The following is a 56,135-nucleotide window of genomic DNA, read 5'->3' as shown; positions in this document are numbered from 1 at the left end:
CACACGGCCTGGGCCAGAAGCGGACGCTTACAACTGGTTAATCTCAGTCGAATAGAGTGTCATAAACGTGTGTTCGTTGGCTGTTGACAGTATCTTCCTGTATTCCCGCTGACTGCACCTGATCGCCTGTTACACCGTTTTTGAACTCAGACTCACACTCTAGACACAGTGCTCTATGCTGCTATCAAGCTCTGCGTGGTGATAGTGGTCGTAAACGACCGGTCACTGCGGCACTGTATCTCAGGGGCAGAAAACTATCAGCTGGCTAGTTTTCACAGAACGAGAAGGCACACTTTAGAGAAGCAACTTGGCATCTGTTGCGCGATATTGAGTAATGGCAACTATACTTTTATGGTCAGTATGCTAGAAAGTAGGGGCTGTTATGGTATGACACAGGATAGTGCTTTTCAGCCCCATTGTGAATTACTCCTCGGGCCGCTGTGTTGCGGTTTTCATCATTAGGTTCGCCCCTCATTGTTTGGAACTGCCTAGGCGCTAAGGGAGCTTTCATGGGGAGAGCATGTGAATCGTTCAGGCTGCCACGCAGCGGAGCAAGAGTGGTATGGGTCTTATCCTGACACGTATCGGTTGTGCTGTGCCGGATGTCTCAGCTTTGACACATCAATGCCGCACAACTATACATAACATAGTTGACTTCACGTTTGGATCTTGACGGGAAAGGTTTCGGCAAGCCCGGACGCACATCGCATCATAGTGTGCTCGCGCCGTGTGCTTTCTTGTCAGGCTTGCAAACATGAACGACATGCCTTTCGCGCCGATGTGGCCCTATAGGGGGTAAGCTCTAGATGGGAACTTTTTTGAAGAGGGAATTATATGGCTCAAGACCCTCCAGCCTTTCATATTGAAGAATTCAAACAGCTAAAGTCGGAGATCAGTACGTTGCTGCAACGGATTGAAACACTAATAAAATTTTCCCTGTTTGGTGGGGTAGGTATTTACGCCTAGATACTTACCCACGTCCCAAAAAGTGGTGCCACAGGTTCCGGCAGCGAGAGCGTAAAATTTCTAGCGGCAGCCGCTTAATTACCGCCTGGCTTGCTTTTATTTTCAGCGATCCTCTCAGCCTTGACATATGCACATGTGGTCATCATGGCTCAATACCTACGTCGTCTAGAAGTTTTGCTTGGGTATGCACATTACGGATGGGAATCGCATTGGGCCAAGTCACCTCGAGCCATAACCTATTCGTTGATTGTGTGTTTCGCAATATTACTGGTGGTTGAATTAGTCGTTAGTTACTACCTAAGCGATAGTTTGCAATCGCCTGCGTTGCCGGCAAAAATATAATCGCCAATTCAAGGGCGCAGAGATTGGGGCTTTCACCTTAACCGAATCCAAATAGGTAGATGCGGGTGCCTTCGATACTGCTATGGCACAACCGTTTATAGGGCATCCTTGATATATCAATTCAGGTGTCAGTAATTTGCCGAAGTCGCGGGGGGAGGCGGCAGTCAATACATGTATGAAATTTATAGTGGGACAATGTGCTTTTTTTGCAACTGCTGTGATGTCGAATATCAACAAAAGGGTTGCCGATCTTTAGATGGATAAACAGGCGTCACCTAAGAAGCTAAAGATCCTGCGCTATACGAACAGGCCCCAGCTCCTCGATTTCAAGTTTGTCAATGTATACGCCGCGTACATGGTAGAGACGCTCAAAATCGCCCCAGTACTCATATTTCCGGACAGACACAGTCAAGGGCTCTTGAGAGGAGAACCGTGCATATTGAATTTTCTCCCGATTAAGAATTTTCAAATTTGGGCAGCGTACCTCAAAGTAAAATGCATTGACTGCAGGCGAATCAAATGTTTTTTCTCTATACTTTATTAATGTGGCGTCCGATCCCGACAAAGAAAGATTTAAGTAGCGCTTGACTTCTGGTGGATAGCCAAAGTCGACCCTTCCTGAATAATCGCCGAGTTTGTTAGATGCTTTTATGGTTACTTCCGCATATTTTACAAATATATTTTCTAGAGCATGCCTGACGCTACTGTCTGTAATCTTTGTTTTGTTTGTTGGTTGTTCAAAATAAATAACACCGGACAAAAGCGCATTGTATCCACTGGCTACAGACATAACCTTTATAAGGTGCTCGTTGGTTTCTAATAAAGAAGCGTTCGAGGTCTGAAGCTGGCGCATTTCAGAAGCTCTTTCCGATCCCGCAATAGTTTTCAACTCGTCGTCGTAATAGCCTTTGTAGATTTTTGCGGTACTTATAATCAGTAAAAGCAACAGGACCAGACGTCCGCTCTTGCTTAGATTTTTCCAAGAGGGTGGGGCGCTAGGTTCGTGTCTTGTCTGCAAGAGCAGACCCGCTAGTGCGAGTGCCAAGGCAAGAATCTCGATTGTAGAAGATATAAGCATATGCACCTGCCACGCGTTTCTTTCTTTAAAAAGAGGACTGGTTGTCTAAGTTGTATAGCATAGCTTGAATTTTCGGATGCGGATGAACGGTGAGGGTTTGCTAGCAAACTAATCTGGTTAATAGATTTGCCTCGTCGAATGAAGCCACAAAGTCTCATCAGTTTTTTGACGGGTCACCTGAGCTTTAGATATATCGAACCCACGATATGGATAAGTTTACCTCAGCCCTCTGTATGATTGAGTGCGTTGGGATCATCAAATTGAGGTGGGAAACCGTAACGGTGCGCATTTTATATATACTAAAATTGGCGGTTATCTGCTTTTGGCATACCGGATAGTTTCTACGTTGTCCCCCTGAGTTTGGCAATGTCGGTGCTTTTTCAATGGGCTTTTGTGGTCAGAAATCGATTTCAAAGTAGAGGGGATCGCTTCGCAAGCCTCTTGAGAGCGAGATGTTGCTCGGCGGTTGGTCAGTCCGAAGCGTATAGCCACGTGTTTTCGTTGCTTGATCCAAAGCGTCCATCAAGGTCTTGAAGGGGAGATCTCCCCATTTACGTTTCAATGCCATTTCATGGTCAACCGGTACCACGGCTATCGCCAGATTTACCATCAGGTCAATTCCGCATTCGCGGCCGGTAGCATTAGGGCTGCCGTGGTGTCCAACCTTGTAAAAGACAGTGCGGTGCAACAGGTCAGGGCCCGTAACTTCCGTTCCATTCTGGTCAGTCCATTTGCGATCCCCCCAGGAGAGCCAGTTACCCACCTGCGCGTCGGCTGCGAAGAGTAGGACGTCACCCTCATTCAGTTCGATGCCCAGCACTAGACTCGTATTGTTGACGACGTTGTCGAGTTGGAGAGCAAGACTAGTGGCATCATCCAGCCAGGCATCGTCGATGCGCCGCCAATCCTGCTGGTTCCAGTAATGCTCCTGAAAGAAAGGCACCGTCTGTGCTACCTGGGTCGGAATGTTGTAAGGGCGGGAAAAAGGTAGGTGTGATTCGTCTTCGTTGATTGCTGGGGTGAGGTATTGATTGAAAGCATCCAAGGCCATCTTGTAGGTGGTCTTGTCACCTGGGGTTTTAGGCGCGTTCATGTTTCTCAGCCTGGCTTCGTCACGTGGCGGGCCGAGTACATAGATTTTCGCGCCAAAACTTTTCAGATCGTGAGGCTTATCCTCCGGATCACAGTACCTTACGTTCGAAGACTTGTTGCGCACAGCTTCCAGTGCGGACTGGGTTGTTATCCGCGCCGAAGCACCGAAGAAACCAAGTAGTTCAAGCAGGGGATGTTCGATGTCCGGGGCGTCCATTTGAAGACGCATAGCTGCTGATTGCAGCATGGCAAGCGCTTCGTCGTTGTCCTTTCTCAATTCGCTAGCTTGTTTATCATCTGGATCCTCTGTCCAGGCCATCCAGACTTCGCTGACGTTTAGCTTTGAAAAGGCATTCTTCGCTTGCATAAAACCAGATAGGTGGTCCCAATGTTTGTGTGTGGCCACCAAAAGATCAATGTTGTCACCGCTTTCTTTCCGGACATCCTCCAAGACATCCGTCATCATTTTCGTAGCGTCGGAGGTGCCGATGATGACTCCGCAGTCGATCAATATTCTGTAGGTGGCTCCCTCTTTTCCGTACAGTGTCACCAAGTGACAGTCACCCAATCCGTGACGATAAATTCGTACCGTGGCGCGACGCTGTTTAATGTTCATGATGACCTCCGTCGACGCTTCGGTGAACAAGCGCGAAAGGTTCGCTAGCCATTGCTCGAAGTCCGCGGTACTGGTCCTGCATGGATTGCGCGCGCTCCGCCTGGAACTGTTGTTGATGCGCAAGACGAGCCGGCTGATTGATCCGCTTGCGCACGACATAGGTTACCTGCCAGCTGGCCAGATCGATGACCAACGTGACGCCACCACGGAACACATTGCCACTGCCATCCAGTGCATGAAGCGATTGGGTCAACTCAACCACCATCTGCGATAGCAATTGCCCATCTGGTCCTACACGTCGTAGAGGTCGTACTGAATGAACCTCAATCTTGCGCATGTCACAGGCAACAACACTGTTGCCGATTTGAAGCTGGTAGTTCGGATTCGCATTGCGATACAGCCCGAGTGCTGCCAGTTCGGACTCACTCACATGCTTTGGATTCATTAGCCAACGGTGGAACTCCCACGCGTTGTCCCGGGATGTTCTCCATGCCGATTCCCGGCTCGTCTGTAGTGTCCATTGAAGACTCAATTTCGGTAGAAGTTTATTCAGGGTACTCAACGGCTCCAGGGGTGGCTCCCAACGGAGTGTGTCTACTGAGTAGCTGCGCAATCCTTCGGGGTAAATCCCGCGGGCCATGAATGCGGAGGAAAACGCAACGCGGTAACCGTAGGGGTCTGAGGGCACAAGATCGTGATCAGCGGTTATCAATGCTCTCAGGAAATCACCGAATGTGATGTCTACCGGAGGGCAGTAGTCCAGAGCTCGAATGCATATCGTGAGGATGTGTCTGGCTACGGTGCTGGCCACATTTGTCAGGGCATCGACGAGATCACTTTGGAGTGCGCCTTGGGGCAGAACTTCCGAGCCATGAGTGGCAAGTCGAATAGGGGTTTGAGCTCGTCTGGTGTAGACCTGCAAGAAAGCATCGAACACAGCAGATACCAGCACCGCTCCTCGATCATGGGCTTCAGTTTGACTTTGATAATCAGTTGACTTCGGCGTACGGCGTGTCCACGTTGGTTGGCTTTCGGTGTTCAGTCCCCCGGTGCCAATGGCGTCCCTCAACGCCTTGTAGTGACCGGTGGCTTTGCCAAATTGGACTGCCAGCCAAGCTAGCATCGATTGTTGGCTTAGGTCTCCCCGGGAGTGAGCAAGCAACTCACGAAGTGAGTCGCGCAAGGTGAAATGCTGGAAGAGGGCAACGATGTCGGCAAAACCTTCGTGAAAGGCCAGCACGTCCGGATTGGTAGGCTCTGTGAATCGCCGATGCAAGCCGTCAAGAAGGGCATGGGTTGTTTCATGAGCGACGATGTCGTGGGAGAGCGCTGTGAACACATACTCTCTGGCCACACCGCTATTACCGTCGGAGGAGCTGAAGTAGCCGAGCAAGAGTGCTTTACGTTGAGGACTGTAATAGGCATTTGCCTCTCGTAAAGCATGCGGATAAATGCGCAGGCGCTGTACGTAATCCGGTTTTTTACCAACGAAGCGTGGTGCCCATAGTGCAACGCGACCTAAAGCACTTTCAAAAAACCGGATCGTCTTCATCGCAACGGCATAGGCCATTTGCTGATGAAACTGTGGGTTCGCTTCGGAGGGTTGTAAGCCATCGGTAGCCAGAAGACGGGGATCGTTCAGGTCTACCGGAGCGTAACTGCAGCCACTGGCGGGGTCGACATCCACAACCTCCAGATACTCACCGATAGGCCCGGGTAGCAGATCATTCTCCCAGGGTATTTGGATCGTAGTTTCGTTAATGCCTACTGTTTCCAAGGAGCGACCTAGCAGTGGATCGTAGGCATAAACACGCAGCCTGCGTGCAACTGGCGTTGGTGGCACGGGTTGCAATGCATGTTGAAGGTGGTGATCCCCCAAACCAGCAATCGGCATTGTCGACGCGTGCGATCCTGATGACGTTTGATGCCGTCCAGACGGTGAGTTGGAGCGCCCTAACTGCAGGGCTCGCCGAAGTGCTTTGGAGGCCCTGGGATGCTGAGATAGCGCTTGGGCCAGGGCAACTCGCTGAGTCAAGCTGAGGGTATCCGGATCGACATCCGGGTCAGGCAATATCGCCTCAATAGCTGCGGATTGGGAAAGTTGTAACGCCTCCAGCTCCAGCATGCGGAGCTGTGCGTTTCCGAATTGCGACATGCCAAGTCCAGTTAGGACCCGCAGAAAAGGAAACGAGACGGTATCGACTTCTTCCTTTTTGTTTTGCAGTGCGGCGACTGTGGGAGCCGCGACACTTAAGGCATCAAGGGCTCGTAACTCCCCATGTCCCAACTTGGCGAAGTCAGTGTTATTGGCGGTGATGAACAGGGCTGTGCGTACCGCCTCCACGCGCATCCATTTGTTTGGGTAAGCGTTCCACTTCGTCCAGTTTTTTTGAATCCAAATAGCAGCAGCGGCTGCAATTTGCGGTGTAGCAGAGGAGGTGCCGCCGCCATTCGAATCTACTGTGTTTGAACACCCGAATTTCGCTCGCGGTATGTTCGGTGTATACGCAGCCATAGCCGTACGCATTGTGCTGGCCGGCCCATAGTTACCAGCCATCAATGTGACGGGAAGATCAGCGTAAGGTTTGTGATCCGCCATGACGCCACACGCGGCAATAACCCTATTGAATCTGGCCGGGTAGACGATGTGGTGAGTGGGTGCATTGCCGAAGTTGTTGCCTGCCGCAGTTACCAGAACCACACCCTCTTCATACAGGGCATTGACCTCTTCAGCCCATAGCTGACTGGGCAATCCGCCCATACTCATCGTTACAACCTGGACGGCGGTTTTGGGGTCCTGACAAAGGTCTCGGACATACCTCAGTGCGTTGACAATGGCGCTGTTGTAGAACAGCTCAACCCGGTTGGCCACTCGGATAGGTACAACCCTAACGAAAGGGGCCGCACCAAGACGTTTCATTCCTGGTAACGGGGTTCCTGCAAGTACGCTGAGTGTTGCAGTACCGTGCCCAAGGTTGTTTACCAGTCCAGAGGATTCATCAGCGGCATTCGTGGGGCGGTCCTCATCGACATAATTTCGCTCCAGCTCATGTTCTAAATTGATCGGCAGACAGCGGTGTTGGGAATCATATCCGGTGTCCAAATGCGCAACCCTCACAGCCTTGGCACGCGGGACATCACCAGTTTGCTTCAGTAGATCGTCGAACTGGCCATGATTGAGGTCCTGATACCAAAAATCATCTTTTCCAGTGGGGTACTTCTTGTCTTGAGGATCAGGAGAGCACGAAGAAGCCATACCTAAAGCCTCGTCCTCCCGAGATCCGGAAACCCAAGTTTGGGCGAAATCTGGCTCAGCAAATTCGGGATGCGGCGCTCCGTTCAGGCCCATTCCGTCAGAGACAAAGGTATGACAGACGTCCCAAGGGTTGACGGTGTCGAGGGGAGTGTTGGGCTCAACCAGATGCCATATGGGCTGTGATGCTATCGCGGGTTGCGCATGCGAAACGCACTCGTATAAGGGGACGATATTCAGTTGCCTGCCGGCCAAAGATAGGCTCGTGCTAACCGGCACAGGCAGCATTTTGACGAGAAAACGTTGGACACTAGCCATGGGCGGGGGCTCCGCTGTGCTGCAGTACAGTCCATTGCGGCACAGCTGAAGCCGCATCCACAATCGGCACACTTACGTGTGGCTTTTTGCAATCGCACTTTCCAGCGTAGACATGCTTATGGCACTACTGCCAGCACGGGAGTAGCCGGTCGTCTGGAATGTTGATCGAAACGCTCAAGAGACTGCCACTTTCGACCCCTCCTAACGCATTTAGTAGGAAGTCTGCCAGTGCATCGAATCTGATCTAGCCTCTTGTGGAATGCGCCCTTGTGGACTCACGGAGAAGCACCATGGAAGTAGGTCAAACCGCCCACGCTACGATTTATGCCCGAGTCCCGTGGAATGACACCAAAGTCGATCTGGTTGAGGGTGGCCTGTACCGGTTTAGGGCCGACGGCAAATGGTGGGATCTAATCATTCGGGCAGACGCTGATGGTTATCCGACTAGGGTCTGGCCTCAACGGCATTTCGAATCTCGGCGGCCAGCGCCAAGCGCGCTTTGGTTCTGTCTAGTGGGGGTCATAGCGCAGCAGGATGGGTCTGCTTTCGTCATGGGGCGGAGCAGTGAGATAGAGGCGGGTAGTAGCGGTCGACTATTCTGCTGCGCGAACGACGCGCCAGGATTTTATTTCAATAACTTTGGCAAGCTGCAACTAGAAGTGACCCGTATTCGATGAGTGTTCATATCACTTTCGGCCCGTGGTTCAAGCGGGTCTGACGGCTAAATCTTAAGGGAAATTGCCCGAAGGCGATGGTGTTATTCATCGCCTTCTGAGTGGTTATTCGCCCGTCACAGGACAGGTTAACCCTGAGTTAGTGGTGCGTTGCACTGACTGCCGCCGCACAGAGCGGAAAAACTGCTAGGTGGACCATCCCAGCCCACAATAGCTCCGCTACGAAAGCCACTTAAATGGTCGCATGTTGCGAAGACATCACCTCCAGGCAAGCATTCTCCCGGGGACAACAGGTCCCAGTATTGGTGATCCCAGTCTGTACTGTTATGTACGGACATACCCAGCGTAGTGGGGTGCTGAACATTGGTTCCTCCATGCTTGTTCTTGGGGCCAAACGAATAGAGCAACTTTTTGTACTGAGCACCGGAAGGCGGTTTGGGGACGGGGGTCTTGCGATCAAGGTCCGCACCATGGTGTGGCACGACCATGGCCACCGGGGGGAATGGGTTCAATACCTTAACGAAGTGACGATAGTCGCAATCGCCGGTTAGTAACCAGCTTCTTGAGACCGGGTGGATAAGGTCTTCTATCACCAGGACAATGCCGCTGTCGTTGCGATCTCGACCTTTACCCAACGTGAATCTGATTTGCTTACCATTGTGTGGTGGAGCAACCCCTACCGTTCCCTTTGTCGCACTGTAAGTAAAAAACTGTCCTCCGTTAGCAATCACGTCGTAGGCAAATGCCACATGCAAAGGGCCCACGTCCTGGAGCGGAGCGATCCAAGTTTGCTTCAGTGCAGGGTATTGACCGTTAACCTCCACGGCATAAGCGCCTGCCCAGTGATCGGCATCCCAATGGGAAAGCACAATCAAGGGAGCGTCACTAAAGCAGAACACTAGCGAGCGTGGGGTTGTCTGCTGATTTCTGTAAACCCCGGCACCCAAGTCATAGTAGAGAGTCGGTACGCCGGGCTCTCCGAATCCAGATATCGATAAAATCGCATTGGCATTGCCCTGTCCGACATCATAGATCGCCAGATAGTCGGCATCTTTGTTGGCGAGCTTCGCTTCAAAATCAGCTAGCGATATTGCGGGTAGATGCCCCAGATCAAAGATACCTGACAATGATGCATGTGTTGCAGCCGGCGGCAATCGACCCCTGACGTAAACCGGTACTGGATTTGCAAACAAGTTGGTATAGAGACTGGCAAGTTGGTATCCAAGCTCGCGGCGGAGGCTTACCTCGAACTGAAACCATCTATTTTCCAACGCTCCTGTTACCGCGGAAAATGAAGCCCTTTCACGGGGGGTGGGAAGCTGAAGGCTGTCGAACAAATGACTGCCTACGGGTACTTCAAGTTCGAGTCGATACAAAGGCATGGATTCAAAAGGGTTATGGGCATTTTGGTGGTTTCGTTGTGTTTTCCGATTTGTCCAGGCTTGTGAGCATTCAAGAGGATGCTGTAAATCCAACAGAGGATCTTGCAACCCTTGAGCGTCGAGCCACTGCGCATCGACTAGATCGAACGCGATGAGCAAAACCAGGGAGTGTTCATCCGCTTCAATATGATCGATCCGAGCATAGGCGCGCTGCAGATTGGGCTCCGGAGGGGATTCAGAGCGGCGGAAGTGGTTATTCACGACTCAGGACCTCATCGAGACTGATGCAAAGTGCTGACGACTTAACAGCACACCTGTTTACGCAAATTTAGTGAATCGTTTTTTGTGATTTGTCTGGCGATCTGCGGAACGCTGTTCTATCTATGTTGCTACTACGTGTTTATTTATCGTAGCGACACATGCCAATTGTGCCAGCACCTTATCCATTACGAGTGCCGGGACATCCATCAGCCTAGCAGGGGAGCGATATGGGACGACAATTGGTGATCTGTCTGGACGGCACCGGAAACCGTTTCAGCCACTGTCCCACCAACATAATTAGGCTAGTGCGTTCGATGTCGAGCGATCCCAATCAGGTGCTCACCTATTACGATCAGGGTGTGGGTACATTTGGGCTAAAGGAGACGCTATTTGAGTGGCAAAAAGTACCGGCTCGGATTTTCGGTCTGGCCTTTGGATGGGGCATCAAGCGCACAGTCGAGGGGGCGTATCGCTTTATCGCGGAAAATCTGAGGGACGATGATGAACTGTTTATTTTTGGTTTTTCTCGCGGTGCCTACGCAGCCAGAGCGTTGGCTGCGGTGATACGCGCCGTCGGTGTGGTGCCGAGCCATCAAACGCATCTTTTTGAGTACGGTTGGTCGATACACATGGCTCGGACTGGGGAAGAAAACAAGCCGGACTTCAAGCTACAGGGCTGCTTCAAATCAACGTTCGGTAGGCGTGTTAACGTGCACTTTTTAGGCTTGTTCGATACGGTCAAGTCTGTTGGTTGGGTATACGATCCGGTGAGCATTCCATTCACGACCAATAACCGAATTGTCGAGATTGTTCGTCATGCGATGTCGATTGATGAAAAACGAAGCTTTTTCCGTCAGCATCTTTGGGCTGATAACGCCCTCCGAACAGATGTAAAGCAGGTATGGTTTCCTGGTGTTCACTCGGATGTCGGAGGAGGATACGCAGCAGACGAGGCACAATTGGCACTGGGAGCCTTTCGCTGGATGTTGGGTGAAGCGATGGCCGCGGGATTGCACGTTGATCTGAATAAAGCCAGAAAACAGATGATCAAAATCAGTGGCAGCGTTTGGGATGCTTGTGGGCCGATACACGATTCCATGACAACCGCCTGGAAAATCGCGGAGTGGGTACCTCGGTTTGTATGGGATCGACGCAAGTTGAAGCGCGTATTGCGGATTGGGCAGATGCCGCCCTTTGGCAAACCCAAGTCAAGATACATAGCAGAGAATGCTTTGGTCCACAGCTCGGTTGCGGCGCGTTTAAAGGGTGTACCTGGATACGTACCGTCCAACTTGCCTGATCAGTATGGGGTGTCGCCCGACGATAAAAGTGTTGCGGGTCTGCCGTGACGTTGTCACTTGGTCAACCGTCGCCTGGCCGACCGCCTCATTCCAATTTTTTCGTCAAACGAGTGCTACGTCGAAGTCTTTGCCAGTAGTACCGCATTGTACTTCATGCGATCCCGGGCTGCGCCGATTGAAGTCCTCAACGACATCAGCGGCGACCTGATCACGCTTACCGCATCGTGCAGAACCATCTCGAGGAATTCGTGCGCCAGTTTTCAACGGTTAGACGGCCGGTACCGTTGCCACCAGCCCGGTCATCAACCTGCGGAATTGATTGAAAAGCTCTCGGTCGCGTGGCTGCGCTTCCCCGGCAGCGATGTCTAACACTCCCCTAGCTGGAAGAGCCCATACCCTTCATCACATACACCCGCCTCACCGGCAGACATCTGATCGTGACTCCCAGCTAGATGAAGCTCGTCGGCTGTTGAGCGTCAAGGAGTACCGCGCGGCTGTGGTTTCCGCGATTACCTATTTGGAAGCCGAGCTACGAAGGGTGCTCCGCCTAAGGGATGAGGAGATTGCTTCGAGGCCTCACATGTCACTGGTAGGGATGTTAAAGAGTGCTGTCAACCTCAGAGTGATCAGTAGCGAAGTTCTCCCCAGCCTGCATGAATGGATTCAAGTGAGAAACGGCATAGTCAATTCTAGGGATGAGGTGGTGGTCACTCAAAGGCTGGCGAAAACAATCGTTGAGGAGATTATCAAAATTGTGAACGGCTTTCCTCGTTAGTCCGCAGGAGTCGTAATGGCCTGGCTTGCCAGTGAAGTTATACACTGCATGAGACCTTCCACAACTGATCCAGACGTATCGTGTAGCTCTGACTGATCATCTCCCGCCGCCCCCCAAAAAAAGGATTATCCGGCACGTTCTTCGAGCGCAGAGTGCCCTTACCCAGCGACCATTTATACGATCCAGCACCGACATCACTCGGCTAACCTCCGTAGGTTGCGAGAGAATCGCCCCTAGTTTCGTAGACAGATGGAATGACCACTTTTGGCCGGTTTTTGCCTGTCGCGAAGGGCAGCGTGCGACCGATTCTGTTGAAAAAGTAGCTCCCCTGTCTGGCCTGCGGCAAAATCTCTGCATTGGCCAGCAGGGAAGCACGCAGCATGATGGGACAGTTATCGAGTGGGCAGGAGCGGCTGTTTTACTCGTTCAACCTTGAAGATCACATCCCCGCCAATCACCTTCTGCGCAGCATTGATCGGTGTCTCGATCTGAACGATCTGCGCCATTACCTCGCCGATTTCTATAGCCCGATTGGGCGTCCGTCGATTGATCCCGAACTGATGATTCGCATGCTGATCGTCGGCTATTGCTACGGCATTCGCTCCGAGCGGCGGTTGTGCGAAGAGGTCCATTTGAACCTGGCGTATCGCTGGTTCTGCCGGTTAAGCCTTGAAGATGAAGTCCCCAATCACTCGACCTTTTCCAAGAATCGACATGGCCGTTTTCGGGACAGTGATCTGTTTCGCTGGCACTCCACGCGCGCATGGGGCTGCCCTTGCGATGCTAATAAGTAAGATTGAGGAAAGGATTGTCAGTAGGGACAGGGCTCAGAAGAGTTTCAGCATTTTGCAACATGTAGCCATTGAGGGAAGCCCTCCGGCGGGGGCCCTGCACTGTGCAAGTCCATATGTTCTGCCCGTTTGGTCGTTTGAGATGTACGCCTAAGTGCTCAAAGTGACGTTGAGTGCGCCGCCAAGCATCGGTCTTGTCGTCACCTGTAGATAGCTCAGGGTGCTCCGAAGCGTAGAGCTGGAAAATGCCGGGTGTGACCAGGTAGAACGTGCCGTCGACTGTGTGAATCTTTGCCTTACAGTCGTTGACGAGCAGGCGATGGCTTTGGATCCCCTCGCGTAGCCAGTCGACAAAGGCCAGCCCTGGTGCCTCGCGGGGTGAAGCAGTTGAGGATTTCAGTCCTTGAGCGCTCGATTCATCCTCGTGCTCAACCGTCTCTTGCAACATATCCATCAAGTCATCGAGATAGTCGAAGTCATGGTTCGGAGGTAAGGGCTCTGGCGTTTCCTTGGCCGAAGTTGCTTGTGGCCGATCCAAGGCCGACTCGATAGCTTCACCGCTCGGCACGGTATTGTCAGCGACGAGCTCAACTGTCCCTTCAAAGCATCGGGGCCGGCTTTCATCGGCCCAGATCAGGCTCGGTTGGAGACGCAAGAATGTGAAGCGATGCTGCCATCCTTCGTCTGACACGGTGGCGCTCCATACCGCTTTGCCTTCTGGCGTGGTGTCTACCAACCCGTGGGATTGCAGTTCATCGAACAGGGCAATGTTGGAGGAGGGGATGCCATTTACTGCCTGGGCCAGGAGGTAAGCGCGAAGTTTGTCGGTTGCGGTCTTGCTGACTAGCCACAGATGATTTTCGGTGAGCCAGCCAGCAGCCCCGGGCTGGTTGAGTTTGAACTCGTTCTTGACCAGATGGCGTAAGCCAGTCAGCAGGTGATGCTGAAGCGACCGAGTGGGCGCCTGTAGTGCCTTGGTGGGATTGGCTCCGATGTTCTGTGCGGTAGATACCCGGTCAGCTTGCAGCACCAGCTCCCCCAGCGTCGCGGCGTATTCATAGTGGTTGGCCAGCAACGACAGTAGGTTGCCCCATAGAGTTGGGTAACCGCTGAGCCAGTCGAGCAGGCGCGGCGTCAGTATTTGGGTGTAGAGCAGCCCAGCGGCCGCAGCATGTAGCTGGTAGTCGCGCCCTGTCACGTAGCGGAAGCGGTAGGGCTTGTTCAGGGGGCCGTGCCACGGATGCCAGAGCTCACCATTTTGGTACTCCACCTGCAGGTCGACGGCAATCTTGCCGATGTCATGGAGCAGGGCGCCATAGGCGATGGCGGCGCTCCAGGCGTCGGTCTGCGCGGCCTGGTCTTCGGGCGCGGCGCCGCTGGGTAGCAGGTACGACTGGCGCAGTTTCAGGCTGCAGGCCATCAGCTCCAAACCGTGGTCCAGCATGCCTCCCGGATAGGCATGATGATGGCTTTCGCTGGCAGGTAGTTGCTGTACATACTTGGCGTAGCGGTGGATGGGATCTAGATAGAGCTGATCGAACTGAGGTTGGGAAAGGGCGGTGTATTGGCAGATGCGCTCGAGCAGCCGCTTCCGGTGATCGGCGGCAAGGAGCGATTCTGATGACTCAGGCAAGAAGTAACCTTCGGCGACAAGTGCTGGCGCGGGGCTCGCGGCGTTGCCTTTTTCATGTTTGAGCCACCAGCGCATCATCGCAATACCTGCTTTGTACCTGGGAGGTCCTTTTGCCTTTTCGGATAAGCCTCTTACCCTTGCAATCCCTTCCATTGGCGCCGTTATCCTTTACTGCCTTTGTCCTTTTCGCGAACGCGAAAATCCGAAGGCGGGCGCGTCGAGTTAGTCGGTCGATCGGGATAGCCGGTCCCTTTTACAGGGGGTAAACTGGCCGGCATCATTTTTCGGAGCAGGGGCGCTGATGACGCTTACCGATGCAGTGTTGATCGTGCTGCTGGTCGACCGGATTCATGGAACTGACGTTGCCATTCGCTCAGCTGCGAAGCGCTGCGCGAAAAAGCTGCCACGTGGTCAGCGCGATATTTTGTTCAAAATTGGGAATAGCCCTGCACCTCGGCAACTTGTGGGCCACCTGTGCCAATACTTGGCAGAGTGACAAGTCAGGCAGATCTGTTAAAGCTGGACACCAGACGAGCCGCAGTGAGGATCAAAACCTCGGCTAAAGTGCGGGTCTCAGATACTATTCCCACACTTGTCTCATACTAGGAAGAGCCCATGTCTAAGCTTGCCGAATTCAAAGCGCTGGAAGCGCAGCTGGCCGCGCAACTTCAACAGCTGGATGCGATGAAAAACGATTCCGGGCTGAAGCAGGAAATTGAGTTTGAACAAAAGCTTAAGGCCTTGCTGGAAGAGTACGGCATGAACCTGCGGCAGGTGATCACCATTCTTGATCCGTCCAAAGGGGTGAGCGTAAGTACCGCCGGCGCCTCCAGCAGCGTCCAGCGCAAGCCTCGTGAGATCAAGCGCTACAAAAACCCGCACAGCGGTGAGGTCGTGGAAACCAAGGGCGGCAACCACAAAGTCCTCAAACAGTGGAAGCAGGAGCACGGCTCCGACACCGTCGAGAGCTGGTTGCAGTAATCAGTCATCCAGTTATAGCGGCGGATGACCGGCGTTGCAGGCAAAACAAAGGCCCCAGATGGGGCCTTTTTGCTGCTTGAGTGAAGTCACGCCGTTAACCGTTCTATCATCTCGGTGCCTTGATCCGGCTGCAGTGCTAGCAGGTATTCGGAGGCCTCCCGTGCTAGGCCGCTGGCGCGGAAGATTGCACGCTTATCCTCCTTGAGTATCTTCAGCCAGGACGCCAGGTACTCTTCGTGACGTAACTCACCTTGGGTGCCAGTCAGCGCACAGAGGAACGCTGCACCCATTTCCGCTACCAGCTCCTCGAAGGCGTATTCCGCGGAACCAAATGCGTGACTGCCATTAATACCCTCGCGGTTGAGACGTGAAAGGTGACCCGACCAGTGCGTCAGCTCATGAAGGGCCGTCGCGTAGTAGCTGCCGACGTCTTCGAATTGACCCTTGGTAGGCAGCTGGATGAGATCCCGCACCGGCTGATAGAACGCGTGATCGCCGTAGCGATGCTCAATCCGCGCCCCACTGGCGACCAGTAGTTGCTCGGCTGGGGCATGATCAATGAAGGCCGGCTGGTCGTCACACTCATCGTGCTGTTGCTCTTCGGCAGGCAAGTCTTCGGTCTGCTCGATGTTGAACAGGCAATGCGTCCGCAGTAGCGCGAATTGCACCATTTTGATGTTGCCCTGTTCATCACGAACGACCTGACCGTCTTCGTCGTGCGCCTCCTTGCTCATCGGTTTGTACAGCACCGCGAGGGTTGATTGCTCACCCTTGCGAACATGGCCACCGGCTTTGCGCGCCTGGTTGAACGTGAGCCAGCGATCCTCGCGGAAACCACGCAGGCGCGCCTCGGCCCACAGCAGCGGAATGTTGATGCCGGCGTAGGGCCGCCGGCTGATGGCGTTGATCGGGAAAGGGCCGTTAGCACTCGAGCCTGTGGTTGTCCAGGGTTTGATCCAGGGGATAACCCCTTGACTCAGGGCGCTGACGATCTTGTTGGTGACGTCCAGGTAGATATCGGACATGGCGTTCTCCGGTTGTGAAGGGGGAACGCTGCCCGGCCGGGAAGGGTTCCCGGTGGGGTAGAGGAGGCAGGGGATGTGCTGACGATGTCAGATGGCCGCGATATCTAAAGCGATCTCACTTGGCAGCCGGATGAGCAGAAAAGCTGGTCCACTGCGCGGTGTGATGTGATCCAGCTGTAACAGCGTTGAGTGTTCGACTGCTGATGGGTCGTCGCGTTGTGGGGGATCGAACTGCAGCTCGATTGGACACTGCAAGGTGCGAGGCGCTGAAGTCAGGGCGCTGTTCAGTAGGGCTGCCAAACGCTGGGCTGACTGTACGACGGGGTCGTTGCCTGTGGCAGGGTTAATGACATGTCGCCACACGCCTGGGCTCAGCACTACGGCGGGAGAGAAGAGCTTCTTCCTGGACATTAAAACCTCCGGGTAGCTGATCCCGCGATACCTCAGTTGAGGATCTTCCGCGGGCTTGTCACTCAGTGAGACATGGAGTGTCTGTGTATTAAAACCCGCTCGGACGTGGGGTCAATCTCCAGTCCAGACACCAGGAAAGCGCGGCATTCCAGGACGTTCCAAGGAAGACTATTTGGCTCAAGTTCCAGATCAACGGCGCACTCCAACCGGGTATGAATTGATACGAGAGGCGCTCCAAAGAGGCCCGGCTACGGAGCCACTCTGGAAACGCTGAACTCGCATTTGCGTTCAAGATTTTCCCGTCGGGTCAACCTCGGCGGCTAGGTACAGGTGCGTGGAGGTTGCCTCCACCACCAGCGACCCGGCTGTCCCGCGAAGACTTGCCAGGACCGGATCGTCGATGTCGAAGTACTCGGCAAAATCATCGCCACCCAATTCATCTCGTGCGCGATTCCACCAGGAATCGAAATCGTCGACGTCAGGGTTGCAGCCGGTGGCGTAGGACACGTTTTTACGGCCACCTCCATCCGGTTTGTTCTCGCCGAACTCGGACATGAGGTAGACACCGTGGTCCTTGACCAAGAGCACACGGCAACCTTTGATACCGGCGGCCAACACGGCGTGGAGTTCAGAACCTGTGAAGCGCAGCATGATGAGATTCTCCAGAGAGTGCGGAGGAATGCCACCCGTGCGGGGGAATTTCCCAGCACTGGAATGGATTGAGAAGGGTTGTATCGAAGACGCAGGCTTTGGGAGTCTGAGGGATTAGAAAGCGTTCATCACCGCGGGAACGGTGACCATGCGAGCTGCCGAACGCGAATCGCATTTGGGGATAACCATCACGAGCGTGACGTAGCCTAGAAGGTTATGGCTACCTGGGGTGCTGGAAAACCAGCGATTGCCCAGTTGGTGTATCAAGCGGATCGGCATAACGTCAACGACGTTTTTCGTTTGAATGGGCAGCTCAGATCCATACAGCTCCACTCGCCATTATCAGCGCAGCCCAGGTGATCAACGGTCATGGAAATCAACGGGACAGGAGTAAGCTAAGGCTTGGATCCAAACTCTCGGTGGATCCTTGGCCGCGAGTGCAGAGAAGAAAAGGGAGGCATTAAATGACTGTTCCAGCGTCTTCTACTCCGAGCCGTACCCCTGTCGGCAAGTATTTAGTCCGTGCCGCTGTGCGTTTGGGTCGGTTGGTCCGCTCACTCGAAACGACAGTTTTGCAGTCCAGCATGTTGGCTTCCGTGCCGCTCAAGTTTCGCCAAATCGGCGTGCATATTTTTAAGTTGATATTCGTTTTTGCGGTTGCATCAGTCGCGCTTACCTTGGCGATCGGGATGGTTGCTCTGTGGACCATTGCGGCAATGTCCATAACTGCATCTGAAGATGAGGAGCCTGGTGTGCATGAGGTGAGCCACCCTCAACATCAACACAAATATCCAGAGCTGTATGACGAACACGGGTCGCTCAGATAACGTCCTATTTTAGTTTCTGGACACCAGCCATGAGCTGTGAAGAACCCCTTCCTGCTTGTGTCTGAGCAGCCTCTGTTCCTCTAGTAAGAAGCGTTTGGATACCACTCCCCACGTTATATCCCGCCCAACTCATCGCGCCGATAAAAATCATTGGTAGCACTACAAACATTGCACCCATCACGTACTCGATGACCTGCGAGGTTACCGTCCCGTCCATGAACCCTGCCGTCGGCAACGACAAGAGCGTCTGGTCCGTGGCAGACACCTGGTTGTACAGCGTCTCCAGCATGCTTGAGTCGATCCAGCGTGCGAGCTCCCACCAGAACGTCAGCATGTGCAGGGTGAACAGCGCGAACGTCACCGTCATCAGCGCTTTGAGCTGATAGGTGCTGATTAGCAGCACCAGTGGCAGGCTGATGATCGTGCCCATGATCAGAAAGGCTTGGACCATCGGTAGTGCGGCGCGCAACGCATTCATCGCCGGGAAATTGCTGAACGAGCCCAGGGCCAGCCCAGTGTTCGTGGCCAGGTTGTTGAGTCCTTGCGTCAATGAGCCGCCACGGGCGCTGCTGCCGTAATCCTGGAACACCTGTCCCGGCGCCATGTTCAACGATTGCTGCCGCGGGCTCACCAATTCGCGAAGGGTGGCGTCTTCGATCTCGGTGCTCGTACGTCCCGTCAGCCAGCCTCGCAGACTCGACATCAGCGATGGATCGACCTCGGCCACCAAGCGATCACGCAACCCGATCGTGCCATCGCTCCACCACTGCTTGCAGGTGGGGTAACCGGCGCCGTTGTCGAGTTGGGGCAGGGAGGTATCCCGGGTATCGTCGTACGGCCAATCGACCCTGGGCGTTCGCGAGCGATCGGTATCGTAGTAACCCGGTGTATCGAGCAGGTAGGTCGAGCCAATCCAGGACGCATCGTAGCTCTGCGACTCGTCCAGTTCAGGGCGATTGGTGAACAACCGCGAGCGCGAGTAGCCGTAACATTCCCGGGTGAAGTCGGCGACCTCCTGCAGCAGCACCTGATCGTTGATACGCGAGCTGTCGATCTCCATGCGCATCGCACGGATGTCGGGCGCACACGGAATCGATGCGGCGGCGGCGGCGGTGATGCCCTTGCTCATGGCATGCACGAGGAACCACCACACCGGCACGTTCGCTGATTTCTCGCCAATGGTGTTGAAGGTCGTGCCCCAGGCCGTGTCAGCGGGCCCGGCCATGGAAACCCCGCAGCGTCGGCTCGACGTATCGTCGAAGGTCACGGAGGAAAGGTTCAGCGGAAAGAACGGCATGCAGCCGAACAGGATGACCACGTAACTCATCCATAGCCGATTCTCGACGCGAGGGATCGACAGTAGACCTTTGTTGCCCTCGTCAGCTCCCTGTTGGCGAGCGGACAGCCATTCCTGCAGGATGATCGCACCAAAGGGCGCGGCGAACAGCCCGGTGTCCGCCAGTGTATTCCAGATGCCGTTGTTGATGATCCATGCCAGCAGCGACAGATAGTACTCGAGGTAGCTGTTAGTGCTCATGCTCATGATTGCACCTCACACACGAGACAGTTCGACCAGAATGATCGAGCCGAGGCCGATCAATCCCAGGCGTTTGAGTCGTTGCTGGTCAACAGGTGCCGGTCGCAAGCGCAACGTCGCAGTCCAGACTGCAAGGATCAGGGCGTACAGCAGGGCGCGCCAGCAAGCGAGGTAGGGCGTAGTGGGGCGCGCCTGCCCGAACCCATCAATCTGGGCACCTGTCAGCTGCAGCGCCATCCATGCAATCAGGAGCATCAAGGTCGTTGCACTGATGATTAGCAGCACATGGGTGAGCGTCGACTTCAACGAAAACAGGGTCATGGTGTGCTCCTCCCCTGGTCGGCGCGGTGCAGTCGGTCCGGCTCCGGATCACGCTGATCGATGTTACGAGAGGCGTCGGCGCCGCCAGCATGGCGATCGAGGATCAGGCTGGCCGTGTTGGTGGCAAGCGACTGACGCACCTGCAGCTCTGTTTGCAGCAGGCGTATCTCGCGCTCCAGTGTTTCGACGTTGCCGTTGAGGGCATGGGTAGCGGGCTGCGCAGACGCGACATTAGGTTCATGACTGCCGGCCAGGAGTGTGCGCTGGAGCAGCATCGCTTTGTAGATCACGCTCGACAGCGCGGTCTCGCTGGCCAGGCGCCGGGCCAGCAGGTTCTGGTCGGGATCGTCGCGCAGGCCCTCGATGACCCCGCGAGTCACCTGCAGCAACGGGCTGGAGACTTTGCCAAGGTTCTCCGGCGTGGGTTGCTCGGCGCCCGACAACATTCGTTGCAGACCCTCAAGGTGTTCTGTGTAGGTTTCCTGGATCAGCGGCGAGAGGCCTGTCCCGGCGGTAACGCGCAGCGTCTCGCAGTCGTCGCAGGTCGCCACCTCGGTTTCACCAAGCACGCGGGTGGCCCATGCGGAGGCCTCTTCGGGGCTCGACCAGGCCTGGCAGATGGCACCATTCTCGCAACCAGAGCCGACGGCCGACGTATCCTCGACCGTTCGGTTGTGCAGTAGGTTGTAGCCTGCCTTAACGACGTCCGAGGTCACCCGTATGGGTTCCTGACCGTTACCCCCCGCTTTCTGCCCACCGACCCAGATGACACCGTTGTTGCCGTTGTTCGATTCGGTATCCTTCACCGCCACCACCGCATCACCGTCGGACTGCTCGAGGTTTTTCTGCATCTCCTGGTTCTGCGCCAGTGCGCCCCAACCGGCCTGGTCCACCTTGTCGGCCATTTTGGCCGCCATCGCCTGGCAGGTGAGCTTTGAGCGGTCAAAGTCGATGCGCCCCTGCAGTACGCCGTTGCTCAGCAGCTCATACAGACCGGGATTGGCGCGCTGAATGATCATCGCCGGCAGAGACATCACGGCCTGTGTGGCATTCTCGATCACATTGCCCATGATCTGCTGGAAGCCTTGGGTGGCGCCATTGAGCTGATTCTGCAGAGTGTTGGAGAGGTTCATGTTTCCGCACATCATGTTCGCGCGCCAGGACATGCCCACGCCAAGGCCATTGGGGCGGTAGAGCGAGGAGGGGGACCCCGTCGCCGATCCGCCGCCTATGGTGTACATCACGCGGTCATCCAGGACCTGGGCCTGGTCACCAAGGTGGTAGCCGTTTTCTGCGGCATGGCCGACGGCACTTACGAGGGCGCACACCAACCCGAGCGAGAGGGTATTCATCATTGGCCTCCATCAAAGTCGATGCTGAACAGGAAGGTCTGGCCCATCCGCTGGCAGCAGTGGTAAGGGCGCCAAAGCGACCAGGCATAGGCGCCGTCGGCGCTCTGGATCGTCGGGCTGGGGAAGATGGCGCAGGTGGTCTGGATCACCGGGGCGAGCAATTGCCAGCGGTGGTTGTTGATGTTGTTCTCCATCACCGGCTGCGGCGGCCAATAGCCGGGAGATGGCATCGGCTGCAGCGGCAGGTAGACATGCGGCTGGCCGACGCGCGTGATGAAGTCGCTGGCACGCTGGGCCATGACGGCGGATGCTTTGAAGTCGTCAGGCTGCACCAGAAATCCGTGCCGCGGATAGACACTGCCCCACATGTTCCCAAGTGCCCGGCTGCCAATCTCGCGCATGCCCGGAATGAGCGCTTGTGGGTAGATGGATTCGGGAACGGCCTGACGCCAGGCCAGCGGGTCGAGCGTGCTGAGGTAGTATGGCGCAAGGGGAGTCGCCCCACTTGGGCATGCATAGCCGAAGCCATGCGCAAAGGCTGTCAACGCCGAACCGCCGGGATGCCCGATGCCGTCGACATTCTTGAACCGGGGCAGATTATCGCGCTGCTTCGAAGGCGTGATCAGGTTGCCACCCCCTTGTGACGCCGGTGTGGGCATCGACAGTGCGGACACCTCGCCCCAGGGATTGCCGCCGGTGTCGGAATAGCTCGATACCACCAACTCGGGAATAAAGTGGCGGACCTTGGGCGAGGTCTTCACCGTGCAGCCAAACGGTGTACAGAGCAGCCAGAAGCAGATCCCGACGACCCGGTACTCCAGGCACTGCAGCGAAGTGACGGAGGCGATGATGGTGGGGGTAGTCAGTGCCGCGCACTGCTCGGCCGCGACGAGCAGTGCAGCCGCGGTGAAGGCTCGGCCACGGCCAATCTTCCTGGACTTTGGCGATCTGCAGCGGGTGGTGGCGGTCACGATCATGGGCAGCGCTCGACATGTGGCAGCGGTGTGCATCCGTGCGCCAAGCTTCAGCATCCAGGATCCGACCGAATAGGACGGCGGACAAACCGAGGCCGGAGTGATCGGTTTTGTCAGTCACCGGGTTGAGGGCCGCAAATTCTGCAAAATCACCGAAGGAGTACAAATGTACTCATGCCGATTTTTGTTGATTGAAAGTCTTTTGAAAGTCGCCGGCGCTCGGGTGTTCACGACATGCCGCGTAACCGATCGATCTCCGCCGCGACCTGGAGGGCGGCGTCCAGCTCGGACTGTTGGTGCTGTTCCATCAGTCGCCAGCGCTGAGCTTTTTCCTCGGGCTCGGTCATGGCTAGGGCGAGGTACAGGCTCGGCGGCACCGCGCGAAACAACGTCTCCAGGTTCTTCGACAGGACCACGCCCTCGGTGTATTTGCCCGAGGCCTTGCTCGCGGAAAGCAGTAGGGCCTTCTGAGCGGATGTGAGCTTTTTAAAGCGGGCAATCTCTTCAATTTCTGCCGGTGGCATGTTCAGACAGATCCACCACTCGATCATGTTGAGCATGGTCTGGGCTGCATCGGGGAAGTCGGCCAGGTTCTGCGTTGCCATCCAGAACCACGCGCCGAGTTTGCGCCACATCTTGGTGCCCTTGACCACAAACGGCGCCAGCAGCGGGTTCTTGGTGATGATGTGGCCTTCGTCGGTGACCATGATGATCGGACGACCGAGGTACTGATCGCGTTCGGCGAGGTTGTTCACCGTGTTCATCAGGCTGATGTAACTGATCGACATCTGCGCCTCGTAGCCCTCACGGGCATAGGTGGCGAGGTCGACGATCGTCACATCGCTTTCTGGCCAGGGTGTGCCTGGCCGGTCGAAGAGGGCACCCTCGAAGCCTTGGCAGAACAGGTCGATGGACTCGGCCATCTCCTGCGCCCGCTCGCGACGCTTGTCGGGCAGATGGGCGTCGCTGGCGACCTGGCGCAGTGCATCGCGAACGTGGCGTGTCATGACCTGCTGCTCGGTGGCCGCGCAGTGTCTGGCGGCATCCAAGATGCACTCGCGGATCAGGCTGCGGTCTGCCCGGGTCAGCCGCGCCTCTTCCTTGGCTTCGCCGCCGGTGATCATCAGGCGGGCAGTGATTTCCAGCTCGCCCAGCACGTCGCGTTGCTCATCACTGTCCGTCTCGGTTTCATCCAGGTCCTCGGTCGACAGGCTGGCCACCTGATCGGGCTGTTCGATCAGACGGCGAGCATCGGCGAAAGGCGCCAAGCTCAAGCCACTGCCGGGTTTGAGCTGAACCTTGTTGACGGAAAGCCCTTGGGTGGCGAAGTAATCGCCCTGCAAACCGAAGGAATTACCCGCTTCGACAATGAACAGCCGTGGTCGATACACGGCCATGACCTGCATCAATATCGAAACCAAGGTGGCCGACTTGCCGGCGCCGGTTGGACCGAACAACAGCAGGTGGCCATTCATGGAGCGGTCGAAACGCGACAGCGGGTCGAACGACAAGGGCGCACCACCACGGTTGAAAAAAGTGAGGCCCGGATTGCCGGTGCCGATGCTGCGTCCCCACAGGGGCAGCAAGTTGGCGACATGCTGAGCAAACAGCAGTCGGGTGTACCAGTTGCGCGTGTCTCGAGCCGGGTTGTAGACCATCGGCAACCAGCGCAGATAGCTATTGCACGCCGCGACTTCGTCGCCCTCGCGCACCGGCTGCAGGCCGGCGCCGAGCAGCACGTTGGCGGCCTGGGTCGAGCACTGGCGCAGTTGCTGTTCATCGGCACCGCGCAGGTACAGCGCCAAGGTGCCGCGGTACAGCTTGTGCTGTCGGCCGATCAGCGCGCGGGCCTCTTCCACGTCCTGGCGGGTTTGGGTCGAGGCGAGGTTCTCGCCGATGGCTTTGCGCGCCAATCGGTTGAGCTGCTCCTCGAGCACATCCTGAGGCGTGATTACCAAGGTCAAACACATGACGGCCTGCTCGGGTAACTGATCGAACAAGGCGTTCAAGGCCTCGCCCTTACGCGTTTCGCCGGTCAGCTGACCGATATGGGGCGGTCTGCGCAGCTTGTCGACCACCATCACGGCATGCGGTTGCTGATCGAAGTACCACAGGCCCTGGTCGCTATCCGAGCGTGGCTCCTGAAAGAACAGTCGCTCGGCAAAATTGTGGTCGAACGGCAGCGGCAGTCCATCGCCGTCATCCTCCTCGGGGTAGGGCACTTGACGATAAAACGCTGCGGGTGATTCGCCGGTGAGGGCAGGGGCCGGGTTGAACCAGGGCAACAACCAGGTGTAGAAGTCGCGCCCGGTCAGACGCCGCGGGCTGACCCCGCAGGCCTGTAACGAGGCCACCAGACGGTCACACGTCCTGCTCAACAGCTGAGCCGGGCTCTGCGTATCGTCGTCACCTTGATCCCCCAGCCAGCGATAGACCACTAGCCGAATCCGCCGATTGCTGCCGCGCCAGGGCAGGTGAGACACGATATGGTCGTCGAACAGTCCGCCCGGTTTGGCGATGGCGTCGAGGTGACGTTGCATCGACGCGAGGAAAGCCTCGGTGAACGGCGTGCCTTGTGCCCGTGGCGCGATGTAGCGCTCCAGGCGTTCGAGGTACGGGGAAAAGTCACTGTCGTCCTGGCAGTAGAATTGCACCACCCAGGGCGCCTGGTCGAGCTCGTCGAAGCTGTCCTGCAGTGCGTCTTCCAGGGCGTCGCGCGCCGCCATCAGCCACTCTGGTTCACGGCCCTCAGTGCCGATCGGCTGCAGCTCAAACACGGCGCCCACCGAGCGATTGTCGTCGAGGAGAAAACACTGCTCGTCCTCAAGGTATTCGACCCAGGGCAAGTGGTCGGTGAAGCTGGGATTGTGTGCGTACTGGGCGGCCTCATCGGCAAGGGTGGCGCGCCGACGCTGTGTCGCACGCCAGGGCTTCCAGCGCGGCGGCTCGCGACTCGTGTCATCGGCCATCACAGATCTTCCAGGCGCTCGCCGGGCAGCGCGTATTGGACCTTCTCGTACAGCGGGAACACGGTCGAGTAGCCAGGCACCGGCGTCTGCTGGGTGCCGGCCAGGTGCGGGTAGACGTACATAACCAAGTCCGGGTTGGGCAGGCGCGGGAACTGGGTGCGGATCTCGTTGGCGGCCGTGCGGGTATAGGCACTCTGGTCGCTGATCAGCCGCTCCGGATCGAGCACCGGCCGGCGCAGTTCACCGCGAGCCTCTTGCAACTGTTGCTGCGAGCCGACCGAGCCACTGCCGTTCCAGATGTCCAGCATGGTTTGATCGCCATGAGGCAGCAATTCATCTTTGCTGGTGGAGCAACCGGCCAGGTGCAGGATGAGCAGCAGGCTAATCCAGATCCAGTACCGATACGGATGGGCTTTCATGATTCACTCTCCGGCCTTTGGGTTCGTAGTCGATGCTGATTTCATGGTCCAGGTGCAAGGCCACCTTGGCCCCGGGTGGGACGTAGATGGCCGCGAAGGCTTCACCGTAGAGCTTATTGATCCAGTCACGGATGTCGCCAATGCCACCGCTGATGACCGAGTTCAACGCGCTGTTGCCGCTGTTCTGGGTCAGGCCCAGGTTGCCGCTGGCCGAGTTGATGAAGGAGGTATTGGTCTGCTCACTGCCCAATGCGGCGGCGAAGCCGGCACCGGCCGCAGTGATCAAGCTCTGGCTCCCCAGGTACTGCTGGGCGTTGGAGCGGCGTTCGCCGGAGATGCAGGGAATGCCGTAGGGATCAGAGATGTAGCCCAAGCCGCCGCGGATTTTCTCGGTGTCCGATGTCTGGGGGCTGGTGCGATTGCGGCTGACGACCTTCTGTGGCTGCGGCACCGTGCGAACGGTACCGTCGCTGAAGACAAAGGTAATTGACTCGACCTGGCCGCGGACGCAGGACAACGTCCAGTCGCCGGCGGCGGTGCCGCTCATGACCGCGCCGACCACATCCGGCAGGTCGATACCGTTGGCGGTGAGGTTGTCCGGCCCCACCAGTACCTTGAACGGATAAGGATCGTTCACGGTGCCGTCCACCGGCACGCGGCCGATCAGGGCAGTCATGGCGATTGAGCCTATCAGGGTCGAGTTTTCGGGGATGGTGTAGACGGGCCTAGCGTCCTCGGTGCGATCTTGGGCGTTCTCCAGGTCACGCTCGCCTTTGGCGACGGCGCGCAGGTGGTCCTGTCCGCGGTCGATCGCGTTGTCATCCAGACCGTGCAGGTCCTTGAATTTCGACGTCAGGGTCGACAACGGCCCTTCAGTTTTCAGGGCGTCCTCTTGGCTGGCGCGTGCATTCGACGGTTCGATCCACTGCACCGCGTCCGCCGGTGGCGGAACACTCGAAAATTGCTGCTCGTCGCCTGGCTCGAGGCCAAAGCCCACCGGCACGTCGGAGTTCGCTGCGGGCTTGCCAGTGAGCTGGTCTTTGAGCCTGGACAGCAGCCTCTGGGTTTCGCGGTGCTGTTGCTCGGCCTTCTGCCGGGCGTCGTTGGCCTGCTGGCGCTGCTCGGTGACCTGCTGGGTGACACTGCTCAACGTGCTCTGGATGCGAGTGTCGATGTTGCCTTCGCGCGTGCGCAGCCGAGTGTTCTCGATCTGCAGCGTGTCGTTGCCTTTCTTCAACGACAGCATCTCGCTGCGCATCGCCTTGACCTGTCCGATCAGCGTGGCGACGGTGTCGCGCGGGGTGTCGCCCGCGATGCCGAGAGCCTTTGCCTGTTCCGGACTGAGCGTTGCCTTGTCGGGATCATGAGCGGGCTGGCCAGTGGGTACGGCCACCCAGGATTTGCCGATGATCAGTACGATCCCCAGCAGGACGCCGGGCACCAGCCATTTCAGCAGGCTGTTAGCTTTCATGATCGGCAGCCTCCGGTGCTGGCGGGGGCAGTAGCAGCGCGTGCTTCAGGTCGCCGCCGCGAGTGACGAGGTAGGCCACGGTGGTGTCTTCAGGCGTGCCGGCACGGCCGAGGTCTGCGTGCTGGAACGTCGCGGCGTACAACGTGGCCTGCAGATGACGCGGGTCCAGCGAGACCTTGCCGGGGCCCCGGTTCACGATCTTTACCGCTGTCACCCAATAGTCGCCCAGCCTCCAGGCGGCGAGCGCCTTGATCGATACGCGCTCGGTGGGCAGCAACGTGTTGAATGCAGTGGCGTCAATCAGCGGCATCCGGCGGACACCGGGCAGTGGCGTCACGGTTCGCAGTGGTGCATAGAGGTTCTGCGCCGCATAGCGGGTGAGCACCACCGGAACCGGCGTCGCGGCAGGTGCTGCGTCCTTCGCGGGTTCCACGTCCGGCGCCTGAGCCTGGGCCACGATTTTGACCGGCTCCAGCGCCACGCTGCCGTCGAGCGCTTCGATGTCGATCAGTATGATGTCCCCGGACTTCACCGACTGCAGCTGCAGTCGCGTAGGGGGAAGGGCTTCCGCGGCGCGCAGGTACACGGTTCCGCCCACGGACTGCACGCGCAGCTTGCTGGCGATTGCACTCGGCAACCCGACGCGGACATCTTCATCCAGCATCAGGATGCGTTCCTGGCCAACGGTGAGCGGGACGGCCAGCGGCAGGCGGTCCCAGTATTTGATCTCGACGGCGCCTGCGGTTGAGCACCAACCGGCAACCGACACCAGGATCAGAATCAAGACACGCATCATCACGCACCTCCGGGCAGTGTCAACTTTTGCGGTGTGCCTTCGTAGCAGTCCAGGGCCAGGCCCCACTTGTTGTGCTCAGGGTCGACATCGAAACGCACCACGCGCAGCGGATAACGCACCACCACTCTTTTCACCGGCTCGGCGGCGTAGTACTCGTCGGCATTGAGGTCGAGCTTGACCAGCCAGCTGCGTGCATCCAGCTGCTTTACCCGCAAATTGGGATCGTCGCTGTAGCCACGGCCCAGCACTTCGTACACGCCGCGCACCCGGCCTCGTAGCTCGCCCGCCGCCTTGCGGTACTCGAAATCGCCGTCGAAGAAGGTTTTGCACGCCGGGGTGAGGTAGGGTTGCAGGGCGAAGATGGCGCGGTGGTAATCAGTCTCACCATCGGAGGGCCAACGGTTGAGTTGACCGAAGATGTACAGGGCGAAGGCATAGATGTTTTCGGGCGGCACATCCCACCATTTTCGCGTGCTCCCGGAGCGCAGATCGGGTGGCACGTGGACGGTCAGTTCAGACGGGGCCGACTGCCAGCCGTACCAGAGCCCGGCGCACAGCACTGCCAGGATCGCCACAGCTAGGCGCAGGCTGAGGATATGCGCCTGCTGCACATCTACCTTATTACGGAAGCGGCTCATGCGGCGGTCCTCACATGCCGACGCGTACGTCGGACGGTCCACGGACCGGAGTGCAGGATCAACTGGTTGGTGCCGATGCCCCAGTGCACCGCCAACTGCCACTGCAGGCGCCGGTACAGCCAGGTTTCGGGGCGGGCGCGCTTCGCCCGGCGCAGCAGCTTGCCGCCGCCGAGCAGCACCAACGCCATGCACAGGAACATGCAGGTGGGGAGGGTGGCGATGGAGGCGGTCGCTACCGCCAGCGGCGCACCGAGGATCAAGCCCAGCGTGGCGCCGACCATCAGCGCGACCCACATTTCGTCGTTGGTGAGGCCACGGAGGACGGCCGGGTCACGGTTGAGGCGCTCCGGCAGGAAGGTCAACGTGCCGTCAGGCAGGGTTGGAGGGGTATCGGACATGATGACCTCACAAAATCGTGGCGGCTTTGGTCAAGAACCACAGGATCACCACTACCAGCAGTGCGCCGACACCGACTACGGCGCCGAGGTCCTTCCAGGTTTTGCGCTGGTTCTGTACGTCGGCGTAGACGGTGAGCGAATGCCAGGCCACGCCCAGGAACGCAAGGGTGGCGATCAGCAGCCCGAGCAGGATGCCGCCGTCGTAGGCGTAGTTCTTGATGGTGTCGATCAGTCCCGAACCTTCGCCGCGGGAAGGCGCTTCCATGGTCGGTAGATCAGCCCAGACCAGGGTCGAGCTCAGCAGAACTAGACCGCCGAGCAGGGCCTTCAAACAGGTTTCCCGCAGAAAAGCGAGCGAACGGTGACAGCGACGGGAGAGGTTCATGGCAAATCTCCTGGTTTACGACAGCATGAAAAACATCAGCACGATCAGGGTGAGGGCAAGGCGCAGCGTGCTGCCGCCGAGCGACCCGAAGTTGATATTGCCGGCCGCCCAACCGCGGTAGCCGGTCCACAAGGCCCAGGCGCACCAGAGCAGTGCCAGCATCAGAACCGAGGAGCGCCACAACACCGAACTGAGCTGCGGGGTAAACCCGGAAACGGCGGAGAACGCGGCGAGTTGGGCGTCAGTCATGCTCATCGGACGGGCTCACGTGAGGCGCCTCAGAGCGATAACTGCCGGTCAGCTTAACCATGTCGGCCGGCTGCGCTCGGGAGGGCGACAGGTACTTGTTTATGCCCTGGCGGATGCGCTCGAGGTCGGTGGTGAACCTTGGGTAGTCGAAGCGATAGCGAGCCCCATCGGCATTGGTTGAGCTGCTGCGCGCGCGGTCGGCCAACTGTTCGATGGCAGTGACCTGCCGCTGCACTAGGCCCAGGTCTGAGCGCTCACGAGCGTCTTGAGCAGCGGCACTGAGCGTAACCAAGCAGGCAAGTAGCAAGGGATATTGGAAAGATGTCATGGCGAAATCCAGCCGGGAATCTGGCCTTCACCTTGATCAGTCAGGCTGGTATTGGCATGGGTTAAAGGGAATTTCGAGGGTTCGGTTTAAACAGGCGAAGTGACGAACAAAAGTCGGTTTCTTTGACCCGTTCTATCCAGACTGGGCAATCGTGGACAGGGGCGGGATACCTTAATCTGAAAATGGAGGCTTTGTTTGAATCGCGCTTGAGCTCACTGAACATCGTGCTCTGGTAGACAAGCTTCGAAGCACACGAGCCCTCACACCGGCCACACGTTGATCGCCGAGCGTAGCGCGAAGAACCGGTATGCACCGAGCTTGTTCTAGGTTTCTGATCTTATCTCTCAGCTTCGCAATGAGTTAGTTGGCAGACTGGTCTGTATGTTCCCTCAACGGCAGTGTATGCATTGCCAACGAACTCAAGTTCAAGCGTTCGCTGAGCTGTTCAAGCTTATCGAGGGTGATGCTCGAACGACCGACTTCCAGTTTGGCAAGGTAGGCGCGGCTGCTGGTGTCGGCAAACCCCAGCTGAGTCGAAGCCGCCGCCCCCTGCGCCTTCGTCCAAGTTTGCGCGGTTGCTTGGTACAAATATAGGGCTAAACGCCATCAATCGAGTGGACTACCGCAATGGAATACCCTAGATTCTCGGCAAATTGTCACGGACGTCGAGATGGATTCAAACGATTCGGGCGGTGTAGCCGCCAAACACGGTTTCCTTTTCCAGGACTGTGTCGCCGCTTTCCATGTCACTCGGATGCTCCGAGACAAGAGCATCCGCAGTGTCCGGTGTGAGGTGATGGACGATATCGATATCGTCTCCGACGGCTACGTCGACTTCGTGCAGGTAAAAAGTACCGAGAAAACGCGTTGGAACATTTCGGACATCGTCAAGAACGGCAAGGGCGCCGATAAGAAAACCATCCCCTGCAGTTCGATCCTGCACAAGTCGATGCAATGCAAATCAGATCCTGGTCTATCCCGGCGGTATTCTATCGTCACTGAAGACAAGGTGAATAAAACCCTAGAGTACCTGACGATCCCCCCCTCAGCACGGGCAGGCAAGCCAGGTAGGCAGGATCTGATCGACGACCTCAACAAGCGCACAGAAAACTACCAGACTGCCTCCGATGTTAGCGTCGCAGACTGGGTCGATGCAGCCAACTGGCAGGTGTATCACACTGCGCGCGAACTGGAGCTTCTGGGGATTAAGAACATTCGGATGGCCTCCCAGGATCTGCACGGCATCATCCTCAGCTCTGAAGCCGTCGCTGAAGACATCTGGTGGCGCATACTCGATACCGTTACGCGCAAGGGCGAGCGTTCACGGCGCATTTACAGTGTTGATGATAAGTCCTATACCCGACCAGACCTCTTCGAGTGGTTCAAGCTACGTGTCGAGGATGACCAGTCCAAGTCGGGCCGCAAAATCTACGTCAAACGGGACTTGCCCCACATTCTTATGCCATTCAGGGCGCCTATGGCTACGGCTTGCGCTAAGCGTAACGGGCAGGTTCTGAATCAAGAGTATTTTCTGCAGAAATACCGCTATAAGCACATCGTGGATAACGTCTGCCAATGGCTGGATGAGGTCTTTCTCCGGCCCAAGGAAATGGCCGATATTCACAAACTGACGCTTGTGGAAAAGCGCGAGCGGCTGCGCACATCTGTCTTCAAGTCGCTCCACGACGTTCGGGAGTTCCTGGGCCGCGTACTGTTACACGCCACCATCCGGCAGCACCACGAGAGCCAGCCGATACCCTGCATGCTGCACGTTGAGAGCCCAGGGGCCGAGAAAATTCTTGAGAACGTGCACATTGTCCGCCGCGATCCGGAAGGCGATCAGCTTTGGATTGGCTTCAGCGAGCTGGTGACGGACACCGACATCGCTGTGCGGCTGCCGGAGATACGGGATAAGTTGTACGAGGTCATCGAAGATTGTTTCGATTCTGCGCGCAGCAAAATCCTGGACGTCAAGGACGATGACTACCTGCTTCGCCATGACATCGACGAAATCCTCGATGGCAGCCGGCCTTTGGATGCTCACCTTGATCGCTTCAGGTTCGTCCTGTTCGTGGGGTATGACTCTTACTTGGTGACCGACCCTGAAACCCCGGGCCATGAGGATGAGCTGGAGCAGGAAACGGCAGCGCTGTTTGAGCAGTTTGCTTCCGACCTCGTAGAGGATTCGCCGTTCGCGAATCTGTGCGTCCACGTATTTATTTACCCCGCTCCAAGCCTTGAGCGGCTAACAAAACTGGTCGAAGACAAGGTGAGGGCGGTGGTATGACGCAGGTGTATGAGCAGGCGAAACACAGCCTTCAGAGTGAGGACTTCTCGTCGTTCCGGTATCTGTCTGTGATCAACAGGCTGCTGTCCAACCCGGTGTCGTATGAGCTGGGTCGTGATTTGATCGTCCGCGCCCTAGATGCCCGCGATCGTTTCGTTGACCACACCACCCTTCTGAAAAATATGGTGAGAAAGTCAGGCCTGTTCCCCTACCTGAAAAAGGAGTTCTCCGACCTGACGCCGGAAGAACTGAGAGTGCTGGATCTGTACCGAACCCCGTTCTCGGACAGCTTCGTTTTTCACTCGATGCAGTTCCACATATTCGATCTGCTCAAGGCTGGTCAGAATGTGGTGCTCAGCGCGCCTACTAGCATGGGCAAAAGCGCCATCGTGGACTCGCTGCTCGGCCTGGGTGACCTGAAACGGCTCGTGCTGGTGGTTCCAACCGTGGCCCTTGCCGACGAAACGCGTCGTCGGTTACAGGCGAGGTTCGGCGATCGATACCAGATCATTCATCACAGCTCGCAAGAGTGCCATTCCGATCGGGCCGTATACGTCCTGACGCAGGAGCGGGTGAACGAGCGAGATGACATTGCCGACATCGATCTCTTCGTCATCGACGAGTTTTACAAGCTGGCCTTCCGAGAACTCAAAAACGGCACAACGGATTACAAGGACGAACGCGTCATCGAGCTCAACATCGCGCTAAGCAAGCTGCTTAAGGTCTCCAAGCAGTTTTATCTGACCGGGCCGTTCGTCAACAGCATTCGCGGCCTGGAAAAGCTTGGCTACGCGCATACCTTTGTCTCCACCGACTTTAATACGGTGGCGCTCGACGTCCAGACCTTCGGTATCAAGCCCAACGACGACGATGGCAAGCTTGAAGCGCTCGCCAAGATCTCGCAGGACTGCGTCGGTGCAACGATTGTTTACTGCAAGTCGCCAACTGTTGCCGGCATTGTGGCCCGAGAGCTAATCAGGCTCGGGCACGGTAAGTCGACCGAGAGCCCGCATATCGACTGGGTCAGCGAGGAGTTCGATCCCGAGTGGGATTACACCGTTGCTCTGAGAAACGGCATCGGCTTGCATTTCGGTGCGCTGCCGAGGGCGCTCCAGCAATACACCGCCGACCAGTTCAATGCTGGAAACTTACGCTTCCTGCTGTGCACCTCCACCATCATCGAGGGCGTCAACACCGTCGCGAAGAACGTCGTGATCTACGACAACCGCGATGGCATTCGCAGCATCGACAAATTCACCCACGGCAATATTAAAGGGCGCGCCGGGCGGATGGGCGTTCACTTTGTGGGCAAGATCTTCTGCCTGGAGGAAATTCCAGAGGACAGCCTCAACCAAGAGGTGGAGATACCGCTCGGTATTCAGGATGTCGAGACCCCGATCAACTTGCTGGCCAGCGTTCAGCCTGACCACCTTTCTGAGTTTTCGCAGGATCGCGTCGAGGAGGTGTTCGCAAGCGATCGCGTCTCTATCGACCTCGTGAAGAAGCACTCCTACTTCCGTTTCGAGCAGTTCGAAGAGCTGCAAAGCATGGTCGAGATGATGGACGACACCGAGTTCGCCACGCTCGTGTTTCACTGGGGCCCCGCGACCAACTTCCTCAAGACCTTTGCAAAGATCATCGCCCGGCTGGTACCACATACGTTCAGCCGCAACGGGGTCAAGGTTAAACCCACTGATGTCCTGGTCGCCAAGCTCGCCGGCTACGTCAACGCGTCGAGCTATTCGGATTACCTCAAAAGCCAGATCGCATATGCACGGCAATGGGTGACCGAAGGAGACAAGCGCAAGCTGTCCGGCGCCCTGAACAATGACTTGAAGATTATTACCAATACCTTCGGATACACCCTACCAAAGCTGCTCGGCCTTATGGAGGATGTCGTCAAACACCATGCGCTAAAGCGAGGAATCCGCACCAAGATCGACTACACACACGTCAAAATGGCATTCGAGAACTTCCACCTGCCACCAGGGGTCAATGCCCTGGAGGAGATAGGAATTCCGATCCAGACGCTGCACCGCTTGGCTGACCTGATGGAGTTTCCGGAGCAGGCCGACGTGGATCAGCTGGGTCAGTTTATACGGGAGAACCAAGACGCCTGGGTACGATCGGTTGGTTACGTGGATCATATGTTCATCAAGCGTGCGCTTGGTATCGGATGACACTAAACCGGGGTCAGCATTGGGTCACGAATGTTGTGAAACATTCATGACACACTCAAAGGTACTTTTTGAATGTAGCCGTCGTGATGGCAACCATGCATCCCAGCAGAGCCGCACAAGGGAGCAGCACCCAAATGGGATTGAGGGACCAAGGCAGGGAGAGGTAGATCACCCAAGGGCTCACGATCAGCGGTAGTAATGTCCGCTTCGCTCGGTGGTAGACAAAGCTGCTCTCCCGGTCCGCTCCGAATTTGCGAAGGTCACGTCGCATCAAGCCGTCGACAGCACCGGTGACCACGGCAAGCAGGAACAGGGGCATGGCCAGGGTGAGGACGGCCAGGCGAACTACGAAAGTGAAGACCGTGAACAAGGCTGCCAGCAGGTAGTCCTGTAGCAGGACGTAGGCCTGGGCAAACTGCCCCTGCAGCGACGTTTCGCGACTGAGCAGCTTCAGTTGCGCGTCGGATTGTGCCCACCCGGAGCGGACCACGACCCACTCGTTTAGGTGTTGAAGTACTTTGGCGGTTGCTTGCGCCGGTTCTTCCACAAGCAGGGAACTCTTGAAATGGCCGCTCAACCAGCCCAGCTCACTCAGCCACATGGCATGGCTGTGATGCCAGCCCTGTTCCGGCCAGAACCACAACAGGCCCACAAACTCCAGTGCGATGGAGAACAGCAGCGAAGCGAACAGCAGGCCGAGCAGCCGTAGGCACAGCTCGATCGTGCCGAAGATGAGGCCCGGACGTGGTGGTGCAGGCGGTGGGCTGGTCTGAGGGGTAGGCATATGGGCTCCGCAGTGTTCGCTTGCTGGCGGGGCGTTTACGATGTGCGTCTACGCCCTGGTGGTGGCATCTCGGGATCGAAGTCGACGGTTGGTGCACCTCCGGTAGTGGTCCACCAGTTAGCCGCATTGGCGTTGTACGAGTCGCGCATACACGCGGCCAGGGTCTGTAGATCCGCCGGCATCGCATCGTCGCTGGCCGGAGTGGGCAGCGGCATGCGCACCTTCCACAGCTGCCCGCCTTCCTGGAATGAAAACATCTGTCCCTTGGGTAGGGCGATGATGTGTGCGGGTTCGATCAGCGGCACCGCGGCGGCGGTGACACGGTCCTGAGAGGACGAAGTGAAGTCCGTACGGGCCTCGGGATCTGCGGTGTCTGTCGCGCCAGAGACCAAAGTCCGCGTCTGCACATTGACCTTCGGCAGTTGATTAGTCAGCAGTTCCGCAGTCGCGGATTCCCGTACACGGAGCATCTGCAGAGTGTTGAAGTTGCCGATGACCTGGCCGGCTTTGGCCCGGCTGCCGATGCGCGCTTCGATATCACTCAAGGTCTGGGTGTAGGCAGTAACCTGGATACCCGCACCGCCGCCCTTGTTGATCAGCGGGATGAACTCATCGCCCATGAGCTCGTTGAACTCGTCGGCGTGCAGGTTGATGGGCACTTTGTCCGCAGCGCTGGAGGAGCCCGGCAGGCCGTGGTCGATGCCGTGCTTGTAGATATGGCCGGCCACGGAGACCAGGTCGGCGAACATCGAATTACCGACAGCGGCGGCGACTTCGGCGTCGGACAGGGCATCCAGGCCAACGTAGACGATGCCGCGTTTGCGGATGATCTGCAGCCAATCGAAGATCGGCCGCGGATCGTCCAGGTCGGCGTAGTTGGGGGCCAGTAGTTGCGCCGTCTTGCCACTGGTGAGCTTTTCCAACAGGGGCAGTAACGAGGCGACGATCTTGTCGAAGTAGGTGCGGTCATAACGCACGGCCGAGCGCAGACCATCCATCACCGGGTCAAAGATGCGCTTCGCAGCCAGGTACTGCTCAATGGCCACCACGCGCTTTTCCCGGCCGATCATATGCCGCGGCACATTCTTCTCGTTGAGGCGACCCTCGATTTGCACGATCGCTTCCCAGGCTTGCGCGTCGTGGCGGGCGAAGAAGTGTTGGGCGTACTCGATGAACAGCGCGTCGATGTTCACCACATGACGCTGGATCTGCAGGTAGTCCGGACGCCGGCCCAGTTCGATCAAAGCCCGGGCAATGATGTTCACAAAACGCCAAGCGAACTCGCGAAACGCTGCGGAGTTGCCTTCGCCGCTTAACTGTCCGGCGATACGGGTAGCAACTTCCGAGATGCGACCGAAGCGGCCGATGGCGTTGTAGCGTGCGGAGATTTCCGGCCACCCGAGGTGAAAGACGTAGAATTCGTGCTCGCGGCCCGCGCGCCGTGCCTCCACGTACATGCGCTTGAGCAGGTCGGCGTCGCCCTTGGGGTCGAAGACAATCACCACCTCTTGGGTTGGACGGTGGATGTCCTGGGTAATATAGACCTCCGCCAGGCGCGTCTTGCCGACCCGGGTGGTGCCCAGTACCAAGGTGTGTCCAACACGCTCACCCAGCGGCAAGGTGGCTTCCTGCTCACTTGGCTCGACGCCGTGCAGCAGCGGCGAGCCCCCAACCGGTGGCAGCGGGCGTACCGGATTGAGTGGGTTGTCCCAGGCGGTGAGGCGGGGAAACAGCGAGAGCCCTGAAGGCGCCTTTTCCAGCAGACATTCCAGGCGCCTGGCCCACTGATAGGCAACCGACTGGTTCACATAGCAGGCCAGAGCCGGGTCCTGAGCCTCGAGCAGGCGCTGGGTGTGCAGGCGACTCCAGCGAAAGCCACGCCCCATGAACAGACGCTTGCGGCTCACCGGAATCTGTCGACTGGTCAGCGAGTAGCGCGGCAGGCGACGAATGTTGCGCCGATAGCGCAGAACGATCCGGGCCTCGTTAAGCCGTTTGAGTCCGAGGGCGGTGTAGGCCAGGGCCATGCCCATACCCACATCGGGCGACAGCGCCACCGCCCAGGGCGAGTGCAGGCACAGGACGCCGGCACCGGCGCAGATGCCCACTGTGTACAGCTCCACTGCAGGGCGCAGCAGGGATTCCATCGCATGTTCGCCCATGATCCTCCCTCACTGTTCCAAGCCGGTGGGCGTGATGAGCACTGGGTAGTGTTCCAGCTCCAGCCGCTCGGCGATGTCGTCGCCACTCACCGGCCAGATGTTCAGTCCAGGGGCTGCCGCCTGGATGCGGCGCAACGTCTGGGCGTCGGCGACCTCGACAGCTAGCCCGCTGGCGCCCAGGTCCTGCAGGGCCTGCGCATGCTGCGACAACCAGGCCAGGGAGGCTGGATCCTGCCCGACCAGGAACAGCGGCGTTATGCCTGGCAGGTCCAACTTTCTAGGCGGCACTGCGCCCGGCGTGAGGCGCGCGCTGTGCACCGGCAGCATCCAATTCAGCGCGCGTGGATCGAGGGGCTTGGTGGGAGACGCGATCACGGTTAGCGACAGCCACGTACAGATGGCCAGTGCCAACAAGCGCGAGAAGCTCATGGCTGTGACCCTCCGCGAAGGAACGCGATCGCTTGGATGCGCTGCCAGTGCCGACTGAACTGTGTGCGGTAGCGCGCCGCGGGCGCGCCGCCGGCTGGACGGTGATAGCGACCAGCAGCCACGACCCAGTCACCCACATCGGCATAGTACGCACGCAGCAGCTCGGCGGTGACGGACAAGTTTGCCCGTGGATCGAGTGCATTGCAGGCGCTGGGGTAGCGGTCCGGGTGGTAGCCGAGGTTGGTCTGTCCCAGACCGACATCGATGCGCTTGGGGTCATGACGTGTGAGTTCTAGCCTGAGCGCAGCACAGGCCTCATCGCGACTGGCAAAACGCTGCGGTGTGCCGGCGACATTTAAGGTCCAAGGCCAGGGCATGAGACGACCGTGTAGCGGGGTGCCGCTCTCCTGCAGGGCGATGGCGAACAGCACCGAGGCGGGGATGCCGGCCCGCGCGGCGGCCAACTGGTACGCGGGCGGAGGTAGAGCGTCCGCCTGGACCACGGTCGCGCCGGTCAAGGCCAGCGCGAGGATCAGTCGATGCGCTGCCATTTTCCATCCACCTGCTGAAAGCGCGCCGGCAACGGTCGGGTGGCGCCTAGGGCGAACCATCGGCCGCGGTCGTGGTTTAGGGTGACCTGGCCGCTGCTAACCTGGGCTGGGGTAATGCCTGCGCCATGCGCCCAGTTTCGGAGATTCGCGTCGTCACCCTGGCTGCCCACCAGGTACACGTCCAGGCGGGCACCGGCACGGAGCCACTGCTGGGTGTTGGTCGCGCAGGCCGGGCAGCGTTCTTCCACGAACAGGGCATAGCGGGTGTTGCTGACCGTAGCGGACTCATCGGCCAGACCCTGCACCGGCAGCATTCCGGGGAACAGTCGTGCCCAGGCGGCGGTGTAGGCTTTCTGGTAAGCCAGCTCGCGTTCTGCGCGTTTGGCTTCGAGGCGGACCTGCAGTTCGGCGTAGCGTTGACGTTCCTGCTCAGATTCGGCCTCGACGCCCAGGGTGGTGAGAGGGTCGAGCTGCGGCGACCAGTAGTGGCGGGGCCCGGTCTGCAGTTGCTCGAACTTGGTCCATTCGTCAACCGTTAGCCCCCACACTTTGGCCTGCGTCGCGTCCGAAGGCTGCCGATCCAGCGGCGCCTGCTCGCTGTACTGCTGGTCTGAGCCGAGCATGTTCGGTGCACTCCATCTCGGCTCTGCCAGTAGGCAGGTGGGGAGCAGGATCAGCGAGAGGGCGGAGAGTCGAAGCATAAGCACCTCTTCACGGCAGGGGCAGTGTGCGATCGCCATGGCCGGGGACGTGGAAGACGGCCTCGTCTTCGCGAATCGCGCGCAGCTGCCATCCGTTCAAACTGTCGCCGGGCTGCAGCAGGTGCACGGTCGACAGCGAGTGGGCACCGGTGGGCAGGGTAGCAACGAACCTCACCACGCCTCGGGTCTCGATACCCAGCAGGGTGAACGGAGGCGCCGGGGCTTTGGCCTTGGCTTTCTGGCCCACGGGCGCCGCCGGCCGTGTGTCGGCCGCTGGCACGGAGGCTCTTGCCGACAGCGTCTCAAGCGCAACTTCTGTCCTGCCCAGTCGCTGTTCCAGTGTTCTGAAGTCGGCGCTGCTCGGCCCGCTCGGTGCCGCTTGAACGGCCTTAAGCGACGCAGCCATCTCATCCAACTGCTGGCTGAGCGCCCTCTGCGCCGAAGCGTGCTGACCTTGCGCGTCTCCCAGCGCCGCCACCTGCGGTCGCAGTGTCGCGAGGGTATTGCCGAGCGCATCGACGTCGCGCCGCAACGCGGGAGCCGGGTCGGCAGGGGCACTGCGGGCTGCGGCCTGGAGTTCGGCCAATTGCTGGTGTTGGTTGTACGTTTCGCCAGCTAGCACGGCGGCGCCCAGGCACAGGCCGCCGATCAACAGGGCCTGAAAGCGGTGGACCTTCATGGCGCGATCTCCGATGTCGAGAGTGGCGGTTGGGGCTGTGGCGAGCGAAGGGTATAGCAGACGGTCCGGTCGACCGGGTCGATGTTGATCCTCCAGGCCGGTCCGCCGATGATGGTCAAGGCGTCCAGCAGCGAAATCGGTCCGAGTTGGTGGTGCACGGCGGGCAGGGGGCGACTGAATAACCGATCCACCGCTGCGCTGTCGGGGCAGAGTGAGTAGCCCGACCGTTGCAGCACGTGTCGCAGTGCCTCACCGACATTCGCGTGCAGAGCAGGCGCGATCTGCACGTTGATGAGCTGATACAACGGCTGGCGCTGCTCCAGGGTCGGCTGTGTATTAGCCAGGGTGTATCGGTCCTGGCGGACCCATAAAGGTAGCGTGGGTTTCTGCTTCTGCAGTGAGGCCGGCGATATTGATGGCGCTGCTGGGGCGGGCGCCGGTGGCGACGTGTTGCAGCCGGCCAGCGCGATCATCAGTCCGAGGGTGGAGAGTGTGGGGGTATGCATGTCCGGGTCTCGACAGAAGTTGCCGATACCTTGGCGAAAGTGCGAGCCGCGCTCCCACCGAAAAACCGAATCTGGCCGTCCGGATTACCGTGAAGCACTCATGAAAAAGGCGCCCTGTGGGGCGCCTTGGGTCAGTCTTCAGTGAATAGGGACAACTCTGGGAGTGGCGCTGCGTCGGGGTCAAAGATCAGCAAGCGGGTGTCGGCGTGACCTGCCAGCAGCAACAGCTGTACAACACGGGCGGGACATCGTCATCGCGCATGCGCGTGCTGACTTCGCTGGCGCTGCAGCCGCAGTGCCCTTCGGCCTCCATGCTCCAGGAGGTCGAGTACAGCTTGCACCCCACGGCATGGCTGCTGAGTTCGAAGCACTCGAAGAAGCCTGTCGGTGAAGGGTGCCAAGCTCGCTCTTGCAGGTACTCGAATTCCGTCGTTGGCAGGTGGGCAGAGCTGATCTCCCAACTGCGGCTGTAGTGTCCCGTGGAAAAGGACAACAATTCGATCAGGGTCCGTGCTGCCTCTTCGCTGGGGAGGTCGCCGAGATGCATCGGGCATCCAAGGTGATGGCCGATGGTCTGGTAGATCACGCTACTCCCCAGGCCGGCGCCCGGGCAGCGCATGCGGACAAATCTGGGCACGCTTCGGCCGTCGGTGATGACCGCGCAGTTGTCATCGAACAGGCAGGGTTGGAAATTGATGGCCTCATTGGGCAGTTGGATTTGCGCCGGGTGCAGAGGGCGGTAGCAGGGTGGACAATTGTCGGCCGAGCTGATTTGGACGACGCGTTCGTAGCTCAGGCCGCGGAAACCGCGAAGGAAGGGATTGCGAAAGGATGGGGGCATGATGGTTCTCCAGAGGCGCAGAGGCCACCCCGAACTGGCGGTGACCTCCTGGGCAGGGATGGGCTGTCAGATCCAGCCATTTTCGGCGAGCGAAAGCGGGGTGCCTTCGCCGACGATGATGTGGTCCAGGACGCGCACCTCAACCAGGGCCAGGGCCTCGGTCAGGCGTCCTGTGAGCACTCGGTCGGCGGAGCTCGGTTCCGGGCAACCGGAAGGGTGGTTATGACTGAAGATCACGGCGGCGGCGTTGTGCTCCAGCGCCTTGATCACGACCTCGCGTGGATAGACGGAGGCGCCGTCAATGCTGCCGGTGAACAGTTCGTCAAAGCTCAGCACGCGATGGCGTGAGTCCAGGCAAAGCAGCGCGAACACCTCGTGTTGGTAAGGGGCGAGCCGCAGTTTCAGGTAGGCTGCAGCGTCGGAGGGGGTCAACAGCAGTTCGCCGCGCTGGAAGTAACGTTGATCCAGCAACTGCAGGGCTTCGGTGATCAGTGCATCCTCATGGGCGCGTTGGGCCAATGCCGGGTCGAGCGCGTCGACCAGGTTCAGGGCAGTGTTCATGGGCAATTCCTCGTGGGAGATGGAGCGCCCCCTGGGGGAGTGCCCCAGGCTGGTGAAGTGCGTGATTCACAGACGCGTGAAGCGATGACGCGCACCGTGTAGCGGGCTTTGGCATCCCTCGCACGCTCGGGTGGAAAAGGACTCGATGCCGGCGCCGGTCTGCGGATCGAAATCGGCGCTTAGTGGCATCAGGGCCTGCAGTTCGGTGCGCAGGTGCGCGATGCGTTGCTCGATTTCAGCCTCGCTGTAGTACAGCGAAAGCGCGCTGAAATCGTCATACGCGACCGCTTGCAGGCATTCCTCGCAGAGCCAGAAACTTTCCATGACGGCCTCCGACGTGAGTGGATAACAGGCGCTCGTGGGAGCGCCTGTTGGTGGCGGTCAATGTGCCTCAGGCAGACTGACGTGCTGCGGTGGAATTACGCGCGGGGGCAGAGGCGGGTTGGTGCTGTTCGGCGACGGTGTCGACTTGGTCCGATTCCGCTGCAGCGTGGATAGCGGCGGGGGAGTCGGTGCGAGCAGGTGCTCGGTAGCTGAACTGACCATCGACCTTGATCCACTCGATGAAGATCAGCCGGCCTTTGAGGCTGGCACCGGGTTGGCCTTTACGCTCGCCTTTTTCGTAAAGAAAGGGGTCAACCCAAAGGTCGCCAATGCGAAACGCGATCAGGACCTTACGTTCAGCACGGACGTCTTCCAGGTGTTCACGGATCAGCCGTTCGGCTTCACCGCTGGCGACCTTGCAGTCGAAGCGGGTGTACTCGACGTCGTCCGAGGCCCCGTGCAAGGCGGCAATGTCACAGGCCATGAACGGTTGCCCGCGACGTACAGGGACTTCGCGAACGCGGTTCAAGTAACCAATGCCTTGGGTGTGCAGGTTGAAGTAAGTGGTGGGAGCATTATTGCTTGCAGTCGTCATGGTGGAACTCCTGTTCAGCAGAAACGCGGATATCCACCGGCCCTGGCGGCTGGTGAGTTCCGCAAGGGGGAGGTGCAAAGAAAGCGTGGTCGGTAGAAGGGCGCTCATCACCGACAGGTGACCGTGCGAGCTGCCGAGCGCTGATCGCACTGAGGGAGAACCACCCGAAGCGGGCGTAGCCTTGAAGGTTCCGGCTACCTGAACGCTGTCAGCGACAACGGTGTGCAGTTCATCTATAAGACTACGCCAACGGCTCGTCAACAGTGGATTAGGGGAGGCTCGGGCGGGCGGAAGTGGGTGGCACTCAGTGGATTCTGGGTGACGAAAAAATAGCCCGACGGTCATCAGGCTAGGAAGAGCTAGACCACCCTTGATCCGGTAACGTGACACCGGAGTCCATCGCAAAACCTCCGCTGTCGATCCACCTGGATCAACCGACCCTTGTCGTGGCCTGGGCCGAAATCAACTGGCGCGCATCCGCGCACAAAAGGTGCCCAGTGTTTCGCCGGCGGGCACCGGTGCTGAGCATCGTCGCCGAAGCGGATGACCCCTGAGACCTGACACAAGCCGCACGGGTCATCCACCTTGGGGACCTGAAACGCTGGGGAGAAATCCGAAGAAAAAGTGAAATGCGGCTCCGAACTCTTCGAGTCTGACCGAGCTGCCCGGAGCGAATCGGTCTGGGTACGCCAAGCGGCGACGGACCTGATCACTACACCAGTGCTGCCGTACGCCGTCAAGTCACACATGCCCGCTCAGAAGGCGCCTGGCTGCTTGGTGCTCTTGGGTTTGGCGACCGGCTTGGTGCCCTTGCACTCCGGATAGCGGGTGCACGACCAGAAGCTGCCGGTGCGGCCGTTGCGCTGGCGCATGGCGCTGCGGCACACGGGGCAGCGCGGGCTTTTGGTCGCCGGTGGCTGCAAGGTGAGCGAGGCGTGGCCACGCACCAGCCGGGTCAGCCATTGCGCCTGCCTGGCGAGAAAGGTTTCGACGCTCAGCTGTCCCGTCTCAATACGATCAAGCGCCTGCTCCCAGAGTGCGGTCAGCGCCGGATCGGCGACCTCCGCTGGCACGGCCTCGATCAAGGTGTGTGCCGCCGCCGAGGCGACCAGGCTGCGTTTTTTCTTGGACAGGTACCCGTGATCGATCAGGCCCTGGATGATCGCCGCTCGGGTGGCCTCGGTCCCGAGGCCGCAGCTGTCCTTGAGTTTCTGTTTGAGTCGTGAGTCCTCCACCTGGTTGGCGATGGTTTTCATGGCCTTGACCAGTGTGCCTTCCGTGTAGGGCTTGGGGGGCTGTGTGCGCTGCGCGTTGATCGTGGTGTCGGTCAATGCCACCGCTGCCGATTCGCGCAGTGTGGGCAAGCGTTGGGTTTGCTTTACAGGTTCGTTGCCGTCGGCCTCGTCGATCACCGCCTTCCAGCCGCGTGCCAGGATTTGCTTGCCGCGCGCCAGCAACTGATCTTCGTAACTGTGCAACACCACCTGGGTTTTCAGGTACTCATGGTCGGGCAGAAATTGTGCGAGGTAACGGGCGCGAATCAGCGTGTAAACCGCTCGCTCGCGCTCAGAGAGCTGGGTCAGGTCTAGCGTCACAGCAGTGGGGATGATGCCGTGGTGGGCGGTGATCTTGCTGCTGTTCCAGGCCCGGGAGCGTCGGCTGGGGTCAGCCTCCTTCAGCCATTGTCCGAGTGACGGGGCGGCCGCCGCTAGGGCGTGGAGTACGCGTGGCACCTCATCCAGCATGCTTTCCGGCAGGTAGCCGCAGTCGGTGCGTGGGTAGGTCGTTGCCTTGTGGGTTTCATACAGGGCTTGGGCCACCGCCAAGGTTTCCTGGGCACCGAGGCCAAGCTTAGCCGAGCAGATCTCCTGCAGCGTGCCCAGATCGAACGACAGCGGAGAGCCTTCGCGCACGTGCTCGACCTCGATGCGGCGGATCTGGGCAGTCCCCAGCTGGCTCAAGCGCCGCGCCGCGCTCTGTGCGACCGCTTCGTCAATGCAGTGACCGGCTTTGTCACAGGCAGCGGTCGGTGGCTGCCAGCGCGCCTGAAAGACCGTCCCGTCGGCCTCCAGCTGCGCATCGACGGTCCAGAACGGCTGAGGCTCAAAGCCCGCTATCGCCCGATCTCGCTGGACCACCAGGCGCAGCGTCGGCGTTTGCACACGCCCCACCGGCAGCAGGCCGTCGAAGCCGGCACGGCGCCCGAGCAGGGTGAAGAGCCGGCTGAGGTTAATACCCACCAGCCAGTCCGCGCGTGAGCGTGCCAAGGCACAGTGGTACAGGGGCAAGGTCTGTTCACCCGGGCGCAGCGTGGCCAATGCACGGCGAATTGAGGCATCGTCGAGGGCGGAGAGCCACAGCCGCAGAGTCGGTCCTTGGTACTGACAGCGCTCAAGAATTTCCCGGGCGATCATCTCACCTTCACGGTCGGCGTCCGTGGCGATGATCACCTCGGAGCAGGAAAGCAGCAGTTGCTGGATGACCTTCAGCTGGCTAGCGACTTTGGGTTTGACCACCAACTGCCATTGGCCAGGGATGATCGGCAGGTCCTCCAGCGACCAACGTTTGTAATTACCATAAGCCTCTGGTGGTGCTGTCTCCAGCAGATGGCCCACGCACCAGGTGACGGTGACCCCCTGGCCTTGCAAACAGCCGTCGTGACGCCGGGTGGCCTGCAGCACGCGGGCGATGTCGCGGGCTTGAGATGGTTTTTCGCAAATAAACAGGCGCATACGTCGGCCCTCTCGGTGAGGTACCGATAGGGTGGCGGTGTTGCGTGAGAGAACCAGCGAAAACCTGAATGCGCCGAGATCATATCGGCGGTTCAATGGAGGTTAAAGGTTACTTCCTTTGCGCGAGGTGAGCGGCCAGCGTTTGCAGAAACTCCAAGGCAAACTTCTTATCTGCTTCGCCAAGCTCCTTGATCAGCGATGCAATTTTCTGGCCTTGGTCCTGGGGGCGAGGACTGATGGCTAGCAGCAGCTCATCGGCGGGACAGCCGTACATATCGGCCAATTGCAGCAGCTTGTTGACGGTTAGTTCGACCACGCCGCGTTCAAAGCGCGATACGGCTTCGGCGCCGATTTCCAGACACTCGCCGACTTGCTCTTGGGTCAAACCACGTGCGCGGCGATACTTCGCCAACTGGCGACCGATGTGTTGTGGGCTAGGCTCTTTGACTGGCAACGGGGGCGCTCTCCAATTCGACCCGTATGGTTGACCAGCAACCCGAATATATGAACGCCTCATAAGGTTGACTAGCAACCCTATGAGGCGTATCACCTAAATTGAGTGTGATAACCCGCCCGTCAAAACGGAGCTTACGACTTGGACGGATCTAACGAGCGTGAGGCAGATGCGTTAGCGATCAAGGCCTATGAGTTGTTCATGGCAACCCACCTGGAACCGGACAATCTGAAGGCGCGCGCGAGGTTGATCGCATGGGTTCAGGAAAGCCAGGCGCACTGGCGGGCATTTCTTGCTCTGGACCAGTACCTGGCTGAGGTGACGCAGCTGCTGGATGCTGATCAGCGGGGAGAGCCCCGGCGGCATTGAACCACCTGCAGTATCCAGCGTTGCGCGCCGAACGGGCAGCGAGCCCTCAGGGGTATCGCGCTGCAGGCTGTGATTCCACTGAGGACCACCCGCTTAGCCGGACTTGCGTGGAGTCTTCTTGCTAGCCCCCTTGCGTCCGGAGCCGCTGCTTTCATTGGCCTTTTCGCGCATGGACACCGAGGCCAGACGGTGGGGTAGGATGCCGATGCGTCGGGCCTCCACCTTGAACGTGACCCGCGCGTTGTCCTCGCTGTCCTCCCATTCATCCTTGACCGTCCGGCCCTCGACCAGGATACGCATGCCTTTCTGGTACAGGGTGCTCCAGTGCTCGGCGTCCCGGTGCCAGAGCTCGACGGGGGCCCAGTAGCCGCCGCGATCCTCGTAGCCGCCCTCGCGCGGTACCGGATTGTCGAAATAGACATTCAGCCGCAACAGGCGTCGCGGTTCATCCGGGGGGTTGTTGAACTCCTGGAACTCCGGGGCGCTGCCGATGTTGCCTTCACCAACAAAGAACGTGCTCATGCTTGCTACTCCTCGGTGGGGGAACGGGATAGATCGAAGATGGTCTCGGCGGCGTGCAGCTTACTGACGCCGGTTTCGGCCTGGCGATACAGCGACTGCAGGCTACTCATCTGCAGGTTCAGGGTGACGCGGTTGACCTCCAACTGGTACAGCGCCTCCCGCAGCGAAGGCGCCAGATGCGGAAGTGCCATCGCCTGCTGCCACACCTGTACCCCCATGCGCTGGAAGTCCGGGCTGCGCCAGCGCAGGAAATCGGTTCCGGAGGCGCTGTGCTGGACGACCAATCGCAGGTCCAGGAGCGAGAAGGGAGGCTGCGCCATGATGGTCAGCATCACCGCCATCAATCCGGCGACCCGGGTGCGCAGGCGCAGGATCGTCTCGGCGAATTGCTGCAGTTCCCCCTTACCCTTAAAAGGCTTTAAAAGGCCTTTTAGGGAGGCACCTTGTTCGAACTCGCGATAGGCATCCGCTGACAAACGCCGGACGATCGCTTCGGCCAAGGTCATGCTTCACCCCCTTCGGATGGAATGTCCTGCGCGGGCTGAGCCTCTGTCTCTGCCTGATCTGGCTCATCGCAAATCGAGGCCGTGGAACCGCGTGCGATGGGTGGGGCAAATTGGGAGCGGCGGCTGCCCTCGAGAATGTTTCGCGGTGGCGTGCCGAACTTGTCGATGGCCTCGCGGGCGCGGGCGTTGTTGGCGGCCATGTCATCCCGGCTGACCCCGGCCAGGCGGTAACGCTGCGCCAAACCGAACAGGCTGCGCAGCAGATGGGCGCCACGATCGATCCAGACTTCCATGTCGCTGCGGCCGATCAAGGCGGTGTGATGGGCGAGCAGCACGCGGCGCACCAAGGTGTCGTAGTCGGTCAGCAGGTAGACCGCGAGAAAGCCGAGCTGGCTGCCGATGAACAGCGGCAGGGTGACGGGATGGATGTTGAGGTTGTCGCCGACATCGACTTGGGTGGGCAGGTCGCGTTCCACCTGGCTGATCTGGCTGGTCAATGTGAGCATTTCGGCCTTGGCCTGCAGCAGCTTGTCTTCCAGCTGGAGCATGAACCAGTCGGCAAATGGGTCGTCCTGGCTGCTTGCGTGCTTGAGCAGGTTGGTGACGCTGATGTAGCCGGCCATGCCCATGATGGGGTGCACACCTTCGCGGGCCATGCGGCCTTGCCACAACCGCGCGGCATGATGGGTGTGCAGAGTGAGGGTGATGCTGCTGCGCAGAGAGCCCAGGTTGAGCTGATAGTGATCGACCATCGCCAGTACCTCGCCGTTGGAATGACGCAGACAATGGGCTGTTCAGTGAGGCGCGGCGCGGATCAACGCGAAGGTGGTCCGCTCGCATTTACAGGCAGTGGATTTCCCTGGATTTGATGGCACCGGCATTGATTCCGCTGGCGTCCAATCTTAAGGCGCTGCGCCTATGCCGCGACAGCGTTGCTTCAGTTCCTCCAGGCACGCCAAGGCGAGTGGAGAGGCCGTGCGTTCGCCGCTGCGCCGTGGACGCTCGCAGGGCGGTTCTGCCTTCGGATCGCGGTGGGACGTGGTCACTGGCGGAGTCGTCTCGGCACGGGCCGCCCACAAGGTAAATTCCCCTTGGCATGCGCGCTTGATCAAGCCCATCAGGTAGGCAACCGGTTTGCGGATCTCGCCGCGGGCGCACCGCACCGACGCTTCGTTGATCACTGCTTGTTGCTGTTCAGGTTCGAGCTGGCGCATCGCCTGGATGGCCATGCGTCGCTCGGTTGGGCTTAGTGGTAGGTCTTCTGGCCATCGGGCTTGGCCGAACTCCACCTGCGCCAGTACCGTACTTGTTTTGCTTTTCTCTTTTTGTACTGTACGGCCGGCGTCGGCATTCCGAATCACAGTCGAAATCGGCGCGTTGCTGCAGGGTTCGGAATCCGCTGGCGATGCGCCTGCAGTTTGAACCTGGTGGCTTTTTCCAGGTTCGGAATTTTCCGCACCTTCGCTGGTTAGGGGTAGCGATTGCTGCTGAGCTGGCATAGCAGGTGAGGCGAGTTTCTCCTTATCGACCGCCGCCACTTGTGGGTCTGCGTAAATTTCCTCAATCACATGCTGCGCCACCTCACGCACGCCTTTCGTGGCGTGGGTGAGGTTCTGCTGGAGCAGCGCCGCGTAGCCGCCGTCGAGCTCAAGCTGTTCGGCGGGAGTCAACGGGTCGCCGTGCAGCACATAGACGCAACCGCGCAGGCAGCCTTGCGCATCGCGGGATCGATCAACCAGACTGAGCCAGCGGGTAGTGCGGAGTACGTTGAGCGCTCGGGCGATGGTCTCGCGCGATGCCTGCATGCCGCAGGGGCTGGTGGCCAGGTAGGGCTGCAGATCCTGGTAGCGGGGCGTCTTTACTTGGCGTTCGGTGATCAGCCAGCGCAACACCTGCCAAGTGTTGCGCTCCAGCGGCGTCAGCCGGCGATCAAGCAGCAACGCTTGGGGCAATGGATCATTGTCGCCATAGTAGATGGTCCGTAGCGGTGCCTCTGCAGCGGAGGCAGCCATTTGGGTCTGTGCCGCCTGCCACTCCAAACGACGCCGGAGCGCGTCGTAGCACTGGCGCACCACATCCTGCCAGTCGACCTGGTAGAAGTTCAGCATGGCGCACCTCCGTACAGTTCAATCTGCTGCCAGATCAGGGTCAGGCTGATGTGTTGTTCCTCCGCCAGCATCATCATCGCGTCCAGTGGATCGTTGTCCGGATCGTCTCCCCGCAGTTGGCTCCAGCGGTTCCACACGGCATGCTCTTGCGCTTCGCTGAGCTGAACCGGCCGACCGCGGTGGGTCTCGATTTTAAGCACGCGACGACGCAGCGCGGTTTCCGAATGGTCCAGGCCAAAGCAGCGGTACATGATGCTGGAACTCGCGCCCAATTTGAGAGCCCGGTTGATCAGCCGCTCGTTTTGTTCATCCCGTTCGGCCTGGGCGATGAGGCGTCGCAGCACGGTCGTGTCGACTTTGACCTCCACCCAGGCGATGGACGAGTGCGCCAGATGGGACAAGGTGGTTGGTGGCAGCGACTGCAGTACCTCGATGTCTTCATCGGCCAGCCCCAAGGCCTTGCACCGCTGCAGGCGTCCATGGCGCAGCTCATACAACACCTGGTTCAACATGGCATGGTTCAATAGGTTAAAAGTCGTGGTCATGAGGCAGTTCCTCACGTTAACGAGTGGGCGACAGCGTCATATCGATCAGCCGCCGGGCGTGGCGGATCAACGCAAATAGTTGCTCCAGCTGGGCATCGGGGAGCCGCTCGAGGCCAACTGTCAGAGAGGGGCGTTCGGCAAATGGCAGGTCGTAGGCCCCGATCAGCAGCTGACCAAACAACGCGGCCGGCAACTGCTGACGTTGTTCCCAGGCCACGTCATCTTGCAAACGCAGCAGGGCTGAGAGCAGAAGCTGAATGCCGGTGTATCGCGGGCTGAGCCGCTCGCGGTGCTCCAGTGACAGGGTAAAGCCCAGGCCGTCAGCTTGCGGCCTGACCAATGCACTGGCGTCGGCATATTTGGCTAGATCGGTCGCCAGTGCAGCGCAGGTCTCGCGCAAGCCCCGGATGCCATCCAGCACGGTGGTGTGTGGTGTAGCTGAGCTCACCGGTGACCGAACGTCATGAATACCGCCGGGCTGCTTCACAGCCGGCAGCTCGTCACTCAGCGCCTGTCGAATATGGGAAAGGCGGGGTTCTTTCGCCGACGAAGGGTCGCCGCCACTTCGCCGTTGCTCGGGACTAGACGACTCGATTGATGTTTCGGAGGCGTGCACGTTTTCTGGTGACGGGTGTGGAGGATCGTCTTCCACGCTTTGAGGCAGAGGGTGAGCGTTGTTTGATGCGTGAGGCGGCACACGCTGTTCCTGATGCATTTCCAGGGCCAGCAGGCGGGGTGTCTGGTTCAGGATCACTGCCATTTTGGCGATCAGCTCGTCCTGCAGCGCACTCGAATCCAGTTCGGACTTTTCACCTTCGAATGTCGACAGCACCTCTAGCCACAGCAGAGCGAATTGTTGAGCATCACCAAAATACTGGTTCCAGGTCGACTCCGCTCGGCGCCGCAGTGTGATGAGCCGCTCGATGGCGGGCTTGCCGAGACCTGCATAGAGGACCTGTGGAATTGCAGGTAGCAGATGCTCGAGCGCATCGAACATTCGGCTGATATGAGATTGCGAGACAGGGTATCCACCTTGGTTCAAGCGCGCGGAGAGCTCACGCTGGCTCAGGGGGGCACCAGGCTTCTGAAACATTTCCTCGAGCTTCGCCACAGCCAATGCTCGCTCAATGAACGTGAGCTGGCCATGCAAATCGCTCTCGGCCAAGTGCCCGAGCAAGGCATGCGATTCGGATTGCCAGGGACGGAACAGGCAATGGATACGAAAGAAACGCTCCTCGCGGGTTTCCTGCCAGAGCTCACCGAGGATGCTCAAGCGGGTGTTGCCGCCGTTGCGGATGATGAAATGCTGCTCATTCGGGCGACGCGTTATGGAAGGCGGCTGGTCCAGGCCGCGTTCGCGTATCGAGGCTTTGAGCTCGTCATACAGCGGGTTGCGGATGACACGCGGATTGAGCTCGTAGGGATGCAGTTGCTCGAGGCTGACGACCATCGGCATGTCGCCGACAGGGCCGGCCGTGACCTCACGGCCCGGCTTCTGCGGGAAATGGACTTGCTGCAGTTGACGCGTGATTTCTTCGGAGGTCGGCGGCTTCATCACAGGTCCTCGGATCAGCCGCGACGGATAAGTCGGCTGTCAGCTGTTGACGTTAGGCTAGGCCCGCTCCTCGGCGATGAGCTCAGCTGGTCGGTCCACTCTGGAAACAACTCGACCGCCAAAGCGCGCATTACGTCAGCTGCGCAAGGGCTATTGCTACCGGATGGTGGGGCGAAGTCGACGCGGTGCACGGGCAGCCCCAGTGAGGCCGCATTGAGATAGGCCACTCGATCGGGAATCACCGTGGCGCAGACGCTGACATGAGGATCGGTCTCGAAGGATGCTTTCAGGCTCTCCATGATCAAGCGGGTATCGCGGCGATTGGCGTTGACCTGGTTCATCAACAGCTTCACCGACGGCAATGCTACCCCCAGGTAGCGGTACGGCTCCAATTCCTCAAACAGCCCAAGCGTGCCGCGCCTCAGCTCGCGCGCTGCAAGCATTTCCGGCGGGACTGGGCAAAGTGCACAATCGGAGGCGAGGATGGCCATCTCCACCACGACGCTGCGCGCGCCTTGGGTATCGACGATGAGCACATCGTAGCGATCCTGGAAGGCTGGCAGCAGGTTGCGCAGTCGAAGGCGGCCATCGTCCGCTTGCATCAGCAGGGCGTTAATATGCCCGGCGCGGTCGTTGGACACGATCAATTCAAGGTGTTGAATGACGGTGGTAGTGATCACCTGCTCGGGAGCAGTGAGCCGTTGCGAGATAAGTTCGTAACTGCCGGCCTCTCGGAGCTTGCACAAGGCGAAGTAGCTGGACAGCGTCGGTTGGCTGTCCAGGTCCAGCAGCAACACCCGCAAGCCTGAGTCGGCGAGCAATCCACCAATATTGGCGGCGACGGTGGTCTTGCCGGCGCCACCCTTGGTCGAGATCAACGAAAGAACTTTCATGCCGCTAGACTCCTGTCGACAAGCGATCCTGAACCCACTGCTCAATCTCTAGTGAGTCCCAACCGACGGCACGCGTGCCGATGCGGCGGCATTGCGGGAACAGTCCGGCTTTCATCAGGTTGTAGATGTGTGAGCGTTTGAATCCGGTTTTTTGTTCGACCTCATCACGACGCATGATGTGGCGATCGGCAGGGTTGATAGGTTGCACGGTGTCACTCCTTAGCGCCGGATGGCGCGTGGTGGGATGTGACACTCAGTGAAGGCCGGCAGAGGAGAGAAATCATTGCCAGGCAATGGCACCCATTGCCTGGCAATTCGCTCTTAGACCTGTAGGGCTTGGGCCAAATGACGGCGAGCTTCGGCAAATTTCCGATCAAGGGTGCGTTTGCTCAGACCAGGAAGACCAGGGAGCTGCTCGGTAATGGCTTCGACAACTGCAGCCTGGTTCTTGAAAATCGACCGCGGTTGGCCGCTTCTGGATTTGCCCAGCATGACCGCCAGTAGGGCGCCAATGATCGTGTAGTGCACGAATGCGGACGCTTCGGAGGGAACCTCAAATGCGCCAAGCTGCGCGGACAGCCCCTGGTGGTCGAGGGCGAGAGCCGCCGCCTCGTCGGCGATTGCCGAGTGCGCTTGGCGTAGTTTTTCAATTTCGCGGGCGCCGGTGTCTCGCTCCGCTTGCAGGGCCAGATACGCAGTCAGGCTTACGCATTCGGAATGGTCGATATTCTGGGAAAATAGGAATGCTGGCTTTTCTTCTGGGTAATTGCGTGCAAACCAAACCCGGAGATCAGAATGGCGAATGGACCAATAGACACGTTCAGCCTTGTCGTTAGAAGTGATTGGGCGTCCAAGGTAGGTCGCGGACAACTCGCCACAGAAGATAGCGTCGTAGATACATTCGGCGTAGGCGTGGAGAAAGGGCCATTGCGGGAAATGCTTGAGCAGACTACCGGGGTGAGAGAGATCTACCTGCAAAATTTCGCCTTGGTGGTCGGCGAGGTCGCACCAGAGGATCGCGGCATCGATAGGGTGGTAGGAGTTTCTGATCGAGAACATGGTAAACAGCCTCCTGCTGAATTTGTCCTAAATTCGCTGGCGGGGGCTATAGCTCTAGGCCTCTGTCGAGCGAACCAGATTCCTAAAATCAATTTTGGATCCAATTCTGGTGACAGCTCTACATGGGGATAGTTCGCTCCACAATAGACGCGGTAGCGACAGTTTTTGGCGTAAGGCAGGAGGACAGCGACAAACATTGAACAAGCAGTTGCCTTAGGGGTATTGCAAACTCCGGCTTGAACGCCTCGATCGCATTGCGACGCGGATGAGTCAAAATGACTGCGTAGCGACGATTTCGTACTGCGCTACGGCCTACGTTACTACAGCTGTACAACGTGGTTGTTCGGCTGGTGAAGTCAGCGATTTAACATGTGTGAGAAACCAAGATTTGTTGGCTGGGCGTTCTGGCATCCGCAATTTACCGGGCGATGTTACAGAGGGGGCCGGTGTTGCAGTGGGCGGTCAGGTGTCGTCATTGGAGGAGGATGCCATCGCGGGGTATGACCCGGAGCGCATCATTTCGGCCAAGGACCGCAAGAAGATGGATCGCTTCATTGAGTTTGCACTTGTGGCTGCGCACGAGGCGCTTGAGCAGGCAGGCTGGCACCCGACTAATGGCGCAGACCAGGAAAGGACCGCGACGATTATTTCATCTGGCGTGGGTGGGTTTGGTGCGATTGCCGACGCTGTGCGGACCACCGACGTGCGTGGCCCTCGCAGATTGTCGCCATTCACTGCGCCGTCTTTTCTCGCCAACATGGCGGCGGGGCACGTTTCCATTCGGCACGGCTTTAAAGGGCCGCTCGGCGCCCCGGTAACGGCCTGTGCTGCCGGAGTACAGGCCATCGGCGATGCGGCCAGAATCATCAGAAGTGGTGAAGCGGATATCGCCATATGCGGCGGTACCGAAGCTGCGATAGACCGTGTGACCCTGGGGTGTATTGCGGCGGCACATGCGCTATCCACTGGTTTTGCCGAGCACCCGCAGCAGGCGTCGCGTCCTTTTGATAGGGATCGCGACGGCTTCGTTATGTCCGAAGGTGCGGGGTTATTAGTCATCGAGTCACTGGAGCATGCCCTTGCGCGTGGCGCCAAGCCCCTGGCGGAGTTGGTCGGATATGGTACCAGCGCCGATGCCTACCATCTTACGGCAGGCCCGGAAGACGGTAGTGGCGCACGGCGCGCCATGGAGCAGGCACATCGGCAGGCTGCTGTCAGTCCTGCCGATGTGCAGCATATCAATGCACATGCAACCTCCACGCAAGTCGGAGACAAAGGCGAATTGGCCGCCATTCACTCGGTGTTCGGGAGTGGCTCTGGCGTGGCGATCAGCTCGACCAAGTCTGCCACTGGGCATCTTCTGGGTGCGGCCGGCTGGCAGTAGCCGCATTGCCTTCCACCAGCACGGAGCAGGCGCCGCACTGCGCCAGTCCGCAGCCGTACTTGGTACCGGTCATGCCCAGATCATCGCAGATCACCCACAGCAAGGGCGTATCGGCGTCGGCATCGACCTGATAGGTCGTCTGGTTGATTCGTAGTTCCATGGCTCACCCGCTTGATCATCGGTTGACGTGCATCGTTATAAGCTGTGACACGCAGCGAGGCGCATCACCGGTAAAGCTTGTCTTTCGCTCAACTTGCCGCGTTGCCGAGCGCTTCCGCCTCGAATGGCTGTCCACGCAGCAGCGCAATGTCACGACTGGGCGCGGAACCGAACAGGCGGCCATATTCGCGGCTGAACTGCGAGGGACTTTCATACCCGACGGCGAATGCCGCCCGCGAGACGTCCAGACGCCCCATCAACATCAACCGACGGGCCTCGTTCAAACGCAGCCACTTCTGGTACTGCAGCGGGCTCATGCCGGTGAGCTGGCGAAAATGATGGTGGAAGGTAGGTGTGCTCATCTGCACCCGCGCCGCCAGCTCGTCGATGCGCAGCGCAGCCGTGTAGTTGACCTTGAGCCAGTCGATGGCTTTCGCGATGCGATAACCCTGGCCATCGACAGCAGTGATCTGCCGCAGCCGTGCCCCTTGATCTGTATTGAGCAGCCGATAGTGAATTTCCCGCAGAATCAGCGGCGCCAGCACCGGGATCGCCTCGGGTTCATCGAGTAATGCCAGCAGGCGATCGAGCGCGCCTTCCAGGGCGGACGACATATTGCCAATACCAGCGCCCGTACCCGTAGATTGATGCCGCTTCGCAGGCAAGCCACTCTTGGTGATTACCTCGGCGAGCATGCTGACATCCAGTTTCAGTACGAGGCCGACACAGGGCTGTTCAGAACTAGCAAGAATCACTTCGGAGTTGGCTGGCAGATCCAGAGACGTGACCAGAAACCGCGAATGGTCGTAGCTGTAACCCTCACCACCGACCCACAACCGCTTTTCCCCCCGGCCCACCAGAATCAGGCTCGGTTCAATCATGCATGCGGCGGGGGGCGCCGGCTGGTCGCGACGAAACAGCGACAGGCCGGGTATGGATGTGGCGAAGTCACCCTGTACGCTCACGCGCGGGTCAATGTTCAACGCCAAAGGTGACTCATGGCGCAGGGTGGTATTGATCATGTCGGGTCGCTCC

The 56,135-nt window shown here is 58.7% G+C and carries 52 protein-coding genes and 4 pseudogenes; 10 read left to right on the top strand and 46 right to left on the bottom strand.

Annotated elements, in window-relative coordinates; translation table 11 throughout:
- Positions 1 to 1,591: 1,591 nt before the first annotated feature.
- The 4 genes from KGA83_RS00735 to KGA83_RS00720 form a co-directional block, all read right to left on the bottom strand.
- Entirely contained in the window at positions 1,592 to 2,353 is a 762-nt protein-coding gene (locus KGA83_RS00735; RefSeq protein WP_223527646.1) for a hypothetical protein, read from the bottom strand.
- A gap of 430 nt (positions 2,354 to 2,783) precedes the next feature.
- Positions 2,784 to 4,094 (bottom strand): MBL fold metallo-hydrolase, encoded by a 1,311-nt coding sequence (locus tag KGA83_RS00730; protein WP_223527644.1) that lies wholly within the window; start codon positions 4,092 to 4,094, stop codon positions 2,784 to 2,786.
- Positions 4,084 to 7,665 (bottom strand): S8 family serine peptidase, encoded by a 3,582-nt coding sequence (locus tag KGA83_RS00725; protein ID WP_223527642.1) that lies wholly within the window; start codon positions 7,663 to 7,665, stop codon positions 4,084 to 4,086. Before KGA83_RS00725 ends, KGA83_RS00730 begins: the two co-directional genes overlap by 11 nt.
- Positions 7,666 to 8,467: 802 nt before the next feature.
- On the bottom strand, positions 8,468 to 9,982 hold the full coding sequence (locus KGA83_RS00720; protein ID WP_223527640.1) for a hypothetical protein: 1,515 nt from the start codon (positions 9,980 to 9,982) through the stop codon (positions 8,468 to 8,470).
- A gap of 227 nt (positions 9,983 to 10,209) precedes the next feature.
- Between KGA83_RS00720 and KGA83_RS00715 the strand changes: the two genes are divergently transcribed.
- Entirely contained in the window at positions 10,210 to 11,331 is a 1,122-nt protein-coding gene (locus KGA83_RS00715; protein ID WP_223527638.1) for a DUF2235 domain-containing protein, read from the top strand.
- 9 nt (positions 11,332 to 11,340) lie between these two features.
- Positions 11,341 to 11,543 (top strand): annotated as a pseudogene (locus KGA83_RS00710) (DNA adenine methylase); the annotation flags it as partial.
- A 552-nt stretch (positions 11,544 to 12,095) separates the two neighbouring features.
- Here KGA83_RS00710 and KGA83_RS30020 read toward each other — a convergent pair.
- A pseudogene (locus KGA83_RS30020) lies at positions 12,096 to 12,280 on the bottom strand (DUF4113 domain-containing protein); the annotation flags it as partial.
- A gap of 158 nt (positions 12,281 to 12,438) precedes the next feature.
- Here KGA83_RS30020 and KGA83_RS00700 point away from each other — a divergent pair.
- A pseudogene (locus KGA83_RS00700) lies at positions 12,439 to 12,804 on the top strand (transposase); the annotation flags it as partial.
- Between the two features lie 37 nt (positions 12,805 to 12,841).
- Here the strand turns inward: KGA83_RS00700 and mobH are convergent.
- The gene (gene mobH / locus KGA83_RS00695; protein ID WP_223527636.1) at positions 12,842 to 14,560 is read right to left on the bottom strand and encodes a MobH family relaxase; all 1,719 of its coding nucleotides are present in this window, start codon (positions 14,558 to 14,560) and stop codon (positions 12,842 to 12,844) included.
- 223 nt (positions 14,561 to 14,783) lie between these two features.
- On the opposite strand from mobH, the gene KGA83_RS00690 reads away from it, so the two are divergent.
- Both KGA83_RS00690 and KGA83_RS00685 read left to right on the top strand, forming a co-directional pair.
- Positions 14,784 to 14,978, top strand: coding sequence for a hypothetical protein (locus KGA83_RS00690; protein ID WP_069557600.1), 195 nt, complete (start codon positions 14,784 to 14,786; stop codon positions 14,976 to 14,978).
- 119 nt (positions 14,979 to 15,097) lie between these two features.
- A complete protein-coding gene (locus tag KGA83_RS00685; RefSeq protein WP_218497794.1) occupies positions 15,098 to 15,463 on the top strand; it encodes a histone-like nucleoid-structuring protein, MvaT/MvaU family in 366 nt (121 codons plus the stop codon).
- Between the two features lie 86 nt (positions 15,464 to 15,549).
- On the opposite strand, the gene KGA83_RS00680 is transcribed toward KGA83_RS00685, so the two are convergent.
- Together KGA83_RS00680 and KGA83_RS00675 are read right to left on the bottom strand one after the other, a co-directional pair.
- Positions 15,550 to 16,488, bottom strand: a complete 939-nt coding sequence (locus tag KGA83_RS00680; protein WP_223527634.1) for an ArdC family protein — start codon at positions 16,486 to 16,488, stop codon at positions 15,550 to 15,552.
- Positions 16,489 to 17,187: 699 nt separating this feature from the next.
- On the bottom strand, positions 17,188 to 17,550 hold the full coding sequence (locus KGA83_RS00675) for a DUF3085 domain-containing protein (RefSeq protein WP_223527633.1): 363 nt from the start codon (positions 17,548 to 17,550) through the stop codon (positions 17,188 to 17,190).
- Between the two features lie 464 nt (positions 17,551 to 18,014).
- On the opposite strand from KGA83_RS00675, the gene KGA83_RS00670 reads away from it, so the two are divergent.
- The gene (locus KGA83_RS00670; RefSeq protein ID WP_223527632.1) at positions 18,015 to 18,377 is read left to right on the top strand and encodes a hypothetical protein; all 363 of its coding nucleotides are present in this window, start codon (positions 18,015 to 18,017) and stop codon (positions 18,375 to 18,377) included.
- Positions 18,378 to 18,381: 4 nt separating this feature from the next.
- Here KGA83_RS00670 and KGA83_RS00665 read toward each other — a convergent pair whose 3' ends face one another.
- From KGA83_RS00665 to KGA83_RS30015, 14 genes are all read right to left on the bottom strand, one after another.
- Positions 18,382 to 19,920 (bottom strand): conjugal transfer protein TraG N-terminal domain-containing protein, encoded by a 1,539-nt coding sequence (locus KGA83_RS00665; protein ID WP_223527631.1) that lies wholly within the window; start codon positions 19,918 to 19,920, stop codon positions 18,382 to 18,384.
- A gap of 9 nt (positions 19,921 to 19,929) precedes the next feature.
- A complete protein-coding gene (locus KGA83_RS00660; RefSeq protein WP_223527630.1) occupies positions 19,930 to 20,235 on the bottom strand; it encodes a hypothetical protein in 306 nt (101 codons plus the stop codon).
- Positions 20,232 to 21,587: an integrating conjugative element protein gene (locus KGA83_RS00655; RefSeq protein ID WP_223527629.1), complete on the bottom strand. Its 1,356-nt coding sequence runs from the start codon at positions 21,585 to 21,587 to the stop codon at positions 20,232 to 20,234. The genes KGA83_RS00660 and KGA83_RS00655 overlap by 4 nt, the downstream gene beginning before the upstream one ends.
- Positions 21,587 to 22,564: a TIGR03756 family integrating conjugative element protein gene (locus KGA83_RS00650; protein WP_223527627.1), complete on the bottom strand. Its 978-nt coding sequence runs from the start codon at positions 22,562 to 22,564 to the stop codon at positions 21,587 to 21,589. Before KGA83_RS00650 ends, KGA83_RS00655 begins: the two co-directional genes overlap by 1 nt.
- A 224-nt stretch (positions 22,565 to 22,788) precedes the next feature.
- The gene (locus KGA83_RS00645; protein WP_223527625.1) at positions 22,789 to 25,530 is read right to left on the bottom strand and encodes a conjugative transfer ATPase; all 2,742 of its coding nucleotides are present in this window, start codon (positions 25,528 to 25,530) and stop codon (positions 22,789 to 22,791) included.
- Entirely contained in the window at positions 25,530 to 25,949 is a 420-nt protein-coding gene (locus tag KGA83_RS00640) for a TIGR03751 family conjugal transfer lipoprotein (RefSeq protein WP_223462108.1), read from the bottom strand. Before KGA83_RS00640 ends, KGA83_RS00645 begins: the two co-directional genes overlap by 1 nt.
- The gene (locus KGA83_RS00635; RefSeq protein WP_223527623.1) at positions 25,912 to 27,420 is read right to left on the bottom strand and encodes a TIGR03752 family integrating conjugative element protein; all 1,509 of its coding nucleotides are present in this window, start codon (positions 27,418 to 27,420) and stop codon (positions 25,912 to 25,914) included. The genes KGA83_RS00640 and KGA83_RS00635 overlap by 38 nt, the downstream gene beginning before the upstream one ends.
- A complete protein-coding gene (locus tag KGA83_RS00630) occupies positions 27,410 to 28,216 on the bottom strand; it encodes a TIGR03749 family integrating conjugative element protein (protein ID WP_223527621.1) in 807 nt (268 codons plus the stop codon). The genes KGA83_RS00635 and KGA83_RS00630 overlap by 11 nt, the downstream gene beginning before the upstream one ends.
- The gene (locus KGA83_RS00625) at positions 28,216 to 28,854 is read right to left on the bottom strand and encodes a PFL_4703 family integrating conjugative element protein (protein WP_223527620.1); all 639 of its coding nucleotides are present in this window, start codon (positions 28,852 to 28,854) and stop codon (positions 28,216 to 28,218) included. The genes KGA83_RS00630 and KGA83_RS00625 overlap by 1 nt, the downstream gene beginning before the upstream one ends.
- Positions 28,851 to 29,252, bottom strand: coding sequence for a TIGR03750 family conjugal transfer protein (locus KGA83_RS00620; protein WP_223527618.1), 402 nt, complete (start codon positions 29,250 to 29,252; stop codon positions 28,851 to 28,853). Before KGA83_RS00620 ends, KGA83_RS00625 begins: the two co-directional genes overlap by 4 nt.
- 7 nt (positions 29,253 to 29,259) lie before the next feature.
- Positions 29,260 to 29,637 carry a TIGR03745 family integrating conjugative element membrane protein gene (locus tag KGA83_RS00615; protein ID WP_223527617.1) on the bottom strand — a complete coding sequence of 126 codons (378 nt, stop codon included), beginning with the start codon at positions 29,635 to 29,637 and terminating at the stop codon, positions 29,260 to 29,262.
- A 15-nt stretch (positions 29,638 to 29,652) separates the two neighbouring features.
- Positions 29,653 to 29,892: a TIGR03758 family integrating conjugative element protein gene (locus KGA83_RS00610; protein WP_223527615.1), complete on the bottom strand. Its 240-nt coding sequence runs from the start codon at positions 29,890 to 29,892 to the stop codon at positions 29,653 to 29,655.
- Positions 29,879 to 30,214 (bottom strand): RAQPRD family integrative conjugative element protein, encoded by a 336-nt coding sequence (locus tag KGA83_RS00605; protein ID WP_223527614.1) that lies wholly within the window; start codon positions 30,212 to 30,214, stop codon positions 29,879 to 29,881. The genes KGA83_RS00610 and KGA83_RS00605 overlap by 14 nt, the downstream gene beginning before the upstream one ends.
- A gap of 360 nt (positions 30,215 to 30,574) precedes the next feature.
- Complete coding sequence (locus tag KGA83_RS30015; protein ID WP_223527612.1) at positions 30,575 to 30,802, bottom strand: helix-turn-helix domain-containing protein; 228 nt, start codon at positions 30,800 to 30,802, stop codon at positions 30,575 to 30,577.
- An 82-nt stretch (positions 30,803 to 30,884) separates the two neighbouring features.
- On the opposite strand from KGA83_RS30015, the gene KGA83_RS00595 reads away from it, so the two are divergent.
- Positions 30,885 to 32,501, top strand: a complete 1,617-nt coding sequence (locus KGA83_RS00595; protein ID WP_223527610.1) for a dsDNA nuclease domain-containing protein — start codon at positions 30,885 to 30,887, stop codon at positions 32,499 to 32,501.
- Positions 32,498 to 34,681 carry a DEAD/DEAH box helicase gene (locus KGA83_RS00590; RefSeq protein ID WP_223527608.1) on the top strand — a complete coding sequence of 728 codons (2,184 nt, stop codon included), beginning with the start codon at positions 32,498 to 32,500 and terminating at the stop codon, positions 34,679 to 34,681. Before KGA83_RS00595 ends, KGA83_RS00590 begins: the two co-directional genes overlap by 4 nt.
- 55 nt (positions 34,682 to 34,736) lie before the next feature.
- Here KGA83_RS00590 and KGA83_RS00585 read toward each other — a convergent pair whose 3' ends face one another.
- From KGA83_RS00585 to KGA83_RS00525, 13 genes are all read right to left on the bottom strand, one after another.
- Positions 34,737 to 35,465 (bottom strand): TIGR03747 family integrating conjugative element membrane protein, encoded by a 729-nt coding sequence (locus tag KGA83_RS00585; protein WP_223527601.1) that lies wholly within the window; start codon positions 35,463 to 35,465, stop codon positions 34,737 to 34,739.
- A 35-nt stretch (positions 35,466 to 35,500) separates the two neighbouring features.
- A complete protein-coding gene (gene traD / locus KGA83_RS00580) occupies positions 35,501 to 37,627 on the bottom strand; it encodes a type IV conjugative transfer system coupling protein TraD (RefSeq protein WP_223527599.1) in 2,127 nt (708 codons plus the stop codon).
- 9 nt (positions 37,628 to 37,636) lie between these two features.
- On the bottom strand, positions 37,637 to 38,056 hold the full coding sequence (locus tag KGA83_RS00575; RefSeq protein ID WP_223527597.1) for an integrating conjugative element protein: 420 nt from the start codon (positions 38,054 to 38,056) through the stop codon (positions 37,637 to 37,639).
- A complete protein-coding gene (locus KGA83_RS00570; protein ID WP_223527595.1) occupies positions 38,053 to 38,607 on the bottom strand; it encodes a transglycosylase in 555 nt (184 codons plus the stop codon). Before KGA83_RS00570 ends, KGA83_RS00575 begins: the two co-directional genes overlap by 4 nt.
- On the bottom strand, positions 38,589 to 39,308 hold the full coding sequence (locus tag KGA83_RS00565) for a TIGR03759 family integrating conjugative element protein (protein WP_223527593.1): 720 nt from the start codon (positions 39,306 to 39,308) through the stop codon (positions 38,589 to 38,591). The genes KGA83_RS00570 and KGA83_RS00565 overlap by 19 nt, the downstream gene beginning before the upstream one ends.
- Positions 39,309 to 39,318: 10 nt before the next feature.
- On the bottom strand, positions 39,319 to 39,987 hold the full coding sequence (locus KGA83_RS00560) for a hypothetical protein (protein ID WP_223527591.1): 669 nt from the start codon (positions 39,985 to 39,987) through the stop codon (positions 39,319 to 39,321).
- Complete coding sequence (locus KGA83_RS00555; protein ID WP_150752595.1) at positions 39,984 to 40,493, bottom strand: PilL N-terminal domain-containing protein; 510 nt, start codon at positions 40,491 to 40,493, stop codon at positions 39,984 to 39,986. Before KGA83_RS00555 ends, KGA83_RS00560 begins: the two co-directional genes overlap by 4 nt.
- 187 nt (positions 40,494 to 40,680) lie before the next feature.
- The gene (locus KGA83_RS00550; protein WP_223527589.1) at positions 40,681 to 41,334 is read right to left on the bottom strand and encodes a hypothetical protein; all 654 of its coding nucleotides are present in this window, start codon (positions 41,332 to 41,334) and stop codon (positions 40,681 to 40,683) included.
- Positions 41,335 to 41,400: 66 nt separating this feature from the next.
- Entirely contained in the window at positions 41,401 to 41,895 is a 495-nt protein-coding gene (locus KGA83_RS00545) for a JAB domain-containing protein (RefSeq protein WP_150752594.1), read from the bottom strand.
- A gap of 66 nt (positions 41,896 to 41,961) precedes the next feature.
- The gene (locus KGA83_RS00540) at positions 41,962 to 42,219 is read right to left on the bottom strand and encodes a hypothetical protein (protein ID WP_223527587.1); all 258 of its coding nucleotides are present in this window, start codon (positions 42,217 to 42,219) and stop codon (positions 41,962 to 41,964) included.
- Between the two features lie 67 nt (positions 42,220 to 42,286).
- Positions 42,287 to 42,814 carry an STY4534 family ICE replication protein gene (locus tag KGA83_RS00535; RefSeq protein ID WP_223527585.1) on the bottom strand — a complete coding sequence of 176 codons (528 nt, stop codon included), beginning with the start codon at positions 42,812 to 42,814 and terminating at the stop codon, positions 42,287 to 42,289.
- A gap of 755 nt (positions 42,815 to 43,569) precedes the next feature.
- A complete protein-coding gene (locus KGA83_RS00530; protein WP_223527583.1) occupies positions 43,570 to 45,546 on the bottom strand; it encodes a DNA topoisomerase III in 1,977 nt (658 codons plus the stop codon).
- A gap of 109 nt (positions 45,547 to 45,655) precedes the next feature.
- The gene (locus KGA83_RS00525) at positions 45,656 to 46,000 is read right to left on the bottom strand and encodes a helix-turn-helix domain-containing protein (RefSeq protein ID WP_150752590.1); all 345 of its coding nucleotides are present in this window, start codon (positions 45,998 to 46,000) and stop codon (positions 45,656 to 45,658) included.
- Positions 46,001 to 46,141: 141 nt separating this feature from the next.
- Here KGA83_RS00525 and KGA83_RS00520 point away from each other — a divergent pair, with 141 nt between their 5' ends.
- The gene (locus tag KGA83_RS00520; RefSeq protein ID WP_154910204.1) at positions 46,142 to 46,369 is read left to right on the top strand and encodes a hypothetical protein; all 228 of its coding nucleotides are present in this window, start codon (positions 46,142 to 46,144) and stop codon (positions 46,367 to 46,369) included.
- A gap of 93 nt (positions 46,370 to 46,462) precedes the next feature.
- Here KGA83_RS00520 and KGA83_RS00515 read toward each other — a convergent pair whose 3' ends face one another.
- From KGA83_RS00515 to KGA83_RS00475, 9 genes are all read right to left on the bottom strand, one after another.
- Positions 46,463 to 46,891, bottom strand: coding sequence for a single-stranded DNA-binding protein (locus tag KGA83_RS00515; RefSeq protein WP_150752588.1), 429 nt, complete (start codon positions 46,889 to 46,891; stop codon positions 46,463 to 46,465).
- Positions 46,892 to 46,896: 5 nt separating this feature from the next.
- A complete protein-coding gene (locus KGA83_RS00510) occupies positions 46,897 to 47,397 on the bottom strand; it encodes a DUF3158 family protein (protein WP_223527581.1) in 501 nt (166 codons plus the stop codon).
- Positions 47,394 to 48,149 carry a PFL_4669 family integrating conjugative element protein gene (locus KGA83_RS00505; RefSeq protein WP_223527579.1) on the bottom strand — a complete coding sequence of 252 codons (756 nt, stop codon included), beginning with the start codon at positions 48,147 to 48,149 and terminating at the stop codon, positions 47,394 to 47,396. The genes KGA83_RS00510 and KGA83_RS00505 overlap by 4 nt, the downstream gene beginning before the upstream one ends.
- 150 nt (positions 48,150 to 48,299) lie before the next feature.
- Positions 48,300 to 49,505 (bottom strand): STY4528 family pathogenicity island replication protein, encoded by a 1,206-nt coding sequence (locus KGA83_RS00500; protein ID WP_223527577.1) that lies wholly within the window; start codon positions 49,503 to 49,505, stop codon positions 48,300 to 48,302.
- A complete protein-coding gene (locus tag KGA83_RS00495; RefSeq protein WP_069557631.1) occupies positions 49,499 to 50,050 on the bottom strand; it encodes a DUF2857 domain-containing protein in 552 nt (183 codons plus the stop codon). Before KGA83_RS00495 ends, KGA83_RS00500 begins: the two co-directional genes overlap by 7 nt.
- A gap of 16 nt (positions 50,051 to 50,066) precedes the next feature.
- Positions 50,067 to 51,605 (bottom strand): ParB family protein, encoded by a 1,539-nt coding sequence (locus tag KGA83_RS00490; protein WP_223527576.1) that lies wholly within the window; start codon positions 51,603 to 51,605, stop codon positions 50,067 to 50,069.
- 14 nt (positions 51,606 to 51,619) lie between these two features.
- Positions 51,620 to 52,498, bottom strand: a complete 879-nt coding sequence (locus tag KGA83_RS00485) for a ParA family protein (protein ID WP_223527574.1) — start codon at positions 52,496 to 52,498, stop codon at positions 51,620 to 51,622.
- A gap of 4 nt (positions 52,499 to 52,502) precedes the next feature.
- Positions 52,503 to 52,673 (bottom strand): AlpA family transcriptional regulator, encoded by a 171-nt coding sequence (locus KGA83_RS00480; RefSeq protein WP_191628326.1) that lies wholly within the window; start codon positions 52,671 to 52,673, stop codon positions 52,503 to 52,505.
- Positions 52,674 to 52,819: 146 nt separating this feature from the next.
- Positions 52,820 to 53,557 (bottom strand): hypothetical protein, encoded by a 738-nt coding sequence (locus KGA83_RS00475; protein ID WP_223527572.1) that lies wholly within the window; start codon positions 53,555 to 53,557, stop codon positions 52,820 to 52,822.
- 373 nt (positions 53,558 to 53,930) lie between these two features.
- Between KGA83_RS00475 and KGA83_RS00470 the strand changes: the two genes are divergently transcribed.
- Complete coding sequence (locus KGA83_RS00470) at positions 53,931 to 54,941, top strand: beta-ketoacyl-ACP synthase (RefSeq protein WP_223527571.1); 1,011 nt, start codon at positions 53,931 to 53,933, stop codon at positions 54,939 to 54,941.
- Positions 54,942 to 54,945: 4 nt separating this feature from the next.
- On the opposite strand, the pseudogene KGA83_RS00465 reads toward KGA83_RS00470, so the two are convergent.
- Both KGA83_RS00465 and KGA83_RS00460 read right to left on the bottom strand, forming a co-directional pair.
- Positions 54,946 to 55,101, bottom strand: a pseudogene (locus KGA83_RS00465) (2Fe-2S iron-sulfur cluster-binding protein); the annotation flags it as partial.
- Between the two features lie 88 nt (positions 55,102 to 55,189).
- Positions 55,190 to 56,122: an AraC family transcriptional regulator gene (locus KGA83_RS00460; protein WP_223527569.1), complete on the bottom strand. Its 933-nt coding sequence runs from the start codon at positions 56,120 to 56,122 to the stop codon at positions 55,190 to 55,192.
- Between the last annotated feature and the right edge of the window lie 13 nt (positions 56,123 to 56,135).

This window comes from Pseudomonas sp. GL-R-19 (genome assembly GCF_019956375.1).
Lineage (GTDB): Bacteria > Pseudomonadota > Gammaproteobacteria > Pseudomonadales > Pseudomonadaceae > Aquipseudomonas.
Note: the sequence above shows the minus strand (reverse complement) of the source record. Positions and strands in the feature narration are given on the sequence as shown.

What these genes read in the sequence shown, in the direction of transcription:
- KGA83_RS00730 (WP_223527644.1), bottom strand. Translation starts at nt 4,094, where the DNA reads ATGAACATTAAACAGCGTCGCGCCACGGTACGAATTTATCGTCACGGA.
- KGA83_RS00615 (WP_223527617.1), bottom strand. Translation starts at nt 29,637, where the DNA reads ATGAACCTCTCCCGTCGCTGTCACCGTTCGCTCGCTTTTCTGCGGGAA.
- KGA83_RS00505 (WP_223527579.1), bottom strand. Translation starts at nt 48,149, where the DNA reads ATGGTCGATCACTATCAGCTCAACCTGGGCTCTCTGCGCAGCAGCATC.
- KGA83_RS00690 (WP_069557600.1), top strand. Translation starts at nt 14,784, where the DNA reads ATGACGCTTACCGATGCAGTGTTGATCGTGCTGCTGGTCGACCGGATT.
- KGA83_RS00535 (WP_223527585.1), bottom strand. Translation starts at nt 42,814, where the DNA reads ATGACGACTGCAAGCAATAATGCTCCCACCACTTACTTCAACCTGCAC.
- KGA83_RS00680 (WP_223527634.1), bottom strand. Translation starts at nt 16,488, where the DNA reads ATGTCCGATATCTACCTGGACGTCACCAACAAGATCGTCAGCGCCCTG.
- KGA83_RS00650 (WP_223527627.1), bottom strand. Translation starts at nt 22,564, where the DNA reads ATGATCGTGACCGCCACCACCCGCTGCAGATCGCCAAAGTCCAGGAAG.
- KGA83_RS00625 (WP_223527620.1), bottom strand. Translation starts at nt 28,854, where the DNA reads ATGAGCCGCTTCCGTAATAAGGTAGATGTGCAGCAGGCGCATATCCTC.
- KGA83_RS00655 (WP_223527629.1), bottom strand. Translation starts at nt 21,587, where the DNA reads ATGAATACCCTCTCGCTCGGGTTGGTGTGCGCCCTCGTAAGTGCCGTC.
- KGA83_RS00610 (WP_223527615.1), bottom strand. Translation starts at nt 29,892, where the DNA reads ATGAGCATGACTGACGCCCAACTCGCCGCGTTCTCCGCCGTTTCCGGG.
- KGA83_RS00550 (WP_223527589.1), bottom strand. Translation starts at nt 41,334, where the DNA reads ATGCCCCCATCCTTTCGCAATCCCTTCCTTCGCGGTTTCCGCGGCCTG.
- KGA83_RS00605 (WP_223527614.1), bottom strand. Translation starts at nt 30,214, where the DNA reads ATGACATCTTTCCAATATCCCTTGCTACTTGCCTGCTTGGTTACGCTC.
- KGA83_RS00660 (WP_223527630.1), bottom strand. Translation starts at nt 20,235, where the DNA reads ATGACCCTGTTTTCGTTGAAGTCGACGCTCACCCATGTGCTGCTAATC.
- KGA83_RS00570 (WP_223527595.1), bottom strand. Translation starts at nt 38,607, where the DNA reads ATGGCAGCGCATCGACTGATCCTCGCGCTGGCCTTGACCGGCGCGACC.
- KGA83_RS00480 (WP_191628326.1), bottom strand. Translation starts at nt 52,673, where the DNA reads ATGCGTCGTGATGAGGTCGAACAAAAAACCGGATTCAAACGCTCACAC.
- KGA83_RS00585 (WP_223527601.1), bottom strand. Translation starts at nt 35,465, where the DNA reads ATGCCTACCCCTCAGACCAGCCCACCGCCTGCACCACCACGTCCGGGC.
- traD (WP_223527599.1), bottom strand. Translation starts at nt 37,627, where the DNA reads ATGGGCGAACATGCGATGGAATCCCTGCTGCGCCCTGCAGTGGAGCTG.
- KGA83_RS00575 (WP_223527597.1), bottom strand. Translation starts at nt 38,056, where the DNA reads ATGAGCTTCTCGCGCTTGTTGGCACTGGCCATCTGTACGTGGCTGTCG.
- KGA83_RS00645 (WP_223527625.1), bottom strand. Translation starts at nt 25,530, where the DNA reads ATGGCCGATGACACGAGTCGCGAGCCGCCGCGCTGGAAGCCCTGGCGT.
- KGA83_RS00490 (WP_223527576.1), bottom strand. Translation starts at nt 51,605, where the DNA reads ATGAAGCCGCCGACCTCCGAAGAAATCACGCGTCAACTGCAGCAAGTC.
- KGA83_RS00485 (WP_223527574.1), bottom strand. Translation starts at nt 52,498, where the DNA reads ATGAAAGTTCTTTCGTTGATCTCGACCAAGGGTGGCGCCGGCAAGACC.
- KGA83_RS00595 (WP_223527610.1), top strand. Translation starts at nt 30,885, where the DNA reads ATGGATTCAAACGATTCGGGCGGTGTAGCCGCCAAACACGGTTTCCTT.
- KGA83_RS00555 (WP_150752595.1), bottom strand. Translation starts at nt 40,493, where the DNA reads ATGCATACCCCCACACTCTCCACCCTCGGACTGATGATCGCGCTGGCC.
- KGA83_RS00530 (WP_223527583.1), bottom strand. Translation starts at nt 45,546, where the DNA reads ATGCGCCTGTTTATTTGCGAAAAACCATCTCAAGCCCGCGACATCGCC.
- KGA83_RS00545 (WP_150752594.1), bottom strand. Translation starts at nt 41,895, where the DNA reads ATGAACACTGCCCTGAACCTGGTCGACGCGCTCGACCCGGCATTGGCC.
- KGA83_RS00670 (WP_223527632.1), top strand. Translation starts at nt 18,015, where the DNA reads ATGACTGTTCCAGCGTCTTCTACTCCGAGCCGTACCCCTGTCGGCAAG.
- KGA83_RS00675 (WP_223527633.1), bottom strand. Translation starts at nt 17,550, where the DNA reads ATGCTGCGCTTCACAGGTTCTGAACTCCACGCCGTGTTGGCCGCCGGT.
- KGA83_RS00565 (WP_223527593.1), bottom strand. Translation starts at nt 39,308, where the DNA reads ATGCTTCGACTCTCCGCCCTCTCGCTGATCCTGCTCCCCACCTGCCTA.
- KGA83_RS00460 (WP_223527569.1), bottom strand. Translation starts at nt 56,122, where the DNA reads ATGATCAATACCACCCTGCGCCATGAGTCACCTTTGGCGTTGAACATT.
- KGA83_RS00715 (WP_223527638.1), top strand. Translation starts at nt 10,210, where the DNA reads ATGGGACGACAATTGGTGATCTGTCTGGACGGCACCGGAAACCGTTTC.
- KGA83_RS00620 (WP_223527618.1), bottom strand. Translation starts at nt 29,252, where the DNA reads ATGTCCGATACCCCTCCAACCCTGCCTGACGGCACGTTGACCTTCCTG.
- KGA83_RS00635 (WP_223527623.1), bottom strand. Translation starts at nt 27,420, where the DNA reads ATGAAAGCTAACAGCCTGCTGAAATGGCTGGTGCCCGGCGTCCTGCTG.
- KGA83_RS00725 (WP_223527642.1), bottom strand. Translation starts at nt 7,665, where the DNA reads ATGGCTAGTGTCCAACGTTTTCTCGTCAAAATGCTGCCTGTGCCGGTT.
- KGA83_RS00540 (WP_223527587.1), bottom strand. Translation starts at nt 42,219, where the DNA reads ATGGAAAGTTTCTGGCTCTGCGAGGAATGCCTGCAAGCGGTCGCGTAT.
- KGA83_RS00475 (WP_223527572.1), bottom strand. Translation starts at nt 53,557, where the DNA reads ATGTTCTCGATCAGAAACTCCTACCACCCTATCGATGCCGCGATCCTC.
- mobH (WP_223527636.1), bottom strand. Translation starts at nt 14,560, where the DNA reads ATGATGCGCTGGTGGCTCAAACATGAAAAAGGCAACGCCGCGAGCCCC.
- KGA83_RS00500 (WP_223527577.1), bottom strand. Translation starts at nt 49,505, where the DNA reads ATGCTGAACTTCTACCAGGTCGACTGGCAGGATGTGGTGCGCCAGTGC.
- KGA83_RS00685 (WP_218497794.1), top strand. Translation starts at nt 15,098, where the DNA reads ATGTCTAAGCTTGCCGAATTCAAAGCGCTGGAAGCGCAGCTGGCCGCG.
- KGA83_RS00495 (WP_069557631.1), bottom strand. Translation starts at nt 50,050, where the DNA reads ATGACCACGACTTTTAACCTATTGAACCATGCCATGTTGAACCAGGTG.
- KGA83_RS00560 (WP_223527591.1), bottom strand. Translation starts at nt 39,987, where the DNA reads ATGAAGGTCCACCGCTTTCAGGCCCTGTTGATCGGCGGCCTGTGCCTG.
- KGA83_RS00515 (WP_150752588.1), bottom strand. Translation starts at nt 46,891, where the DNA reads ATGAGCACGTTCTTTGTTGGTGAAGGCAACATCGGCAGCGCCCCGGAG.
- KGA83_RS00510 (WP_223527581.1), bottom strand. Translation starts at nt 47,397, where the DNA reads ATGACCTTGGCCGAAGCGATCGTCCGGCGTTTGTCAGCGGATGCCTAT.
- KGA83_RS00630 (WP_223527621.1), bottom strand. Translation starts at nt 28,216, where the DNA reads ATGATGCGTGTCTTGATTCTGATCCTGGTGTCGGTTGCCGGTTGGTGC.
- KGA83_RS00590 (WP_223527608.1), top strand. Translation starts at nt 32,498, where the DNA reads ATGACGCAGGTGTATGAGCAGGCGAAACACAGCCTTCAGAGTGAGGAC.
- KGA83_RS00665 (WP_223527631.1), bottom strand. Translation starts at nt 19,920, where the DNA reads ATGAGCATGAGCACTAACAGCTACCTCGAGTACTATCTGTCGCTGCTG.
- KGA83_RS00640 (WP_223462108.1), bottom strand. Translation starts at nt 25,949, where the DNA reads ATGAAAGCCCATCCGTATCGGTACTGGATCTGGATTAGCCTGCTGCTC.